This is a genomic window from Peptoniphilus sp. BV3C26, assembly GCF_000478985.1.
Taxonomy (GTDB): Bacteria; Bacillota; Clostridia; order Tissierellales; family Peptoniphilaceae; genus Peptoniphilus_B; species Peptoniphilus_B koenoeneniae.
The window spans coordinates 1-57,671 of sequence record NZ_AWXB01000060.1; the positions used below are offsets into that span (position 1 = coordinate 1).

The following is a 57,671-nucleotide window of genomic DNA, read 5'->3' on the forward strand; positions in this document are numbered from 1 at the left end:
TATATATTATTATTCTTCTTATTCAGTAATTTATTTGACAAATAAAAAACCACCGTATAAAACGATGGTTTTGAAAATTTTTTTATCAACCTATTCCGCCAAGCATTGCTCCTGCTATTAAAGCAGTAATAGCTGCTAATACGTAAACGTATTTTGCAAGAGGATAATACCATCCTCCTATTGGTTTTATTGTTCCTTCATTTACTCCATTAAGGGCAAATTCTTTGTCTGCTACCCATAGGAACATTATAGCTGCAAGAGCTGCTCCCAATGGACAAATGTAAATTGAAATAACGTCCATCCATTGTGATACTATTGCTTGAATTAAAATTGCAATTACACATCCTATTACATGTATAGCCCCTGTTGCAAGAGGTCTTGAAAAATTAAATTTTTCTTGTAAATATGCAACTGGTGTTTCATAAAGATTGATTATTGAGCTTACTCCTGCAAAAAGAACGCAAACGTAGAAAATAATTCCTACTATTCTTCCTGCTGGCATTCCGTTTAATACGTTAACCAAGAATATAAACATAAGTCCCGGTCCTCCTGTATCAAGAGGTGCCTTGGCTGCTGCCATTGCAGGGATAATTACAAAGGCTGCAAGAAGAGCTGCTATTGTATCAAATACTGCTACGTTTCTTGCTGAAGATGGTATTGATTCTTTTTTGCTTAAATATGATCCGTATATTACAGTTCCACTTCCTGCTACAGAAAGGGAAAAAAATGCTTGTCCAAAGGCAAATACCCATACTTTAGGATTTTTTATTCCTTCAGGATCTACTGTAAATATATATTTGTAGCCTTCGCTTGATCCTGGAAGAGTAAAGATATAAATTCCAAGTCCTACAAAAAGTATAAAAAGTACAGGCATCATTATTTTGTTTGCCTTTTCAATACCGTTTGAAACTCCCAGTACCATTATTATAAAACTTACAATAATTGCTACAACAATCCATAAATTCGCTCCACCTGCAGTGGCTGTGGCTCCGAAAGTGGATCCTATTACATCCATATCTTGTCCCATTTTAGCAAGATCTCCTGTAAAGGACATAAAAGTATATTTAAATACCCATGACATTACGCAGGTATATCCTATTGCAAGGGCAAGAGATCCAAGCACTGGTATAAGTCCTATAGTTTCTCCTATTGTTTTATTTCCAGTTCTAAGCTCTGTACATTTTCCAAAAGCTACTACTGAACCTGCTTGAGTACTACGGCCTAAGGCCATTTCAGTTATTACACCTGTAGAACCTATTAGTACTACAAATATAAAATAAGGTATTAAGAAAGTCATTCCACCGTATGTAGAAACCAATATGGGGAATCTCCAAATATTTCCCATTCCAACTGCGGAACCTATACAAGCTAAAATAAAACCCCATTTAGTTTGAAATCCATCTCTCTTTTTTACTGTATTATTTTCCATAAGGCTCTCCTTATTTAATATAGAGCCTCCCCTTTTAAGGGGAGATTAATTTTATTCATTTTTTACTTTTCTTCTTCACTTGGTGCATATGGTTCCAAGAATGCGTGGAAGTGACGCATTGGTAGATTATGACCTTTAACAATTTTTATGTTTGGAATTGAAGCTCTGTCTTCATAAAGAGCTTTTACAGCTGCTATTACATAATCCATATGTTCCTTGCTAAGTTGACTTCTGTTTATTGCAAATCTTACTACGTTAGCTACTTCTTTTTGTTGTTCCGGTGTCTTTAGATCATATTCCATTGAATAATTTCCAAGTTCAGCTGTTCTTATGCCATATCTACGAATCAATTCAACTGAAAAACCTTGACCCGCAAAAGTAAGAGGTCCACGTTTGTTGTCAAAGAATTCATCCATGTTTATATAAACTCCATGTCCACCTGCTGGAAGTACAACTCCCTTTACTCCTGCTTTATAAAGACCTTGAGCAAGATATTCACATTGTTTAACACGAGCGTCTAAATATTCAAATTTTGATGCTTCATAAAGTCCTGCTGCTAGTGCCATTATATCACGACCACTCATTCCACCGTAAGAGTCATTACCGTAGCATGAAATTTGTTTAACTTTAAGTAGGATACCTACATCTGTTTTTACTGATCCATCTTCGTTAAAGTCTGAGAATTTCTTCCAAAATAATCCCTTATCTCTAAAAGCTAAAACTCCACCCATGTTTGCGTGGCCATCTTTTTTAAGAGAAGCTGTAAAGCCGTCACAATATGAGAACATTTCTTTAGCTATTTCGTTTATTGACTTATCTTGGTAGCCTTCTTCATTTACTTTAATAAAGTAAGCATTTTCAGCCCATCTTGCTGCATCAAACATATAAGGAATGTCATATTTGTGAGCTATTCTTGAACATTCACGAAGGTTTGCCATTGATACAGGTTGACCACAAATTGTGTTATTTGTAATAGTTGTATAAACTAAAGGCACATTTTCAGGTCCAAGTTTTGTAATTAACTCTTCAAGTTTTTCTGTATCCATGTTTCCTTTAAAAGGATTTCTTTCGTATTTACCACCTTCAGGAATATCCCATAATAATTCTTTATTATAAAGGTTTCTTGGAATAGAACCCATTTGTTTAATATTTCCTTCTGTTGTGTCAAAGTGACCGTTGGATGGAATTGTATATGTCTTTCCAGGTTCCCTACTATTTAAAATATTTCTTACAAGTTCAAAAAGTACTGATTCTGCAGCACGGCCTTGTTGGATGATAAATGTGTTTGGTCTTTCCATTTGAGCGGAACCTCCATTGAAAAGTCCCCCTTCATATTCGCAAAGATAGACTTCATCCATCATTTTTTCAACATCTGTACAATCAGTTCTAACAAGGTCTATTATTCTTTTTTGATCATTTCCTCTTTCAAATACATCTCTAAAAGTATCTAAAAGAACATAATATCCCTTATTTCTACCATATGATTCGTCTCCTAAGAACATTGCAGACCATTGCACATCAGTCATGGCAGTTGTTCCTGAGTCTGAAAGCATATCAATTGTAAGCATTCCTGCAGGAAATGCAAATTCATTGTAGTGAGTTGCTTTTAAAGCTCTTTCTCTTTGTTCAACAGTAACTTCCGGTATGTTCTTAGTGACATATGTATAAGAACGTGGTGTCGGTACATTTAATTGGTACTTCATTATCTAACCCCCATATAATTAAAATAATACAACTTTTCTACAGAGGACCCCGGTTAAAAATTTGATAAAATTTTGATTAACACTTTATCGTTTGAAAATTTTTAATAAAATTTGTTTCAAATTAATGAGCGGACAGTACCCTAAGATAAATATTTTAAATTTACCTCTACAAAGAGGTTACCTCTTAAGCATTTATTTGTCAATGCAAATTATTTTTATTAATTTGATAGATTTCTTATTAAATTTATCTTTTATGTAAAGTTATTATAAATATTTAAATAAAAAACCCCAGCTTAAGCTAGGGTTTAATTACCAAAATTTAAAAATACTGAATTTGTCTAAGGCAAATATTGTTCCTAAGGTGTAGGCAATCAAAGCAAATGGTTTTAAAAATATTAAAATCAAAGCAAAAGTTTTGATCCTCATCTTAGTAAGCCCCGCAAAAAGACACAATATGTCGTCCGGTGCTACTGGTGAAAAAATTGCAAGAGCAAATAAAGTGTTGAAATTTTTCTTTTCCAAAAAATCACCATATTTGTCAAAGTTTTTATCTCCTATAATTTTTCTTACCATAGAGCTACCAAAATGTCTTGCAAGAAAAAAGTTTATAAAGCTTCCTATTAAAATGCCTATATAATTATAAAATGTTCCCTTTAAGGCTCCAAAGATTATTACTCCAACTATTGATGTTATTCCGCCGGGTATTATGGGAATTACAACTTGTACAATTTGTACAATAATAAATATAATAGATCCCCAAACTCCAGTTGAATTTATATATTTTATAAGGTCTGATTTAGAGTTAAAAATTCCGGATTTATATCCCCAAACTCCAAAACCTATTATAAACAATAAACTTAGATAAAATAAAATCTTTAATATTAAACTTTCTCTTTTTATATTTTTCACAGGATTTTTTGCCTTTGTTATAATTTTCTTAGCTTTTTTTACTTTAGGTGTTTCTTTTAAAACTTCCATAATCCACCTCAGTATTTATTATATCTAAGAAAAATAAACTATATTTAAAGTAATAATTAAGATTTTATAAAGATTTTATGAAAAATATAAAAAATTATTATTTTCCTGTTGCTTCTAATATTTCATAGTAGGCCCAATTGGATTTTTTAACATCCTTAAATGGATTTTCAGAAAATTTATCTATAAATGCCCTATCCGGTCTTCTTCCTTCCATTCTATTTATTACACTGGCAACTTCTTCACGTTTTATTCCTTGATCCGGTGCAAATTTCTTATCTGACCTGCCTGACATAAAGCCCCATTTAGCAACTGAATTTATTGCATTATAAGCCCAATGGTCTTCTTTTACATCACTAAAAGTCTTATCTGAAATTTGGTTAAGCTTTTTAAAATTCATTACTATTTGTGCAAACTCTGCCCTTGTAAGTTTTTTATTCGGTTTAAATGTTGAGTCTTTATAGCCTGCCATTATTCCATTTTTTTCCACATAGGCAACGGCATCAGCATACCACATTTCTTGAGATACATCTTTAAAGTCAGAATAATCTCCACTTGGCATAGTTTTGTTGCTTAAAAGGGCAAAAACTGCTGCAGCTTGAGCTCTTGTCATAGGTGCATAGCCTTTAAACTCATTTTTACTTACACCGTTCATATAAGGTTTCCTAAAAAATTTAATTGTTTCCAGAAGATCGTTTGAAATTTTGTTAATTTCTTCCGGATTTTTGTCAGTTTTTACAAGTAAATATTCTCCTGTTGCAACTAAGGCTTTTATTTTAGCAAAGTTTTCCCTTGAAGCATCTTGAGGATTTAAATTTTTACCAGCATTTACAAGAATTTGTAAATTTTCAAGATCTCCCAAGTTTTTATTTTTTTTCATATTTACATCTTGAGGATCTTTTTTGTTTTTTTCATTTTCCTCACTTAATAAAAGATCTTTATCTAAAGATTTTTCTCTTACAACTACAAGAGCTTTGGCATTTGCCTTTTTTTCTACTTTATTTTCGTTCCAAGTTGCAAGGATGTTTATACTTGTGTTTTCTCCCTGTCTTGGAATATTTATTTTAAAATTTCCATCTTTATCAGAAAAGCCCTGACCTATTTTTTCTTTTGTTGAAATATCTATTTTTGCCATTGGATTTGTAGTTCCTACAACAAAATCAGAATCTGTATAGATGGTTTCAACTTTTATGCTTCCGTCTTCAACTTTTGTTTGAGATTGAAAGTTTTTTTGGTCTGTGTTTTCTTTTCCATCATTGTTCACACTTGTAACTATAATTGAGTTTTTAAAGTTTTCTACATTTGAAACGTTAGATTTTACCCTTGTTTTTATACCAACTTTAAGATTTTTTACTCCCTTTAAATAGCCTAAGTCATTTACTGAAAGAGTGGTTAAATATTGGGTGTTGTTTTTTACGGAGCTTGTTTTTAAATCAATTTTACCTTTTTCCCTTTGAGCTCCTCTCAAACTTATATCCTCTACGCTTAAATTTTTATCTGTTAGAACCGTTACTACAAAAGATTTATATATAGTTTCGTAGTTTTCCGGAAGATTTACATCTATATAATAATATAAATCCTCTCCTGCTTTTGCTGAAAGTTTTGCCGGTTGTTCAAGTATTACCTGAATTTCTTCTTTAGCAAATAGGTTTACCGGAAAACTTAAAATTATAAAAGCTAAACATATACAAAGTATTTTTTTAATTTTCATAGGAAGCCTCCTTTTATTATTATTATAATATCTTTTTAAACAAAAATCCCCTTTTCAGGGGACTTTTATATTTTTTTGTCTATAATATCCATAAGTTGGCAAATAACTTCTTCTCTTGTAAGATTTTTTTCCGGATAAAATTTTCCTTTAGAAAGGGCAAATATTTTTTCTTCCACTGTATTTTCTACAGAAATTTTTGCAAAATCATTTAATTTTGAAATGTCTTTAATTTTATTTTTACTTTTTAAATTTTCTTTTAAGTTAAGGATTTTACTATAAACAATGGCTCCTTCATATTTTTTAAGTTTCTTATTTGGATAAAATTTATTGTTATAGCCCTTTAATAAATCCAATTCATTTACTGCATTTGCCCACTTTGAATCACAGTCTGAAAATGGGCTTTCCTTTTTGTGAACATGAATCCAATCTTTTTTTTCATATATTTTTACAAGAAGTTCTGCAAATTCTTCTCTTGTAATTTCTTTTTTCATATCACTTCTTACCTTGTCAGAAAGTATGCCCAGTTTTTGAGCTTTATCTAATTTTGCTTTTGCCCAATCACTGTAATTATTATATATTGGCACTTCTCCAAGGGTTATGGAGTTTGAATATTGACTTTTGTTTTTTCCTATAAGATATCTTATTTTAATTTCATAGGCTTTGGCTTTTATTGAACTTTCAATTTCTGCCTTTTTTATTTCAATTTTTTCTTTTTCATTTCCTTCTAACGCTTTTTTTAAATTCACACATTTTTTTGAATTTAAATCTTTTATATTTATTTCTAAATAAATTTCTTCTTTTTTTCGTTTTTTATAATTTTTTCATTGTTTTCAAAAGAAATAATATATGAGTCTTCTTCAGTTTCTCCTGAAAGTTTTTTCGGTCCTTCTATTTTTTCGCCTGCAAAGGCATTTGTGAATAAAAAAAGGACTGAAAAAATAAATATTAATTTTTTCAATCTTTTCACCTCAGGTTAATATTAACATAAATTCATTAATTAAAACTATTTGTAACCGTTTTGTAATCTAATTGTAAACTATCTAACACATAAATTTTTCCAATAAAAAAAGCGCATCGAGCGCTTATTTTTCTCGTGCGCAATTAGTCCATTGCAATAACTTCTTTTCCGTCGTAGAATCCACAGCTTGGACACACTCTGTGTGGAAGTTTTGCCTCATGGCAGTTAGGACATTCAACTACAGTTACTTTGTTTAATCTGTATGAAGAAGCACGTCTTTTGTTTCTTCTTTGTTTTGAAGTTTTCCTCTTTGGTACAGCCATTCTCACACCTCCTCATTAAAGAGATTTAATAAATTCTTAAATCTGGGATCTACTTGGCTCTCATCCTTGCAATCACATGGTCCTTGATTTAAATCTTTACCACATTTCGGGCAAAGTCCTTTGCAATCTTCTTTGCATAAAACTTTTCCTGGCATTGATGTGATTACTTGAGAAATAATGAGATCATCTAAAAAAATCCCCTCATCATTCATTGTAAAATATTCGGTCATTGCATCATCATCTATATTTCTTAAATCTTTTATAAAATAAGCTTCAAGTTTTGTTTTTACATGATTTTGCATTTCTTTTAAACATCTGTCGCATTTTGTATTATACTCATATTCAATAAGTAAATCAAGTTTTAATTCATCATCTAAATTATACAGATGTCCCTTATATGAAATCGGAAAATTTATTCCAAGTCCATCTATATTATAGTCGCTTTCATTTTCTTTAAGGTCTCCTTCAAAGTTTAATATTCTATCTGAACTTTGCAAAAAATCCTTTATACTGAGTATCATAAATATCACCTCTAGAAAAGCGCAATATACATTTTATCTTTTTTTAAAAAAAATGTCAAGATTACTATATAAAAAATCCCGTCTTAAACGGGATTTTAATTAGCTTTAATTAGCATTCAGCAATCATTTCAATTTCAATCATTGCATCCTTAGGAATTGCTGCAACTTGTACACAGCTTCTTGCAGGTTTATGTTCATTAAAATATTCTGCATATACTCCGTTTACCTTAGCAAAATCGTTAATGTCTTTTAAGAAAATATTTACTTTAATTACCTTATTTAAACTTGATCCTGCATTTTCAAGAATTGCCTTATTGTTTTCAAGACTTCTCTTTGTTGCTTTTTCTATTGATTCGCTTACAAGTTCACCTGTTTCTGGGCAAAGTGGAATTTGTCCTGATGTAAAAATAAAATTACCTACTTGAATTGCTTGTGAATAAGGTCCTACTGCTGCAGGTGCCTTGTCTGTGTGTAAAGTTTTAACGCTCATTGTTTTCCTCCTGATTTTTTTTAATTTCACCATTTTCCCAGAGCCTTTCAAGATTATAATATTCTCTTTCATCTCTGTGGAATACATGTACTATTATATCACCGTAATCTAAAAGAATCCACCTCATGGAATTTCTACCTTCCTGATTGTCGGTGTCATAGCCGTTTTCACTCATTTTTTCTTCAATTTCATCTGCAAGGGATTTTACCTGAGCTGATGAATTTCCACTTACGATTACAAAATAATCTGCAATTGAACTTAAATTTTTTATGTCTAAAACTTTTATGTTTATACCTTTTTTCTCTTCACAGGAATCCGTAATAATTTTCAATTTTTCTTTAACGTCCAAATGAACCTCCTATTTTATTCCTATTGTTCTTAACAAGTCATCAGTTTTTTCTTCATCCATTATAAAATAAGAAATTTTGCCTATATATTTAGGTCTTCCTTCTATTGTGTCTGAAGAAATATCTGATAAATCCAACTTTCTTGCAGCAAGTCCAAGTTTCACAACTTCTGAAAATTCCATATTTGTATCTGCATGTTTTTTGTAAGTGTTTATGATTGCAGGGATTCCCAAAACTCCTCTTGGGCTTTTTATTTTATTGGCAAGAGCTTTTACAAAATTCCTTTGAGCTTTAACTCTGTCTAAATCATTTTCTTTGTAGCCATGTCTAAACCTTAAAAATTTTATCGCATCATTTCCATTTAATTTTTGTAGTCCCTGTTTAAAGTGAATGTGAAGAGGCGGTTTGTCCCATTCATCATCATAGTCCATGTCTATAGGAATATCAACTTTTACTCCTCCTACGGAATTTACTACCCCTTTTATAAAACTATAATCAACAGTAATATAATTTTTAATATCTGTGCCCAGTAAATTGTTTACGGTTTTTAAAGTTAATTCGCTTCCACCATAAGCAAAGGAATGATTTATTTTTTCTTTTCTTTTTCTTCCTGCTATTATTGTTCTTGTGTCTCTTGGAATTGAAATAAGATGAATTTTTCCCTGATCAAAGTTTAAATTTCCAATCATAATTACATCTGATCTTGTATTTTCTGTATTTTTTTGGTCAAGAGAATCCACTCCCAAAAGTAAAAATGAATAAGATCCGTTTTGTCCCTTTAATCCTTCTAATATTTCTGAAGGACCCTGACCCTTATTTATAAATATAAAATATCCTACAAATCCAATTCCCAAAATAATAAGAATAAGAAGTGTGGTAAAAAAACCTTTTAAAAATTTAATCATAATTTCTCCAATAAGTTATTTCTTGCTTTAATTGTTTCTAAGTCTATTACTTTTTTTTCTTTTATTAAAAATTTAATTGTTGAATCAAATTTATATAGGCAGGCAAGATTTAAGTCCTCTTCTGAAAGCCTACGAGCTTCACAGACCCCTTCAAAATCTCTTCCCGGTTCTATATAGTCTGCAATAAAAATAATCTTGTCTAAAGGGCTCATATTAATTTTGCCAGTCGTATGAGATTTTATAGCTTCAAGGATTTCTTCATCATTTATTTTATAATCTCTCTTAACTTTAAGTGGAGCAAGGTAACAGTGTATAAGCTGAGGAGATTCTATTAAATTTTGACTCAATTTAAAATTAAATTCTTCAGCAAGTTCAAAGGGATCTCTATTGTACTTTGCACTATCGTGAATAAGCCCTGCTAAATATGCCTTATCCTTATCCACTCCATAAATTTTTGCAAGTTTTTTTGCAGTGTCGGCAACTCTTAGGGAGTGCTCATATCTTGATTTTTTTAAATTTTTTTTAAGATCTTCTTTAATAAATTCAATAGTTTTCATAAAGACCCTCGTCCTCTATATATTTAATTACATTGTCAGGCACTAAGTATTTTATGGATTTCCCCTCTTTTATTCTCTTTCTTATATCAGTAGAAGAAATTTCATACTGAGGAAGATCCTTTAAAAGATAAATCTCCGCCCCGTAATTTTTTTTCAAATAAACTATTTCTTTTTCAAGTTCATCAATCTTTTCATATCCGGGACGAATTGAAGCGACAAACTTACAATTCTTTGCAACTTGGTCAAAATTTTTCCAAAGTTTTAAAAGAAAAACAGTGTCACTTCCTAAGAAAAAATAAAAATCTCCCCTATAAAGACTTTTAAGCTCATTTAAAGTGTCAACAGTATAAGAAAATCCAGTTCTTATAGTTTCGATGTCAGAAATTATAAACTTAGGATTATCCTTAATTGCAAGATAAGCCATATTAAACCTGTGAAAGGCATCAGCTTTTAGGTGATCCTTGTGAGGAGGGTTCCCTGTAGGTAAAAATATAACCTTATCTATATTCATTTGTTCAGACAGATACTCTGCTATCATAAGATGTCCAAGATGAATAGGATTGAAAGTCCCTCCCATTATTCCATATTTCATAACTCTATTTTTTTATTCTCTTTTGATTCTCTATAAATTGTTAATTTGCTTCCTATTTGCTGAACAAATTCAGCACCCATTTCAGCTAAAATTTCATCAGCAACTTCTTTTGCTTCAACTGGAGAATTTTGTAAAAAATTTATTTTTACAAGTTCATGGTCCTCAAGAAGCTTGTCAAGTTGACTGTAAGCCATATCACTAAGACCTGACTTTCCAATTTGCATACAAGGTCTTAAATTGTGAGCTAAGCTCTTTAAATATGACCTTTGTCTTCCATTTATCATTTAATCACCTATTCAAAAAATTCAAATTCATATCCGTCAATAAAAACGGAATCTTTTTCTTCTATTCCCAATTTTTTAAGTTTATCTATTACACCATTTTTTCTTAAATTTTCTTGGAAATATCTCAAAGAATCCCTATCTTCAAAGTTTGTGGACTTAACTAACTTTTCAATATAGGGTCCATCAACAACAAAGCTATTTGATTCATCAAGATATACATTTATACCTTCTTCTTTTTGAGAAACTTCTACAAATTTTTCATCGTAAGTTTCTTCTTCCAATTCCGTTTCATTTACAAGTTTAAAAGCTCTAAACATAAGGTCCTTTAAGTTTTTTCCACTTGCTGCAGACCCTTCATATATTTCATACTTATTTTGAAACTCTTTTTTAAGTTTTTCAAGGCCTTCTTCGCTGCCTGGAATATCCATTTTATTGGCAAAGATAATCATAGGTTTATGAAGAAGCTTTTCATTGTAATTTTTCAGCTCATCCATAATTTTATAAAAATCACTTACAGGATCTCTTCCTTCACTTCCTGAAACATCAATAACATGGATTAAAACCTTAGTCCTTTCAATGTGTCTTAAAAACTCATCTCCAAGGCCCTGTCCTTGAGCAGCACCCTCTATAAGACCAGGTATATCTGCAATTACAAAACTTTCTTCTGGTCCAAGATTAACAAGTCCTAAATTAGGTTTTAAAGTTGTAAAATGATAGTTTGCAATTTTAGGTCTTGCATTTGATACAACTGAAAGAAGAGTTGACTTTCCTACATTTGGAAAGCCTACAAGTCCAACATCAGCAAGAAGCTTAAGCTCTAAAGTAATTTCTTTTTCTTCTCCGCGAGTTCCTGCTTCTGCAAAAGTAGGAGCTTGTCTTGTAGAATTTTTAAATTTTGCATTACCCTTGCCGCCACGACCACCTTTTGCAATTACATATTCCATGTCCTTTTTATTTAAATCAACAATAACTCCTCCTGAATCCTTATCTTTAACAAGGGTTCCTAGAGGAACTTTAAGGACTATATCTTTTCCCTGAGCTCCAAATTTTAATTTGCTCATTCCATTTTCGCCATTTTCGGCTTTATATTCTCTTTTGTATCTAAAATCAAGTAAAGTATGAATTCCAGTATCCGTTTTTAAAATTATATCGCCGCCGCGACCTCCATCTCCTCCGGCAGGTCCTCCGGCAGGTTCATATTTTTCTCTTCTCCAAGCAACGGCACCATCTCCGCCTTTACCTGCTTTAACTTTTATATTTGCTATATCTATAAACATAATTTCACCTTTTTTTAATTATATCACATGAAATTAAAGGCACTTTTAAGAAAAAGTTAAATATTAATAAAAAAATAAGGTCGCAATACTGCGACCATTATGCTAATTCAGCTTCAGGATAAACACTTGCGTATTTTTTGTTTCCTCTGCCTTTAGTTTCAAATTTTACTCTGCCGTTTTCAGTTGCAAAAAGAGTATCATCTTTGCCTCTCATAACATTTAGACCTGGATGAATTCTTGTTCCCCTTTGTCTAACTATTATGTTTCCTGCAAGAACGAATTGTCCATCACCTTTTTTAACTCCAAGTCTTTTTGATTGAGAGTCTCTACCGTTTTTAGATGAACCTGCTCCCTTTTTAGATGAAAACAGTTGAAGATTAAATTTAATCATTCTGCACCTCCTGTATTTCGATCTTTAAGTTTTCAGAAAATTGCATTCTTATTAAATCAAGTCCAAGCTTAAGTGAATTAAATAAAAGTTGAACCTTTTCATTATCTGCCAATTTTCTATTTACTCTTATCATTAAATATCCGTCAGTTTGCTTATCATAAATATCGCTTTCGTCAAAATTTAATAACTCAAGCAAAGAAAAATAAAATGTTTGAGTTAATGCTGAAATCCCTGCACACACAATTTCTTCACTATCATTGTCTGCATAGGCATGGCCTTTTGCTTCAAAGCCAAGAAAAATATTATTCGACGAAAAAAATACAATCTCAGTCATTATGCAATACTTAAAATTTCAACAAATGTGTAAGGTTGACGATGTCCTTTTTTTGTTCTCTCATTCTTTTTAGATTTATACTTGTAAGTAATAACTTTTTTATCTTTGCCTTGAGCTAAAACCTTAGCTTCAACCTTGGCACCTTCAACTAAAGGTTTACCGATTTTAATGTCATCGCCTCCAAGAACTAAAACTCTGTCGAATACAAGAGTTTGACCTTCTGCAACATCAAGTTTTTCAACTTTGATTTTATCTCCAACGCTAACTTGATATTGCTTTCCGCCTGTTTCAATAACAGCGTACATTGTAGCACCTCCTCATAAATAAGACTCGCCATTGTAGGCGTCTAAGACTTAATACCTACTCTGTGCGGTTACATTTAAGTATAATAGCATATATAAGCTTCTTTTTCAAGTAATTATATATTAGTATTAATAAAAAATTTTTACTAAAAAAATAAAAATAGCAAACCTCTAATATTTGCTATTTATGAAATCTATTTGATTAAAATGTTATAAAATTTTCACAGTATCTTTTTATAAAAAGTCACCTTTCGGCGGCAATTTATTATTCAGCCTTAGCTTCTTCAAGCATTTTGCTTACAAGTTCAACATAAGCAGCATGAGTATGGGTTGCCCCTGTTACTGAATCAACTTTAGTAATGTCTTGTTTTTCAACAAGTTGCTTTGGATAATCTTTAGCTCCTTCAAGAGATGCTTGAGCTTTATCGTAGGTTTCTTGATTTTTAATTTCTCCGTTTTCTTTTCCGTAGTTTTCGTCCTTTTCGCTTCCATCACCGTTGTAAAGAACAAGTCCTGCGTCTGTAATCTTACCATCTTTTACAGTAACTGTTGCTGTCATATATCCACCATGTTCGTCGGGTTCGCTGTCTTTTGTATATTCACCGTCTTTATAAGCCATTTCAGTTGCTGCTGGTTTAGCATTTCCATTTGCTTCTTTACTGTTCTTAGGTGCTGCATTTTTATTTCCGCAACCACTAAGAAGAAGTGTAGCTATTAATGATACTGTAACTAATTTTTTAAACATAATCTTCCTCCTTATTTATGTTTTGTCGTTATTTTACAAAAATTCTTTTTATTTTTCAAGATACCCTTACTAAAGCTTTATTGCGTGAAGTCCATTAAAATAAAAAGGGAGGTGCCGAGGCACCCCTATGAAAAAATTGAGAAACTAATCTTCTATTCTTTTTGAATCTACTTCTTCTTGTAGATCTCTTACAAAATCATCAAACTTAACATCTTTTATTTCTTGACCATTTCTCTTTCTTACTGAAAGAAGACCTGATTCCATTTCTTGTTCACCTACAACTAACATATAATTAATTTTTTTAAGTTGAGCTTGGCGAATCTTATATCCAACTTTTTCAGCTCTTTCGTCTATTTCAACTCTAAAGCCTTTTTCTTTAAATTTTTTCCTTAAATCTTCAGCATATTCATAAAATTTTTCAGAAACAGGAATAATTTGAATTTGAACAGGACTTAACCAAAGAGGGAATTTTCCTGCAAAGTGTTCAATTAAAATACCCATAAATCTTTCAATAGATCCCAGCAAAGCCCTGTGAAGCATTACCGGTCTTGCCTTTTCGCCATTTTCATTAATATAGGAAAGTTCAAAGTTTTGAGGCATTTGGAAATCAAGTTGGATAGTTCCACATTGCCATGTTCTTCCTATAGCATCTTCAAGATGGAAATCTATTTTAGGACCGTAAAAGGCTCCGTCTCCTTCATTAATTTCATACTTAAGACCCTTTTCTTCAAGAGCGTCTTTTAAATTCTTTTCAGCAATGTTCCAATCTTCAATTTTTCCCATAAAATCGTCAGGTCTTGTAGAAAGTTCAATTTTATACTTAAAGCCGAAAGTTGAATAAAGAAGATCTGCAAGGTCTATCATTTTGAAAACTTCATCTTTTACTTGTGAAGGAAGACAATATACGTGAGCATCATCTTGAGTAAAAGTCCTTACTCTAAATAATCCGTGAAGAGCTCCTGAAAGTTCATGTCTATGAACTTGACCAAATTCAGAAAGTCTTATAGGAAGATCTCTGTAAGAATGAGTGTTTTCTTCATAAACAAGTATTGAACCTGGGCAGTTCATCGGTTTTACAGCATAGTCTTCATTATCTATTTTTGTAAAATACATATTGTCCTTATAGTGATCCCAGTGACCTGATCTGTGCCATAAAGCTTCATTTAAGATAATAGGAGTTTGAATTTCTCCATATCCTCTTTCAAGTAAAATATTTCTCCACCAGTTTAAAAGATTGTTTTTCAAAATCATACCGTGAGGTAAGAAGAATGGAAATCCAGGTCCTTCATCTCTCATTGTAAATAAATCCAACTCTTTACCAATTTTCCTGTGATCTCTTTTTTCAGCTTCTTCTATTCTTTGAAGATATTCATCAAGTTGTTTTTTCTTCATGAAACTGATTCCATAGATTCTTTGAAGCATTTTATTGTCGGAATCTCCTCTCCAATATGCACCTGCAACGGAAAGAAGTTTTATAGCCTTTATAGATTTTATATTTTCAATGTGAGGTCCCTTGCAAAGGTCTACAAAATCTCCAATTTTATAAATATAAACTTCTTCATCATCAAGATCTTTTATAAGTTCAACCTTATAATCTTGGCCTTCTTTTTCAAAATATTCAATAGCTTCTTGTCTTTTCATTTTTGAAGCTTCTACATCGTAAGCTTTTTTAACAATTTCAGCCATTTTTTCTTCAATTTTTTGTAAATCTTCCGGTGTTATTCTTTCTTCCAAGTCAATGTCATAATAAAAACCGTTGTCTATAGCAGGTCCTATAGCAAACTTTGTTTCAGGCCATAATTCTTTAATAGCATATGCCATAAGATGAGAGCTTGTATGCCAAAAAATCTTCTTACCTTCAATATCATCAAAAGTAACAATTTTAACATGGGCATCCTTTTCAACTAACTCTCCCATACCTAAAATTTCTCCATTAACAACAGCTCCTAGAGCATTTCTCTTTAAACCTTCAGAAATCTTTCCGGCTATGTCCATAACCTTAACCGGTCCGTCAAATTCAAGTTCTGAATTGTCAGGTAAATAAATCTTCATCCTTTTCCTCCTAAATTAAAAAATAAATAAAAAAAGCCATCATCCAAAAGGACGATGACCGTGGTTCCACCTTAATTAAACTCTAAGAATTTATCGCATATCTTACGCCTTGCATTACCAAGGAGCTCCGGGTTAGTTTTCAAATAAATGAAATTTGAAGCATTCTCAGCCTTTCTTAGCTTCTCTCTGTCTAATTTCTTAGATATTTTACTCTTCCCTTCAACCAATGGAGATATACTAACACATTTTTTATAATTTGTCAAATTTTTTAAAAAACACACATGTCAAGGATCCCACCATAATCCACTAATTTTTCAGATAAAACTTGAGGCTTAAATTTTTCTAAAATCTCCTTAGAAGGATGATCCTTGTAGGGACCGCTTATAAAAAACTTATCTAAAACTTGTCCTGTGGCTCCGCCTATAAACCCATAATTATAATTTTTAAGCTCTATAAAACCTTTTTCAATTAAATATATATTTGTAATATCTTTAAGCTTCTTGTAGATACCCATGTCTGAAGTAATTAAAAAATTTGAACCCAAAGCTAAATTACACTTTGTATAACCTTGGTTTACATTAATTAAAGTATATCCATGCCTTTTATAATAATTTAAGATAATTTCATCTGTAAGCTCTAAATTATGAATAAAATAATTCGCAAAACTAAGACAATTAAGACTTACATAGTCCCTATAAGTTGACCCGAAAGATTTAGAAGCCTTTATAACTTTTCTTTCTGGAAAAATCTCGCAGTAATAGTCATAATTATCCCTATCAACTATAAGACTTCCGTCGGGAAATTTATGGACTAAAATATCTGGATGAGTGTTCAAGGGAAATGGAATGTTTTTATTCTCGCAAGTTTTTAAAACTTTATAACCAAATTTTTTTAAATTTTTTTCAATATTTTCATCGGCTCTTTTATCTATTAAAACAATCTTTTTCATTTAGTCATCTCATACATTAAAATTGATGCGGCAACATTGGCATTTAAAGAGTCCACTTGTCTACTAATGGGAATCACTATATTGTCGTCACTTAACTTCATAAGGTCCTCTCCTATACCGTGAGCTTCGTTTCCTATTATTAAAATTGTATTTTTTTCAAATTTATATTCCCTTGAAGAAGTAGAATTATTTAAACTTGTAGTTACAATTTTGAAATTATCCCTGTTTTTATAGAGAATATCCCCGCCTACATCTTGATAAATTGGAATTCTAAAAATAGAAGCCATGGAAGATCTCACTGTTTTAGGATTATATAAATCAACTGTCTCTTTTGAGAGGATCACCCCATTAAGGTTAAAGGCATCGGCACTTCTTATTATGCCTCCTAAATTTCCCGGGTCTTTTATTCCGTCAAGATAAATATATTTTCCCTCTTTTTCTTTAAACTCTCTTTCAAATTTTTTGAAATATGCAATTATACCCTGAGAATTTACTGTTGAGCTTAAAGATGAAAAAAGACTTTTACTATAATAGTCGTGAGAAATTTTTTCTATATCTTTTTTTAGATTCTCAAATTGTTTTTCCTCTTCAATGGCCATATAAATTGGTTTGTAAATTTTAAGGGCTTCTTCTAAAACAATAGGTCCTTCAACTAAAAAGATTTTTTCTTTATCTCTGTACTTTTTTTCCAATAAGGATTTATAAAATTTGAATTTATTATTTGAACTACTTTTTATTAATGTCATAAAAATATTATACCTTAAGAAATAAAATATTCAAAAATTAAAACTTTTTTCACTTTTTTATAAAAGTTCATTTTAAAGAAATAAATACTTAAAAAACAACTTGTAATTTTTTGTAAAAATCTGATAAAATTAGGCGTAAGCTATTTTTATGAGAATCTTATTTTAGGAGGCTATTTTGAACCAAGGATTTTTAGAAAATCAATTTCACCTAAGTGAAAGAGGAACAAATGTAAGAACCGAAATTATGGCAGGTCTTACTACCTTTATGACTATGAGCTACATTCTAATTGTAAACCCCAGTCTACTTTCCCAAGCAGGCATGGACCAAGGAGGAGTATTTACAGCTACGATTGTATCCTCAATTATCGCAATTATATTAATGGCATTTCTTGCCAACCTACCCTTTGCACTTGCTCCCGGTATGGGATTAAATGCATTTTTTGTTTTTACGGTAGTTTTACAAATGGGACATCCCTGGCAATACGCTCTTACTGCAGTGTTTATTGAAGGTGTCCTTTTTTTATTGTTATCAATTTTTAAAGTTCGTGAAGCCCTTTTCGATGCTATACCTATAGTTTTAAAAAAGGCTGTTTCTGTAGGAATAGGACTTTTTATAGCCCTTATAGGTCTTTCTTCAGCAGGAATTGTTTCCTCAGGAGATGGAGTAATCTTAACTATGGGAAATTTAATTTCAAAAAATTCTGCAGTATTTTTCTTTGGCCTAGTTTTAATGGCATTTTTAACTGCAAAAAATGTAAGAGGAGCCCTCTTATATGGAATAGTTGGATCCACAATTCTTGCCCTTATTTTAGGAGTAACAAGTTTCCCACAAGGCACAATTTTTTCTTTACCTCCAAGTTTAGGACCTGTTGCTTTTAAAATTCAATGGAATAATATTTTTACCCTTGAAATGTTCAGTGTAATGTTCACATTTTTATTTGTTGATATTTTTGACACTGTGGGAACTCTTACAGGAGTTGCAACGAAAGCAAAACTTCTTGATGAAAATGGAAAACTTCCTAAAATAGGACAAGCTCTTTTGGCCGATGCAGTAGGTACTGCCTGTGGAGCTTTACTTGGAACAAGTACCGTAACAACTTTTGTAGAAAGTGCATCCGGTGTTGCTGATGGAGGAAGAACTGGACTTACTTCTCTCTCAACAGCATTTTTCTTTTTCCTTTCCCTATTTTTCTTCCCAATTATTTCCATTATACCTGGAGCTGCAACAGCACCTGCCCTTGTAATGGTTGGACTTTTTATGATGAGTCCTATAGTTGATATTAATTTTGATGATTTCACTGAAAGTATTCCTGCCTTTTTAACAATTGCCATGATGCCTTTTGCCTACAGCATCGCAGAAGGAATCTCCTTCGGAATGATTTCATATGTATTTTTAAAAGTTTTAACAGGAAAGCAAAAAGAAGTTTCACCCTTAATGTATCTTCTTGCTTTAGTCTTTATTTTAAGATATTTAAAACCCCTCTTCGGTTTTTAAATTTAAGGTAAAATAAAAACAGGCCGAATTTTTTCATCGGTCTGTTTTTATTTGCCTAAAATAGGCATATATATGATTTAATTTGGAGAATTACTATTTTAACTGATCTATTATTTTTTCAGCTTCAGATTTATTAATTAAACTTTTATTTTTATTTATAACTATTGAATTAAGACTTTCTTCCTTATCTTTAAAAATTATTTTTTTATCTTTAATAAAAATCTCAGCTTTTTTGGAATCTTTTTCCAATTCCACTGAATACTTTTTTGCTTGCCACCTTACAGTAAAGCCCTTATCTTCAAAAAATTTTCTAAGATTTATTAAATTTTCAGAAAGGTCAATAACTTTTTCAGGACTTGTTTGTGGTGGGTCTGACCTTGTTGCAGTTTTATAAAAAACCAGAAATTCATTTTCTTTTTCTTTTAGAGGAACTTCCTTTCCTTGTAAGTCTAAAATTTTAAGTCCTTCTAAATTTAAAATCAGCCTTTGACTCATGCCTCTACCACTTTTATCGTAAAAATCTATGTCCACTGCAAATTCATATTTTTCTTTTGAATTATATTTCACTATAAAATTCGGTGAAATTTGTGGTGGTTCGCTTAATAAAATAGGTGTGTCATTTTTATAATAAACATCAACCAAGTCACCTTTTTTTAGATTCATTTTTTTTACAAGAGAAGAAGTTTTTAAATCTACAAATCTAGTATTTTCTAAATGTAAAATATATTTTTGTCCTTCATTATCTTCTATTCTTGCACTTTTTGAATCTGCAGATAAAACTTTTGCGGAAATTTTTTCATAGGATTTGGTGATTTCTTCTTGTGAGTTTTTTTCTCCGGCAAAGACGTTAAGTCCTAGTATAAGCGTAAGTACAATGCAAAATATTGTTTTTTTCATTTTTTCCTCCTTTATAAAAACAAAAAAGTTTAAATAATTTATCTTTAAATAAATTATACAAAACCCAGTGTAAAATTCTTGTTAAGAAAATAAAGAAAATTAAAAAAACAAAAAAAATAAGCCCCACAATTACCTGGTGGTCGTAAAACAGTAAAATCAAAAAATGGTGAAAACCTTGTGTTTTCAAGGGGCGACGTGACGAAAGTCACGCCGTTTCCTTTTTCATCAGCTCATTCAGAGGAATAAAGCCCAGTCCGTCGTACTTGATATGGATGTGCTGTGCCCGCTTGTGCCGATCACCTTTTTCGTAGTAGGTGATGCGGTTTTCAAGCTGCTGTTTTTTGTGTTGGAGCTGCGAGAACTTGCGTTCATTTTCCGCTTTCTCCGCTTCCAGTTGGGGTATGGTTTTCTGTTTTGCCATAGTACATGACCTCCTTGTTTTTGATGTGGGGATATAAAAAGACCGCCTACCGAAAGTCGGCAAACGGTCATGGGTATATATACAAAACTTTGTGAGTGGTGCTGTTTGCGTCAGCAAATTGCGCCACTCACAAAGCACGCAGGGATAGCCGCAAAGCGGCGCAAGGGGTGCAGCCCCTTGTACGGAACAACATGACGCAAAACAGCCCGGACTTCCAAGTGTCCGGGTTGTCTGCCTCGCAGAGCGCACGTATACAGGCGTCAGCCTGTATAGAAGTGCGCCCTTTGTTCCAAAGGGATTTTTGACTTAATCAGCAATGTGCAAAATGCGTCTCACATATTCCTCATTGCCCAAAAAGTATTGCTCGATTAACTCCCAGCGCTCATCGTCATTCATGTCGGCAGAAAAGAATGCCGTGAGAAGTCGCTCGTTATTACGATGATGTTCTTGAATGCTTTGCAGCACACCATTGGTATATTTTCCGCTTGTTGCCAGCCGCTCAAGTTTTTCAGGATCGTTAATACGAATAAATACTTCTGCTTTTTCTCCGCCTCGGATTTCATAGGTTGCCAGCCCAAGCAATTCCATAAAACGCAGCAATGGCATGATCTCAATTTGCTTATTTTGAACCAACGGGTAAAATCGGAAGAACGAATTATCTTCTGTATTAACCACGCACTGCCCAATTTGGTGAATAAAGAAGTTGGGAAGTCGCGCGTATGCGGCACTGCTGACAAAATATCCTGTCTCGTCCGCTCCGGGCATTTTCCTACTACGAAGAACCCGGACACGGCTTCGACTCTGGCTGTATGCTGCATACTCATTTACGCTTTCGGTGAATATGTCAAGCAGCATGCCTGCTTTGTCATGAGGAATCACTTTTTCGCCAAGCATTTCAGCAAGTTCTGCTTCAAACTGCTTTCGAGAAAACTGCTTTGTCTCGCCGTTTTTATACTTCTCAAATATTTGCGTAATTGCAGTAATAACAGTCTCGACGCGCTGTGATACGGCAACATAGTCATCAGAGTAACGTATCTCTACTCTGACGCGCGGTGCAACAGTATAGTTTTTTCCACTCACGGAAATTCCCCGCTCAAAAAATTCCTTTTTGAACATGCCGAATGAGCGGTCTGGGTAACAATTTTCCCAAATCCCCGCCATATCTACAAGGAAGGTTTTCCCAGAACTGTATACTGTAATATCGGATGCACGGCTCTGATTCTTTGTAGGAACAGTGCGAGGTGCAATGCCTTGCTGGAATGTGCAGTATGATCCAAATAACTTCAAAAACTCATTTTCTATCTCGTGTGGAACATTGACATAGTTTTTTGAAAGCATTGCTTTGGGACGTACAATTAAAACGGGGAATGTGTATTTGTTGCTCAAGTCTTTTGAAAGAAGCAACAAGCCTGATTTTGTCCGATTTTCGACATCTTTTTCCTTAAAAAGGTACTCGAATGTTTCCGCCGAAATCAACAGATTCCGCCTTTTCTTTGCTCGTTGAATTGCACATATCTTTTTCAGCATTTCACGCAGCTGATACTGCCGCATTTCAGAAATTCCGTTTAAGGATCGAACATATCGAAGATCACTGGGAAAGTAGTCAATATGAGCTACACCTTGAATCTCAGTATTGCGGGCGGCTCTTCCGATTTCCTGAACATAATCAGATAGTGTGCCGGTCGGGGCAAAGTGAATAACGTGTTTAATATCGCCAACATCGATACCCATGCCGAAGGCTTTGGTGCAGAACAGCCCCATAGCCGTTCCCGCCTTGTAGTCTCGCTCCACCATCTTGCGTTCCGCCGAAGGTATTTGCGCGTGGTATCTCCGAATCTTCACATGGTCTGTGGCATTAACCAGATTATAAATCTGATCGACTTGACTCCGATAGGGAAAATAAGTAAGTACCTTCTCGCCTCTGGCAATATATTCACGCATTCTCTTCAATGTCAAATCCAGTTTGGCATTTTCGATTCGTCCCTCAACTTCGGCGGGGTTATGGCGTTGAATATCGAAAGAAATATTACTTCGCTTTACATTCCCGAGATGGATAATAGTCTTTCCCAAACCGAGTTCGTGAATTATATCATTTACAACATCGTCATCACCAGAATATACAGCCGTGGCTGTCAGACACAGTACGGGGAACGATAATCCATCACGAGCCGTCTGTTTCAAGAAATCGCCAAGGAACCAATAATCTGATCGAAAATCGCGTCCCCAACTTGTGACAGTATGGGCTTCGTCAATGACAACCATGCCTACTTGCCGACCGCCCAAAAACGATTGCAAATGAGTTGTCAATAGCAGCTCAGGGGCAAGGTATAGCAAGGACTTTTTTCCTGCATGTATCTGGTCGATAACATCACTACGTTCCTCTATGCTCATGCTTGAGTTAATGCAGGCAGCAATAGAAATTCCTCGTTCACGTTGCAGTTGGTCAACCTGATCGTTCATAAGAGCTATCAGCGGGGATACGACAATCGTAACAAGATTGTACTTTTCGGCAAGATAGATCGCAGGAATCTGGAAAAGAATCGACTTTCCAGAACCAGTCGGTGCAGTTATAAATATATTGCTGAATATATCTCCATCTTGGGCAGCTTCACACTGATCTACGATTTCAGCGATAATTTGCCCCTGGGTTATTATTTCTGTTTCCTGTGAACGGTCGGGATCTTTGTAAAAGAGTAATGGTCGAAATTGAGCCGCATTGCCCCAGTACTTTTGAAGCACATGAACAAATTGGCTATCATTATACTCTATTTTTTCTTGATACAGCTCAAGTTCATCAAGAAATACTTCCAGATTAAGCAGATTTGCCGCACTAAAAATTGCGCTGGTTCGAGCAGAAAGGCTATCTCCGCTTTGTAAGAAAAGCGCAGATGAAAGCACACCATTGGTCATATTAAGACAATACTCCCAATCTTCTATGCTACCAACTTCAATATGCTTGATGTCATCTGTAAGCGGTTCTTTCTCTACCACACAGCCTTGCCAAAATGGAACGATTTCAATGCGTTCGTCATCGAGAGTAGCTGGTAAGAGTAACGCTTTTTCCTTCTTCAGCAGCTTAACATCTCCGTACATTTTGACGAGTTGGGCCAAGGGACTCCCAGCAGGAGGTTCATGCTCGGTCTGCCAATAATCAAAAAGCTTTTCAGCATAACTGTATGGGAAATAGCAGGGAACCCAAGGTGAAAGGATATTATTTTCTATGACTACAATATTATCGATCTTCATACGGGGAAGGAGTTGTCTAATCGCCAAAAGCTCCTCATAAAAGCCCACCATCGGTTTTGTTGCACTTTTGATAGATGCTGCAAGATCGAGCCATCTATCGTCTATTGCTTTCAAATCAAGGAACCCCTCGTGTAGCAGAGAGGCATCATCCAACAATGAATTGGGATGTGTAATCAAAAACCGAATCTGTTCCAATCCAAATCCTTTGAAGAATATCAAAGTATGCCCTGTGAACTCGGAAATCAGTTCTTCAACGCGATTAGAAAAATACTGTCCGATGGTTGAAGTAGACATTGTGGTGCCCTCTCTTTCTATCCATGCTAAATTTCAGACTTAGCATGGGGTAATTTAATGCTTTAATTATATCGCAAATTCGCCTAATTTACAATTATTGCTGGTCGTTTTTTCGTCTTTTCTGCCACACAATGTCATATCCCAGCACATCCGCCAGCTCCACCGCCTCGCCGTAGCGGAGCGAGCCGCGCTTGATCTTGCCGGAGAGATTGGGAACGCTGCGGCTCCAGCCGTATTCATCGGAGAGGTAGTCCACCACCTCGGTCATGGTCATGCCGGTGCGGACAATGTAGGACTTGATCTCATTGCGGTAGGTTTCGGATTTTCTCATATTCAAACTTTCCTCCTGTTTTTTCGGTGCGCTCTATGGTAAAATGGGTTTGTCAAATCGTGACACCCGTTCGCCATAGGGCGCTGGTTTTTGATGTACGGCTTTCGGCTGGAAATACTGCCAATGATACGTTGGTCACGGGCAACACCCGCAGCTTTTGCCGTTTGGTGTGTCTTTGTGTGAAACGTCGAAACATCATTCTGAATGGCAAACGTCGTTCGCTGCCGGGTAGCGCTCTGTTCCATGCAGACAACCGCACAGAGCAGAAAACTATTTCGCCGTTTTCACTTGCTTTGATTTTTACGTTTGATTTTGCCGCTCCTTCCGAACGTCGTTCCTGCCCGGAGGATCGCTCCCAGCGTTTCGTCCCCGTTGGTACGCTCACGCTTTCGCGGTCATAGCGGTTACTTCGCTGGGGGACATATCCCGTTCGGACGGTCATGCAATTTTCAAGGTTCAGGTGCGATTGCAAGACCATTTTAGCGAAAAATATAGCTCTCTCCCGTATATCCAAGAGGTCGGAAAACGCGCCGAAAAACGCAGATTTCCACGCTTATGGACAAGACCGGAAAGGGCAGAAATTTGAAGGGAGGACACCGCCATGCAGCCGAAGCTCACCATTCAGGAGCGTCTCAAAGACCTGCGCGTGGAGCGCGGTCTGACGTTGGAACAGCTATCTGAGAAGACAGGCATCTCCAAGTCTGCGCTGGGAAAATACGAAGCCGATGATTTTAAGGACATCAGCCCGTTCAGCATGGTGGAGCTTGCAAAGTTCTACGGCGTGTCTACCGATTACCTGTTGGGGCTGACAGAGCAAAAAAATCACCCAAACACAGAGCTGGATGCGCTGCATTTGGGTGATGATGCAATCGAAGTATTGAGAACGAGCAAGTTCAATCACCGACTGCTGTCGGAGCTGATTTGCCATAAGGATTTCCTGCGTTTCATGCTGGACGCCGAGATTTACGTTGACCGGATCGCGGATATGCGCATCAATGATATGAACTCCGTGCTGGAAGCAGTCCGGCAGATGGCTTTGATGAAGAACGGTGACAATGAAAATGATCTGCATCTGCGGACGCTGGAAGTCGCGCAGATCAGAGAGGACGAGTATTTCGGAAGCCTGATTGCAGACGATCTGAAAGGCATTCTCCGTGACATTCGGAGCGAACACCGCCCCGACACCATGACGGCAGATGAAAGTTCCCTCGTAGCAACTGTACGGGGTCAGTTGCAGGATGCGATGAACTTTGAGGGTAGCTCCGAAGAAAAGCAAATTCGGTCGTTCCTCGCTACCTTTGGCATTGATTATGACAAGCTCACCAAAGAGCAGTTTGTCTCGCTGATTGAAATACTAAAGCTGTCCAAATACTTGAAAAGCCCAATCAACCAGCGCGGAAAAACGACCATGACCCACGGCAAGGGAAAACGGAAACGGAAATAGGAGAAAGCCGCGATATCCAGTAAAAATCTGGATATCGCGGCTTTTCGTTGCCCAATCCCGCCTGACAGATGCTCATTTCGTAATTTTGGTCTAAACCTGTTTTACGAACACCTGTCTATATAGTGGAGCTTTTTTTCGACTATTCTTCTTCAGCCACTTCTTGACCTTCTTCGTTTTCAAGTTCTTTGTACTTTTCAAAAACGATTCTTTCAATTTCCGCTCTTGCTTCTGCATTAATCGGATGTGCAACATCTCTAAATTCTCCATTAGGAAGTCTTCTTGAAGGCATTGCAATAAATAGGGAATCATTTCCTTGGATAATCTTAATGTCATGAATAACTATTGCATCATCAAAAGTTACTGAAACTATAGCTTTCATTTTACCAACGTCTGTTAATTTTCTAATACGTACGTCTGTAATGTTCATCTGTGTCACCGCCTTAATTTATATACACTTATTATACTATAATAAATGAAAAAAAACTTAAAAATTTTTAAAATATTGACAAATTTATAGGTTTTATATTATCTTCTGAAAAAATAAGATTAATTTATGATATAATTTTTATGTTAGAGGTGGATATATGTTTAAATTTAATCTTAATGAAAAAAAATATAAGCATGTTCACTTTATAGGAATTGGCGGAATTTCTATGAGCGGACTTGCAGAAATATTAAATAAATACGGATACAAGGTTACAGGCAGTGACAGTAAACAATCCGATACAACTGATAAGCTTAAAAGTCATGGTATTGATGTAATAATAGGACAAAAAAAAGAAAATATTAAGGGAGCTGACCTAATAATTTATACAGATGCCATTTCCCTTGATAATGAAGAACTTGCTCAAGCAATAAAAACTAAAGTTGATTTAATAGACAGAGCTTCTTTCTTAGGTGCTCTAATGGAAAATTATAAAGTTTCCATAGCAATTTCAGGAACTCATGGAAAAACTACTACAACTTCCATGGTAGCTGAAATAATTAAAAATCTTCCAACTGAACCTACTATAATAGTTGGAGGAAAACTTGATGATATAAATGGAAATGTCCTTGTGGGAAAAGAAGAAATGATTTTAACTGAAGCCTGTGAATATAAGGCCAATGTTTTAAAATATTTCCCTACTACAGCTTTAGTTTTAAATATTGACGAAGATCATCTTGATTATTTCGATAATATTGACCACATTATAAATACTTTTAAAGGCTATGGAGATAACTTAGGAAAAGATGACAAACTTATTTTAAATATTGACGATGAAAATACAAGAAATCTTCTTGAAAGAGATAACACTCAAATAATTACCATTGCCGTTGACAGATATGCTGACTATAGAGCAAAAAATATAGAATTTAATGACCTTGGCTATCCCCAATACGATTTATATTACAAGGACAAATACATTGATAAAGTTTTTCTTTCCATAATGGGCGTCCACAATGTATATAATTCTCTGGGGGCAATTGCAGCAGCCCATGAAAACAATATATCTTTTAAAGAAGCTATTGATGGAATTCATAATTACCATGGAGTTCATAGAAGACTTGAATACAAGGGTAACTATAAGGGAGCTCTAGTTATGGATGATTATGCCCACCACCCAACAGAAATAAAAGCTTCTCTTAACGCCTTAAGAAAGGGCTGCAAGAAAAATTTATATTGTATTTTTCAACCCCATACTTATACCAGGACAAAATTGCTTTTGGACAGCTTTAGCAAGAGTTTTTCTCAAACGGATTATACAATAATTACTGACATATATGCTGCAAGGGAAAAAGATTATGGAGATATTCATTCAAAAACTTTAGTTGATGCAATAAATAACAATGGAAACTCTGCATTTTACATGGAAACTTTCGACGAAATTGTAAAATTTTTACAAGACAATCTTCGCCCCAATGACATGGTTGTTACCATGGGTGCCGGTGATGTATATAAAATAGGACAAATGCTTTTAAATTCTCAAAAATAAAATATACACAAGAAAACAAAAAATATTTTAAATTTATAACTTACTTTATAAAAATACCCTCTCTACTTTATTAGTAAAGAGGGTAAAATTTTTTTAATTTATCAAGTGTCCCACTCCAAAAATAAAATCTCACCCCTATTCTCATCAATTATAAGTGCAATGAAATTACCATAAATGTTTTCAAAAACATTGTCTGAAGTTGCTTTAAAGTAGACTTCCTTATTCAAGTCAATAGAAGTTTTAAAACCTCTTTTTTTAACTGCATTAAGGCAAGTATTAATTTGAGAAATTTTATTTTCATCATCTTGAACCTTATAAGCTTTAAGTTCTTTTTTTAATTCTTCAATATCATTTTTATCTATAGAAAATAAAATTGCAGCCTGACCATCTCCGTGAAAATCCGGCTCTTTATAAAGCTCTCTTACTCTCTTCACGCTTTTAGGAAGGTTTATTCCAAATTCATTTTCCACTTCCTTTACAGCCTCTTCTCTCTTATCTGAAAGTAAAAACAAAAGGGGAATTGCTGCAAGAAAAATTATAAACATAATAATCAAAACTCTTTTAAATTTTTTATCACTCATCTTCATCACCCTGATACCTTAAAATATCCCCAACATTACAATTTAAAACTCTACAAATTTCTGAAAGAGTGGAAAATCTTATGGCCTTAGCTTTATTTGTTTTTAAAATAGAAAGATTTGCAAGGGTTATGCCAACTCGCTCAGATAATTCCGTTAAAGACATTTTATTTTTTGCAAGCTCCACATCTAAATCAACAATTATTTTTCCCATAGTCCACCTCAAATCGTTAGATCATTTTCTTCTTTTAATGTAATTCCTTCTTTTATCAAATCACATAGTAAAAGAAAAATTTGTCCAATTAAGATGGAAACAATTGCCGCTCCAATAAAAATTAAATTTGTAATTGAACCATCTAAGTTAAAATTTGTGTAAATTATAGAAAGAATTGATAAAAAAAATATCCCTATAAAAGAAAGTGCAATAACTTGAAGATCAAAAAGCATTCCATATTCAAAAATTTTGTCTTCACCATATTTTTTAAGGGCAAAAAGTCCAAATGAAACTGCAACAATTAAGGCAATTACTATCCCCTGACACAAAAATAACATGGGATATCTCATATTCATAAACATGGGATAAATATCTGCCATAATTTTTGAAAATTTAAAAATTTCATAAAATGAAAAAAGCAAAATTATAATTGCAATAATTAAAAGCCCACCAATAAATTTAACTCTAAGTGATTTCATAGTAACCTCCCTTTATTTTTAATATACCACTTTATTTTATGATTTACAATAATTATTTATTGTTTATCGATAATTTTTTAAGTTATGAGATTTAAAAAATACCCTCCTTACACTTTGCTAGTAAAGAGGGTATTTTTTCTATAAATTTTTCAAAATAAAACTTCTTCTATTAATTCTTTATTTTTTAATTTTTCAATCCATTCTTTTGGAATTTGGTCATAGCCATAAATAATGCCTGCAAGACCTCCTGTTACAGCTCCTGTCGTATCCGTATCATCTCCAAGATTAATAGCCTTTAAGACTGCATCCCTATAAGAATTTGTATTTAAAATACACCAAATACTTGCCTCTAAAGTGTCAAGAACAAATCCACTGGATCTTATTTCATCTTCCCTTTTATTTTTAATTTCATCACAAATAAATTTTTCCTTTTTTATTAATTTTCTTGCAATTTTAACATATTCCTTGCAAGAATCTAAAGAAATTTTGTGACCATGAGTTATAGCAGAAACTTTTTCAATTTCCTCATCATCAGCATCAGTAAAAGCCAAAGGCAAAATTCTCATTAAAGATCCATTTCCATTAGAATAATAATCATCTAAGCCATGACCCTGTGAAATGGCCATCCGAGTTGTATTGCCCACACCAAAAGTTTTCCCGTCCGCAGTAAACTCATCATTGTAAACCCAAGACTCAAAATTTTTTCTAATATCAATAATATTTATTTTCCCGCCATTGTCTTTAATAGCCTTACAAGTGGCAAGAGTCATACTTGTATCATCAGACCAAGTTCCCGGCTCCCTATTCCAAGTCCCATTTCCCACCATACTTTGGCACTTAAAGGTATTTCTTCCTTTAAATTCATAAGGAACTCCCAGAGCATCGCCAACTGCAAATCCGTAAATAGCATCTCTTAACATTTTTTCCTCCTAAGTTTTAATTTAGATTTTTTACTTGCAAATAAAAGGGAATTGATAAAATTTGAGCTGAAATTGAAATAGCAATCATAAGAGGAATTGAAACTTCATACATTGTTCCAAGAAGCCAACTTCCCAAAAACCAAAAAACTCCGAAAGAACACTCAAAAATCCCATAACCCGTTGCACGATTTTTTTTATCCACCATTGATGTAACTGCAGCCTTTAATATTGATTCTTGAGCTCCCATTCCTATTCCCCAAAGGATCAATCCGAAAATAAGAGCCGGAATGCTTTTCATACCAAAGATAAAAAATGAAAAAGGAGCAGAAATAATTGTTGAAATTACCAAAGCCTTAAGGCCATTTTTATCATACATATGTCCGAAAACAAGAGCTGCTATGGCGTCAATTAACATTGCCCCGGCATATAAAAGAGGTATAGTTCCACTATTAATTAAATTTGAAGTTTCATAAAAGTTTCCCGCAATTTCTGTATAATTTTTAGAAATATGCATAATTACTATTGAATAATCAATAAAACCGAAAGCAAAAAAAGAAATTCCCGCAATATAAAAAATAAATGATTTTTTCATTTTAAAAGGTTGAGCTTTTTTTATTTCAGGTTCAAAAGCTTCAGGATTTGGAAATTTTTTCTTTGTATAAAACAATAAAAAAATAGTAATCATACCTGGAATAAATAAAAAGGCAAAACATCTTCTATAAATTTCAAAAGCACTTCCATCAGTTTTAAAAAGCATTACTAAATAAAGAAGGACCGGTCCCAAAAAAGCTCCGATTTGATCCAACATCTCTTGAATTCCAAAAGACTTTCCAACCCCTTCTTGGCTTGCTGCAAAAGACATAATTGTATCCTTAGCAGGTTTTTTTATTGCCTTTCCCATTCTTTGAAATATTAATAAAGCTGACGCAGCCACCCAACCATTTTCTCCCACAAGAGCAAGAGCAGGCACTGCTATAATATCTAAAATATAACCGAAAATTACCATGGGCCAATATTTTTTCGTTCTGTCGGTAATTTTTCCAAATACATATCTCATGGAATATCCAACTAATTCACCAAGACCCGAAACAAATCCTATAGTTCCTGCAGATGCACCTAAAATTGTAAGATAGGCTCCCCTTATACTGGAGGCGCCTTCATGAGTCATATCTGAAAATAAACTTACAATTCCAAATAAAATAATAAATAACATTGCCTTTGAAATTCTTTTTTCTTTCAAATTTATCTCCCCGCTATTTTTATAAAATTTAAAAATTTTATTTAGATAATGCTTATGTGCTTTTTTACATATTATCCTTTACCCCCACAGCAATAATTTTTGCTTTAGCACGAACTAGGCCCTCAGCTTCCATTTCCATATTTACAATTACTTTTCTTTCGCCGATTTCTTCCGGCCATGAAGTAACTTTTATCTCCTTATTCATAGGCAGGGGCTTTTTAAAATCAATCTCAAGCCTTGCAGTAATAAAACGACCTATAATAGTGTCTTCATTAAAATCGAGACCCCTTTTATGGTGGTTAAACCAAGCAGCAGATGCAGTCCCATGGCAATCAAAAATCATGGCAATCATTCCTCCAAATAAATTTGCAGGAACTCCCCCTGTAAAATGCTCATCAGGTGTAATTTTACAAATACAAGTTTCCCCATCCACTGAAGGGTAAGATTTTAAATGAAGACCCTCTTTATTTTTAGGACCACAGCCCCAACAATATTGAAATCTTTCCCCATAAGTGTCCTGAATAGCCAAAGCCTTGTTTTCCTTTTCCATATTTATTCCTCCACATTAAATTTATAAAATCCAACTTTATTTTCAACTTAAACTTTTCTAATTGACTAGTATTTTAACACTTTTAAATTTTTAAAAAAAGTTGGCAAAAAAATTGCCTCCCTTTTAAGGAGGCAATCATAAGATTTTACTTTACCATGTCTTCTATTAAACGAATCCAGTTTTCGACAATACCATTTTCGTTTCTTCTGATATATTCATGGGAATTTGCAGCTTCCATAATTTCATAGTAAGCCCAATGATTTTCATTTAAGTCTGTAAAATGCTTTAAAAGTCCTAGGTTTTCTATGCCTTCAAGACTTTTTGCATCAGCCTTTCTATCATAAAAATTATTCAAGATAGTTACAATTTCAGCTCTTGTAATAGGAGCATCAGGACGGAAAGTTCCATCAGGATAACCTGCTATACGATTATTTCCGTAAGCTTGATTAATCGCATCTTCATAAATGTGTCCTTTTACATCAGCAAAAGGTGCAATAGAATTATTTTTCTTATCTATAAACTCTATTAATTTTGCAAATTCAGCCCTTGTAATAGGAGAATCAGGGCGAAAATCTTGTCCGGATTTTTCAACTAAAATACCCTTTTCAAAAGCAGCATTGATATACTTGTTGTACCAAGAACCTTCCTTAAGATCCGAGAAAATTCTTGAACTTGAATCACTTAAATCATAGCCTTCAAGACGACTTATAAGAGCCACTGCTTCTGCCCTTGTCATTTTGCCTTCTGGTAATACTCTTTGATCTAAATAGCCTGCTAAATATGCCTTATGACTTTCAATTTTCTTTTTAAATTCATCAGGGCTTTTTATAGTGAAAGTTCCCAAATAACCCTCATCTTTTACTTTCCTTTCAATCTTTTCCCATTGAGCGGCAAAAATGTAGTTGCCGTCAAGCTTAAATTTATTGCCTGGATTAAGAGTAACTTTATTTACACTTGCAGCATCTGAAGTTACTTTTGTACCCCTCCATCCAGTAAATTTAAAGCCTTCTCTCACAGGCCCTGCTGGAATAGTGATTTCATCATTTACCTTATGGGCTTCCTGCTTTTCTGTTTTTCCGTCTTCAAATTTTCCGCCGTTGGCATCATAAATTATTAAAAAGTCTCCCTTGTAATTTATGTCATAATTATTTAAAAGGCTTTTGCTCATGCCCTTCATATGAGGAATATCAGATGTATCACTAAATTTTAGTTTATCAAATCTATCATAATTTATTGGAGGTGCAAATAGACCTAATCTAGCCTCATTACCCTTAAACAATGTAGTTTTATCGATGCTTAAATTTTGATACTTAGTTTCATCTGCAGGATTTTTATAATCGCTTGATACATTATAGATAGCTCCTCCAAATCCAGCTTTGTTATCTATAAACTTGCTTGAATCGCTAATATTGACAGTAACACCCTCATCAATATAAATACCTCCGCCTGCAAGAGTTTTTTGATCTTGTTTAGAACCAGTATCGTTGCCATTAAATTCAGTTCCTTTTATATTGACAGTTCCTTTACTTTGTGAGCCACCTGTTCCAACAAAGATGCCAGCAGCTCCATTAGCTGTATTGTTTTTAATTATACACTTATTTAAATTAACGATAGTTTGAGCTACAGATACAATTCCGCCACCTAATAAATCTGAATTATTAGCTTCTATACTAGAGTTTTCAACAGTTAAAGTGCCAAGAATAGCTGTTATACCTCCACCTATATTTTTAGACTTGTTATTTTTTATTGTGCTATTTTTAATTGTATAATTTACTGTGGGATTGTTTTGTACACCTAATAACAAAGCTCCACCACGAGCTTTACTATCGTTCTTTTCAAAAGTACAGTTGTCAATGTCAATGTCTGCGTCAACACTATAAACAGCTCCACCGTCTGACACTGAACTATTTTCTGTAAAAGTAGAGTTTTTTATTTCAGCTCCGCCTTGTAAATACAAAGCACCACCAGCTGATGCAACTTTATTGTTTTTAAATGTAACATCATTTAGTGTTAATTTCTTTGATGAAAAAATTGCTCCAGCCCAATTAGCTGTATTATTTTCAAAAGTGGTATTTGAAACACTAAATTCTTTTGAGCTATATATTGCACCACCTGTGCTTGCTTTATTGCCTTTAAATGTAGCATTAGAAATACTTGCTGAATTATTTTTACCAATAAAAATAGCTCCACTAGTTTTCTTGGCTTCATTATTTTCAAAAGTTCCTCCAGTGATGTTTAGAACTCCAGAAGCCGCTATAGCTCCACCATCACTTGTGTTGGATTTGTTGTTTTTAAAAGTTCCGCCACTAATATTTACTGTAGAGTCTTTACGAGCTTGAATAACTCCACCTTGTGTATCTGAATTGTTATTTTGTATTATTGCTCCATCTTCAATATTAAGGACACAATTAGAAGAAACTAATATAGCTGGACCATCATACGAAGGAACGTCAATAAAGTTTTGTACAACCGTTCCTTTCCCTAATGTAAGTTGGCCATTTTCTGATAAAAATGTTAGTTCTCCGTCCTTATTACCATCTAAAATTATATTTTCAACTCGCATCTTGCAATTATGGGCAACATAAAAAATTAGTCGTGTTCCAAGCCTTTTTAAAGTGCAAGTTTTCCCATCAGCTGATTTTAGTAAAATGTTAACATCCTGCCTTGACCATACGTCCTCATTTGCAGGAATATCATAATCTTTATTAACTGTAATTACATATTCGTTTGCCATATCATTTTGTTCACATGCGCCAAAAGCATCAAAAAGAGTGTCAAACTCTCCAACAAGTGTCCCGTCTCCTGTACTTCCAACAGATCTTTTTGTTACTGTGAAAGTCTTTTCCGTTCCTCCCACAGGATTTTGCATTAAAAGTTTTTTGCTTTTATCTTCTTTAAAATTTAAAACTTTTCCTTTATTTTCCACATCTTTAGAATCTTTATTCATAAGTTCCTCTTGAGGTAAATCATTTTTTACATGATTTAGAGGATCTGTGGAAGCTAAAGTCCTTGTAGGAAAGATAAAACTTCCTAAAAGAAGGGCTAAAATAAAAATTAAATTAAATTTTTTCATAAAATATTACCTCCAGTCTCTATTTATATTCATTATACATATTTTACCATAGATTTTATATATAAAATATAGAATTTAATTTAATTAAAGTTTTAAAAAAGTTTTTATTTATATTCTGTATTGTAACCTGTGTTTTCCTTTGGTCTATAGGCATTTGGAAAGGCTTGATCGGTGGTAACATCAAGGCTTACCTTTTTAAGAAGTTTATAAACGCCGTAGGGATCTTCGATTGAAATAAATCTATTGGCATCAGATGAAACTCTGTAATTAAAAGCTCCATTTACATTTGCATTATAAAACAAATTAAGGGTGCCTACTTTTCTTATATTTTCCAAAAAGTTTACATCAACTGAAAGGTTTGTGATTTCTCTATGTTCAAGAGTATTTATATCTCTTCCAAATATACCTCGACTAACGTAAACTCTCTTATCCGTAATGGCATATTCGACGGTTCTGTAATTTATAAGCCTGAATATTGGGCCTATTATGGCAAACCAAACGGGAAATAGATGAAAAATAAAAAAAATAAAAATAAATCCATTTAAAAATTGAGCATCTTTTAAAAAATCGGAAATTAAAAATAAATCAAAAAGGCCCCAAAAAATTGCAACTAAATAAATTGCAGGATTTCCCACAATATACAATACAATATCAGGCTTTCCTCTCCACAATATGCGTTCATTATCATCAACTATACTTTCAATCATTTCGCACCTCCATAATGAAATAATTATAGGTAAAATTTTTTTTTGATAAGGTATTTTATCATTGTTAAACAAAGAAATTTTGAATTTTTCGTTATAAATTTGTAAAATTTTCCATAATTTTATATTTAATTAGAATTGTTTTATTGTAAATAAAAAATAGCGATTTTAAGTCGCTATTTTTTTGCCATGTATAAAATTTTAAAACTATAAATGAAAAAGTTTAGCTTTAGTCCTTTTCTATATTTTTTAGTATAATTTACACATTATAATCAAAATCATCTATGGATTTTTTTTGGTCTAAATTTTCCTCCCTTAAAAAATCCATTTCCACCATACCCTTTAGCTTTGCCACCTGGGAGGTTGGAAAAGAAACTATTTCTTGATTAAAAATGCTTATATTATTATTCACTATTCTTTTTGCAGCTGCCAATTGTTCATTTTCATCATCTATCTCATCTTCCAATCTCAAAAATTCTTCAGAAGATTTAAGCTCCGGATAAGCCTCTGCCAAAACGTGAATCTTTTCTATTGCCTGGTCCTGATTTTTTATAACATTTTCAAAACCCCTAATTCCAGATTCCTGTCTTAGCTTTACCAAATCGGTAAAAGTGGATTTTTCATACTTAGCAAAAGACTTAGCCACCTTTATCATCTGACAAATGGTATCATACCTCTTAGCAAGAGCTATATCTAAATTTTTTTCCGATTCCTTTATTATTATCTTATATCTATTTAATTTATTTGAAGCCCTTATAAACCAAATTATAAGACAAAATAAAAACAAAAATGGAATGACCAAGAAAGAAGTCACTAAACTAATAAACTTTTCCATAATTTCTCCTTTAAAATTTCTCACCAATTATATCAATTAATTCATAAAAGTAAGATAATTTACCTCTGATTTTTTCATATTCCCCCGAAAGGGATAAATTTTCCACAGACTTTCCCCCACCCGGTACCGGGAATAAAAATTTATGAGACTCAAAAGAAATAGCAATATATTTTTCGTCCATATATAGGCAAACCCTCATTTTATCTGACCAATCATTTAAAATTTCAATAATCTTAGGATCTAAAATCAATCTTGTATAAAAATCATCCGTAGAAAATATTGAATAAGAATCATTAAACTTAATAGATTCAACCCTTACCTCTTTTTCATCTTTTCTCTTACTTCCATAGGCCCTATAAATTTTATCACCAAGGAAATTTTCTTTTACAACAGGCACAATCCTAATATGCCCCTTAATCTTTGTATCCATCTTAGCTGCCAAAACCTGGCCCTCAAAATCAACAACCTCTTCCTCGGTCTTATCCTTGTCCTTTATGTAGTGATATGCCCTCAAATTACAAAACTCGGTCTTATAATCATCACCAAAAATTATATGGCAATTGGAATAATATTTTTTAGAATTATAAATTAAATTTCCTAAAATTTCCAAATCTATACCCTCAAGATAATTTATCCTTGTATCCGGCAAGATTTCTTTTAAAACAGGTAATAAAAAATTATTTACATAGTCATCAGTCATATTATGTCTATTTTTTTCTAAATAATTAGACGCAATAATAATCATAATAAAAATAACTATTGCCCCATAAGCCTTAAAATATATAGCAGCATTACCTGCAATTATAAGACCAAGACAACCTAAAAATAAAGGCTTTGTTGCCCTATCTTTCATCTTAGCCTTAATAACTTTTAACTTCTCCATATTTTGAGGAGAATTTTCAAGCTCTTGAATTTTTTTAATAATATCAGGATCAGTAAATTTATCTCTAAATTTTTCCTTCATGATAAATCCTTTCATTTATGCTTTACTGTTAAATTTTATCATATTCCATTTAAGATATGAATAAAAAATTTTTTCTAAAAGCCAATAAAATTTCCATTAAAAAAAGGCCATCAAGCCTTTTTTATGTGTTTTATTTAAAAGTTATAATAAAATTTAATTTTTATTTTCAAAGATAAAAGATACTTCTAATCCGGGATGCTTATTTTTTATAATGAATTTTCCTTCATGCAATTCGGCTATTTGTTTAGAGATAAAAATACCCAGTCCATGTTTTGTAATATTGGTTAAATCTTCTTCATTAACTTTTTTTATAATGCTTTCAGATAATCCTCTTCCTTCATCTAAAATGGTAATAGTTAAGCTATTTTTAGATTCTGAAATTATTAGTCTTATTTTCCCTTTTGTATAGATTATTGAATTTTTTAAAATATTTTCAAGCATTCTATAAAATAAATTGGGATCCATTTTAAGTTTTATATTTTGCTTTTTTATATTATTTTCAAAAATAATTTCCCTTTCTGGATTTTCATTTAGTTTATCTACTAGGAGTTTTCTAATTACTTTTAGGAGATTTTCTTCTTTAAAGTTTTCTTTTTCTATGTTTGAAAGGGATAGGGTCAGATTTAAGCTTTCTAAGATATTTGAAATTTTTAAGACCTGGTCTTTAATATTTTCTACATCAAGGTCTTTTTTATTTTCCTTACTTAGTTCCCATGAAATTTTTGCAAGGGGGGTTCTCACGTCATGGCTCACTCCTCTAATCCACTTACCTTGAGCTTCTTTTAAATTTTTATATTTTTCATTTGCCTTATTTATGGAAAATGAAAGGTCTTTTAATTCTCCATATTCATCTAATTTTTCATAGTCTTCTTCATAGAGATTGTCTATTGCTTTTTGAAAGGGTAAGATATTTTTAAAAATATTTTTAATATCAATTCTATAAATTATATAGACAAAGACTAAAAATAAAATTAAAAATATTATAACTAATTCTAAATTAAAAATAAGTTTTTTGTAATTATAATAATTAAATGGTAATTTATCTAAAGAATGTTTAGGATAGGCAAATATAAGCAAGCCATCACCTGTTTTATATGTGAATACTGGATAGTCTGCTAAATAAAATCTTGTAAAGCCTGCTACGTCAGTAAGATTAAATTTATCTTTTACTTCTTTAGGCTTATTAAAGCTTTCTATAACTTTTCCGTCTTTATCAAGTCTTATGGACCAAATATCTTTTTCTTTTAAAAATTCTTTATTTTTTTCATTTAAATAAATCTTGCTTTTATTGTCTTCCACATAGGAAAAAATATCATTTGGCCTTGGATATTTATTATTTAATCTGTAGTTTAGGTAGAGAAATATCGCAAGCAAAAACATTAGAAAAAACATTAAAGAGAGTATTCTTATAACAATTTTTTTAAATCTTTTTAAAATATAATTAAACATATTATTCTTCTTTAATTAATTTATAACCAAGACCTTTTATGGTAATTAAGATCTTAGGGTCTCTGGGATTATCTTCTAATTTTTCCCTCAGCCTATATATGTGGGTTATTAAGGTATTTTCATAGCCATAAGAATCTTCCCAAATGTTGTCTAAAATTCTGTCAATTGAAACTATTTTATTTATATTTTCAGATAAGTAAGCTAAGATTTTAAATTGTGTGGCTGTTAATGCAATTTCTTCACCGTTTTTTATAAGTATTCCCTTAGATTTATGAAAAATTACATTTCCTAATTTTATTTTTTCTTGGCTATTAATTTTTTTACTTCTTCTTAAAATTGCATCAATTCTCCAAAGAAGTTCGTCTGGAAAAAATGGCTTGACTAAATAGTCGTCTGCCCTGTTTTCAAAGCCTTCTCTCCTGTCATCTATTCCATCAAGGGCAGATAAAATTATTACAGCTATATCGGAAGTCTTTCTAACTTCTTTTAATAGGTCAAAGCCACTTCCATCGGGAAGCATTAAGTCTAAAACTATTAAATCAATTTTAAAATTTTTTAGCTTAAACCTCGACTCTTTTAAGTTTTTAGCAGTGTAAACTTTTTTAAAATCCTTATTTTTTAAAAAATTATATAAATTTTCCAATAAGTTTTTTTCATCATCAACTATTAATATAGAAAAATTTCTTCTTAAATCCATCTAAACCCCCTCGTTAACCTTATTATACAACACTTTTCCAATCTATTTGTTTTTGTGATGTAAAAGTGATCTTGTTTAAACTTTATCTTTATCTGTGAGCTTTATTATATTTTTAGGAGGAATGATTATGAACAAAATCTTAGAAATAAAAAATTTAAAAAAATCATATAATAATAAAAAAGTTTTAGATATTGATTTTTTAGAAATAGAGGAAAAATCTATTTTTGGTTTAATAGGAAAAAATGGAGCTGGTAAATCTACCCTAATGAAACTTATTCTTGGTCTTGTGAAAAAAGACCAGGGTATGATTAAAGTTTTTGGGCAGGAATTAAATTCAAAAAATCAAAAAGATTTCAACAAATTTTTTGGTGCTTTAATTGAAAATCCTTCTTTTTATGACCACTTAACAGGCTATGAAAATTTAGAAATAATTTGTCAGCTAAAGGGAATAAAAAAAGATGAAATTTTAAAAACCCTGGACCTTGTAGGTCTTAACAATTTAGGCAAAAAGAAGGCAAGAGAATTTTCTCTTGGTATGAAACAAAGACTTGGTATAGCTATGGCCTTAATAGGAAATCCAAAGCTTTTAATTTTAGATGAACCTATAAATGGTTTAGACCCTCAGGGAATTGAGGAAATGAGAAATTTATTTAAAAATATTGTAAAAAATACTTCTACAAGTATCTTAATTTCTTCCCACATCCTTGATGAGATAGAAAAAATTTCCACCCATATAGGTATCCTTAAAGCTGGAAAGTTAACCTATAATGGAAGCTTGGAAGAATATAGGAGGCTCCATCCCCCATTTATATCTTTAGTTACATCTGACAATAAAAAAACTCTGAGTCTTTTAAATCTTGATGAAGATAGGCTAAGGGAGAAAAAAATAATCTTAGGTAAAAAGTCCAACCAAGATATTGCAGATATAGTGAACTTTTTACATGGCAAGGTAGATATTTATAGGTTAGAGGAAGAAAAAGAAAGCCTGGAAAAACTATTTATTGAAGAAAGCAGGTCTTAATATGAAAAACTTAGAAAGAAAAAAATATAAAAGACTGGGAATAAATTTTTTAATAATAATAGTTTTTTTTGTTCAGATGCTAATTGTAGCAGGAATTAGTCATTCAAGGTCTTTTTCAGAGGGCAAATATCCCCTTGCTTACATCTTGGATACTTATTTATTTATATCTCTACTGTCAAATCCTATATTAATATCATCTCTTATAAAAAAAGTAATAGAAATTGAAGAAAAAAATAAGATGTGGCAGATGGAAATAATTCTTGGAGAAAAGGTTAATTCTATTCTTCTTAATAAATTTAAAAATTTATCTTTTAAGTTAATTTTATTGCAAATAATTGAAGCCCTAGTTTTTCTTGCCCTAGCAATGAAGTCAGATCATTTCAATATTAATAGTGGAATAATTTTAAGATTTTTACTTGTAAATCTATCGGCTTTAATAATAAATTTATTCTTTTTGGCCTTATTTATGATAATAGAAATGAAAACAAAAAAAGTTTACACCCTTTCATTTATTTCTATAATAGGGGGCCTTACAGGAGTGATTACCATGCTCACATCAGAAATTCTATCTTTTATAAATCCCTTTGCTTGGATGGCAAGTCTTTTAAATATTTCTTATGTAAAAGAGTCAGATAAATTTGTCCAGGTTTTAAATCCCTTAAATTTTTATACACTAATTATTGCCCTTGGTCTTTTAATAATCAGCCTTATTTATTTAAAGACAATGAAATCTTATAACTTATACAAGGATTAGGAGGAAAAATGTTAAAATTAGAATTTAAAAAAATAAAATTTATAAATATTTTACTAATAAGTCTTATAATACCCCTTCTTGCCAATGCCTTTGGCCTTATAAATTATATGGGAAATAAGGGAATTCTAACCCATGAATGGCAAAGTCTATGGACCCAAGTAAGTTTATTTTACTTTTCCTTTTTCTATATTCCTTTAATTGCTATTATAATAGCAAGTCTTTGGTCCCCCGAACACAAGGCAGGGCTTAAATTTATTAGGCTTAGTCCAAAGAAAAATATCTCATTTATAATGGCCAAGTTATTTCTATCTTTTATAATAATAAGCCTTTGTCAAATATATTTTTTGGCCCTATTTTATGCAGGCGGAAAATTTATAGGAAATTTCCAAAGGATAAATTTTAATATTTATGCTTATTATATATTTCTTAGCATTTTTCTTTCACTTCCTATTATAGGAATTTTTGGAGCTCTTGCTATAAGGATAAGGTCCTTTGGAATTATAGTTCTCCTTTCCAGTATGTTTACAATATTTGGATTTGCTACAACCTATAAATCCTTAAAAATAATAGGTTTAAGCTTTCTTTCAATTGAAGCTAACAACTTTAGATTTATAAATGCACATGATTTAGGATTATTAACTATTTTTGCACTAGGAGAATTAATAATATCCTTATATTTTTCTAACAAATTTTTAAAATACGAAAATAAGTAAGTTTAAAAGAGGCTTTTTAAGAATTAAATCTTAAAAAGCCTCTTAAATTTTTTAAAAATATACTATAATCTAATATATAAGGAGAGGCTTATGGAAGAAAAAAGAAAACTTAAATTTATTTTTTTAGCTTTTGCACTTTTACTTATTACTGGCGTTATAGGTTATATGATTTTATTAAAGGTAGATTTTATCGATGCCTTATATATGACTGTTATAACCATATCTACTGTAGGTTTTGGTGAAGTTGGCACCACCAGCAATCTGTCTGAAATCTTTTCAGTCTTTATGATTTTTTTAGGGGTTGGTATAGTTGGATATGCTTTTACAACGGTGGTTGCTATGTTTGTTGAAGGCAAGGTTTCAGATTTGTGGAAGGGAAGTAAAATGGATAAAAAAATTGCTGCTTTAAATAATCATTACATAATATGTGGATCTGGTGAGCTGGCAGAGGTAATTATAAAAAAATTTATTAATGAAAAACTTGATTTTGTTGTTATAAGTGATAGGCGTGAAGACCTTGAAGATTTCAGCCATCACGATATTTTAGTGGTTGAGGGTCAATCTACTGAGGAAAGTGTCTTGAAACATGCGGGAATTGAAAGGGCTAAGGGTCTTATTGCAACTTTAGATTCTGAAGTGGACAACATAGTAACTGTGCTTACTGCAAGAAATCTTAATAAAAATATTTATATTATTTCAAATGCCCTTACTAAATCAGGTAGCGAAAAGTTATTAAAGGTGGGAGCTGATAAAACTCTATCTGCTGTGGAAATAAGTGGCAAGAGAATGGCTTCTCTTATGATAAAGCCTAATATTATTTCATTTTTAGATGTGGTTACAAAAATCGGAGATGTTGAGCTTGATTTGGAAGAGGTTCTTGTCAAAAGGGGATCCTATTTAGAAAATAAAAATTTAATTGAAGCACAGATTCCTAAAAAAACTGGGCTTATTGTTCTTGCTATAAAGAAAATTGAAGATGGAAAAATGATTTTCAATCCCCCAATTGATTATACTTTTAAAATTGGTGATGTTCTTATTGCTTTAGGAAGAGATGACCAAGTTGATAGTTTGAAAAATTTAGGTGATGAAATAAAATAAGGCTATTTTAAAAATAGCCTTTTTTTAGCCTTTATAGTTTTTATTTAATAAACCACAAAGATTTATAGTATTCCATTTTTATATGACTTATTCCGGTGCATTTAATTTGATATTTTCTTCAAAACCTGATGGATCACCATTTTTTGCCTTATCTAAAATTTTATCAAAATACTCTCTTGTAGCATCGTCACACTTTTCTTCTGACATGTAGGGCATCTTCTTTGCTTTCTCCAACTCTTCTAAAGCTTTCTCAGCTCTTCTAGGATCATTTTTATAGGTGTTTAACCACTCCTTTTCCCAAGCTGCTTCCCAATAAATGCTTGCTCTTGTGTTTCCAAAACCCTTTTGATAAACTGAACCATTTTCTTCTTCGTCTATCTCCTTTGGCACATTATAACCTTTTGGCCAATTAAGATTTTTACAAGTTTCAACAAATTCATTTTGAACACCTTTACGAGAAATCATTTCACTTGAATGATCACCTGCATTTGCCTTAACATAAGCGCCTATTCCTAAAGCTAAACAGCCTGCTAATAATATTGACCCTATTTTTCTTTTAATATTTCCTTTCATTTTTCTCTCCTTAATTTTTATTGGATTTATTATGTCATAATAATAGCAAATATTAATTACAAAACCTCTTAATAAAAATTACAAAATTATAAAATAATTTATACAAAGCTAACAGATTTTATAAATTTTTAGGGTCTATAATATGTGGAAATAAGTGGCAAGAGAATGGCTTCTCTTATGATAAAGCCTAATATTATTTCATTTTTAGATGTGGTTACAAAAATCGGAGATGTTGAGCTTGATTTGGAAGAGGTTCTTGTCAAAAGGGGATCCTATTTAGAAAATAAAAATTTAATTGAAGCACAGATTCCTAAAAAAAACTGAGCTTATTGTTCTTGCTATAAAGAAAATTGAAGATGGAAAAATGATTTTCAATCCCCCAATTGATTATACTTTTAAAATTGGTGATGTTCTAATTGTTTTAGGAAGAGATGACCAAGTTGATAGTTTGAAAAATTTAGGTGATGAAATAAAATAAGGCTATTTTAAAAATAGCCTTTTTTATATTTTCATTGTAAAAGAAAAAAAGGATATTAATATCAATATCCTTTTTTTTCTTATATAATTTAGGGCTATTTATTTTCTTTAAATGTTTTTAAATTCATCAATACTCCCGTGTGAGGAAGATACTGAACATAAGCTGATACAAACTCATCGTCTGTCCACTTTTCTTTTTCCAGGTCATAAGTTTCAGAGTTTATGCGAAATATTTCAGTGTCACCCTTTTCCGTGTAGCCTATAAGGCTATAAACTATAGAATACTCATAAATATTATCTCGTTCGAATGTTATATAGTTAAGCTTCACGACTTTAGGTGCATTTATATAAGAAAAATCAAAAATCCAAGCTCTTATTAAATAAAAAACTCCAAAAAAAGCGACGATGGCACATATCCACCAAATAATTATAGATCTTGGTTTTTCCTTAATAAAATAGTTAATAGCTAAAACTATAAAAATTACAAGGCTTATAAAAATACGAAACACAATCTCGCAAAAATATCCACTTATGCCTTCTTGATTTTCTCCCATAGAATGGCTGAATATTGCATAAAGAAAACTTATTGCAAATAAAATAAATAAAATAAATAAAAAAATTAAAAAAATAAAGACTATTTTTCTTTTGACCGGTATATTTCTTATATTTTTCATTTTATCTTCCCTTAGATATATTTTTCATTTTTATTTTAAATACAATCCCTATTTTTATATGATTCAAAGTCTTTTTTATCTTTAAGTTTTAACAAATAAGTACAATAAAAAACAGCAACAAATATTGTAGCAATTATATAGATCCCCTCAAAAGTTTGATTGTTCTTAGAAAATTTAGAAAAAGCATCTATCATTCCATGGGCAAAAATACATGGTAAAAGACTTTTACTTTTATAGAAAATAATTGTAAACATAAAACCCCAAGCCAGGGCAAAAAATATTTGAGAGATTGTTTCTAAATCCCTTTGTCCGGCAAATAAGTTTATAATGTGGCCCATACCAAATGTAATTGCCACGATTGTAATAGATTTTGCTGGTCCATCCTTTTTTAAAATTGCCTTAAAAAGAAAACCTCTGAAAATTACTTCCTCAATGTATCCAATCAAAAACATGGATAAAACTGAAAAAACCTGATAAATCCCACTGTAAGATAAATGTAAACCTCCCCAGAGGTTACCTGTGGTAAGAACCCATACAGGGATAAAATATAAATATCTTGCTCTATTTTTAGGATATTTATTAAGGCCGTATTTTTCTTCCAAATGATGTTTTTTTATAAAGATCCCAATTGCTCCAGCAATCAAAGCGAGACTTATGAGCATAATAATACTTTGGTCCCCAAACTTATCTCGAATGAAAACAGATACAGTGCAATATATTATTACCCAAACAAGTCCAAAATAAATTTCATTTTTTTTATATAAACTATACATTTTTTCCTCTTTATGTAAATTTTAAAAATTTTAATTTCATGCCTTTATCTTATCTTTTTTACAATTTTATCTTTAAATTATATAAGTAGTGTAAAATTAAAATTAAATTTCTGTAGATTTTTAAAAAATCCCCTACTTAAAATAGGCAGGCATGATAAAAATACTTTTATCATGCCCGCCTGTTTTCTTTTATTGTTTCTATTATTTATTATATTCTTTAATAATTAAATTTTTACTTGTCGTAAACAAAGCTTGTTTCATTAACTTCAAACCATGTTTCATCTCTTTCATTTTCTTTACGTTCATAAGTGTGACCATTAGTCGCTTCTACTACAGGATAGTATGCCCAGTGGGCCTTATCCATGTCCCTATAGTTTATAATTTTGTTTAAGTTGTGATCTACAAAATCTTCATCTGCAAAGCGATTTAACATACGATTTGTAATTGACACTATTTCTGCACGGGTAATCGGTTGGTCAGGTTTAAAACTTCCGTCAGGATAACCGGAAATCCATCCTGCTTCTGCTGCCTTTTGAATTACATCATAAGCCCAGTGATCTTTAGAAACATCTGTAAAATTTTTGTTTCCTCCACTGAGATTTGCAAATCTTGTAGCCATTGCTGCAAATTCTCCACGAGTAATGTTTGCATATGGTCTGAAATTCCCATCTGGATATCCCTTAATCATGTTTAATTTGCTCATATAACTTATAGCTGTAACAGACCAAAGGTCATCTGAAACATCCTTGTAGTTTCTACTATATATTATTCCCTTTTGAGGTCTTTCATTTAAAAGTCTCGAAAACATAACCGCCACTTCTTGACGGGACATTTGCCTATCCGGTCTAAAGGTTTGATCTTTGTAGCCTATCATATATTGTGCATGATCTTTTTTATTCAATAAGGGTGTATCTACTGACTTTATAAGGAAATAACCATTTCCCGATTTGTCGTGTTTTTTTGGTTCGTCAGGTTTTTTAATTTGTTCTTCCCATTGAGCATAAAGAGTTATATCACTTTCTATGACAGTGTCGAGTGTAAATGATGATGTTCCTTTACCGTCTTTTTGAGTATTCCAGCCCTTAAAAGTATATCCTTTTCTTACAGGATCAGCAGGAAAATCTTTCCCTAATTTACTTTTTTCAAGTACTAGGAATGCAGCATGAATCGGTTCTTCAGTTTCATAGTTCTTATCAAAAATAACCTTGCGAAATATTATTAAGTTAACATCATCATTGTTCAATGGGTGATTGTATTTTGTACCCGGATGAGAAGTAGACATATACAAAAGTTTTACAAATTCATCCTTCGTACTCGGTGGAGTAAAGGTTTGAAATGCCTTGTTATTTCTAAAGACCGTCGTGGCATCGGTGTTGATGTTATAGTAGTAATCTTTAGCTGTCGGAGGTTGTACAAGTGGCCCTGTAGATCCATCATCGTATTCTGGCATATAAGCATGAAGATTACTGTAAATGGCTCCGCCATGGCCCAATTCACCTGTAGCTTCATTGCCGTCAAAAACAGTGCCCTTGATTACTTTTAAAAGGCCGTGGGTTTCATCAACGGAAATGGCACCGCCAGATTTGTCTGCCTTATTTCTTGTAAATGTACAACCGTCTAGTGTAACAACTCCCTTTTCATCTAAAGCGGTATTAATATAAATGGCTCCGCCGTGACCGTTGTTTTCGTGTGTGCCGTCTGGCAAGATGGATGGTTCTGACTTTATAGCTTCATTTCCTTCAAAGGTGGATTTTTCTATAGTCATGGTATTACTTGTCCAGATGCCGCCGCCGTAGTAGGCTTTGTTTTCTTTAAACTCAGCATTTTTAAAGTTTAGGCTGCCGTTTTCTTTAATTAAGCATACTCCTCCACCAGATAGGGCTTCGTTTTTATATAGCTTCACGCCGTCAATGGTAAGGGTTTCGCCAACAGGTAAGTTGGAGTAGATACCGCCACCGTATTGTGCGATATTTTCTCTAATTACTATGCCGCCTATCTTTGCCTTAGGCGATCTAAGACGGATGCCGCCACCGTAGTTGGCTTTGTTCTTCTCAATGGTTCCTGAAATTAAATCACAGGAAGGAGTTGTACCCCACGGATAAAAACCGCCACCAGTATAAGCTTCGTTTTCTGAAATAATTCCGTTCCCTTCCATAATGAAATTGCTGTTAAATACTGCTGTTATTCCTCCACCGTATCTTCCTTGATTTTTAGATACTTGTCCTCCGGTAAGCTTGACAACTGAATTACCTGCACAATAAATTCCTCCGCCTGCATAAGACGCGGAGTTTCCATTGATTTCTCCGCCGGTGATTTCCAGGTTCGTATTTTTTCCTGTGAAAATACCGCCACCACTATTAGCCATATTATTGTGGATTTTGCCACCATTAATTATGCCTTTACCTTGTAAAACAATTGCTCCTCCGAAGCCTGAGTCAGAAGAAACCTTGTTACCAGTAATCTCTCCGCCCTTGATGGTCAATGTTCTGGTCCCAATATAAGAAATGGCACCGCCAGCTTGTATGGCCTCGTTATTTCTTATAATGCCGCCATTAATTGTGACATCCCCTGCTTCTTGACAATAAATAGCACCGCCTGTTTTGGCCCCATCGTTCGGATCAACTTTCCCATTTTGTAAGATGGCACCGTCATTGATCGTTAGACTTACAGGAAGTGGTTCCGTTGATTCCATCCAAAATATACGTTTTTGATTGTTTCCGTCGATAATAATATCTTCTACGGTTAGATGAGCCCCGTTGACAACGCCGAGCATCATAGTGTGATTTGTATTATTTGCTTTGATTGTTCTTTTGCTTGCCTTGTCCTTACTCCTAAGGGTCACCTCGCCATAGGGCCAGCCAAACTGACTGTACTCAGTTAATTCAATATCCTTATTCACTTGAAGGACAAAATTGTATTTCCTTCCCTCCTTTGTAAGGTCGTACATTTTGTCGATTGCTTGTTTTATGGTGTCGTAGTCATCGACCTTTACCCCATCTTTAAAAAGAGTGATTGCCTTTTCCTCTTGAGGATTGCCGCCCATTAAATACATTTCTTTTTTTATTTCTTTTGAATTTAGTAACAAAGCCTTATCTTCATTTAACTCCCTATTACTCACTTCAATATTATCACTTGTCGTATTTGCATATTTATCAGCTTCCTTATTCTTTATGCTGTCATCAATTGCAAAAACACTATTAAAACTGCATGATAAAAATATTAACAAAGCAACAATGGTTAATCTTATAATTTTAAAACTTCTTTTCTTAATTATATTCATGTCTCTACCTCCCTTGCTCTTATTATACCATGTAATATAAGTTTTATTTAAATATATGCCTTTTAACTCCATTGATATAGAATTGTTTTCTAAACCCTTATATATTTATAGCGTAAAATTTAAGGCAATTTTTGTATATCAGTCGGACCTATAGATTTCTGAAAAAACCTTGATTAATATTTGTGACATGAAACTTCATAAATCATGCAATAATATCCAGCATCTCTTATAATTAATTGGCGTTCTTTCTTAAGCTCTTATAAATCTCAGACATAAATATTCCAAGGACTTCCTTTTGTGCGTCTGGATGGTCTAATAGGTAACCAAAGAAGCCTTGATTTTGTCCCAAACCTTCAATTAAAGCATTCTCTACATTGGAAAAATAAGAAAACTTAAAGTCATTTTCAGAGTTGTTCTTTGCAGATGTTTTAAGTTCATCAGACTTCATCATAATATCTCTAATTTGCATAGCAGCTTTTGTTGCCACATCCACATCATACTTAGAACCAGTTTTTGCATTAATTTCAGCAATAATTTCTGAAAGGCGTTCTTTTTTTTCATCTCCTATATCAATAGGATCAGCTATAGGAAGTTTCACTATAGGGTTTGATGCCTGTTTTTCATCCTTATGGGTTTGGCCTTTAAGCTGTACAAAGTTATCAGCCTTTACCTTGTCTTTAATGTCCATCCCCATACTCTCTCCTGGCGTTAAAAGGTTTAGTAGATAAGAAATATAAATATAGTATTTATGAACATCCACATCTTCAAAACAAGACACCTGGATTAAATATTCATAAAATCTTTTGAAATTTTTTAACTTAGCAATAAATTCTTTTTGATCCTTTTCAGGATATCTATCAAGCTCAAGCTTTGCCTTTTTTATTTTAAGTTGTAGAGACGAAGCTTCCTTAGATGTTATATTTCCCTTCCTCTTCTTAAATACAATTTCGTTAACCTCGTCCACATAGATCGGATCTATAATATCGTAAGCTTCAATACTCGTAAGGAGATCTTTTATCTTATTTGCCGTTAAGTCGCTTGCTAAAAGAGTTGTTGTGTAATATGGAGCAAAAGCATTTTTAATATCCTCATAATCATTGGTAAAGTCTAAAACAAATACAGTTTTATTAAATGGTGGACACACCCTGTTAAGTCTTGATAGGGTCTGTACCGCATTTACACCCCTTAATCTCTTAATAATATACATGGCTGAAAGTTTCTTTTGGTCAAAACCTGTTTGGTATTTATTAGCCACAATCATAACATTATAGGCTTCCGAATCAAAAGCATCTGGCACCCTATCCTCGCTCATTTGATTCATTCCAACCTCTGTGTAGATCTTTTCATCACCATCTAAGCTTACCTTGCCTGAAAAGGCTACAAGGGCATGAATATTATCATAACCTTGACTATTAACATATTTTTCAAAAGCCTTGGCGTATTTTACTGCTGCAGCCCTTGAGGAAGTTACCACCATGGCTTTAGCTTGATTCTTTAAGTTATGCATAACATTGTTTTTAAAATGTTCAATAATAATTTGAACCCTTTGGCTAATGTTAGTGTCATGAAGTTCTACAAATCTTGCAATTTGTCTTTTCGCCTCAGAGGTTTTAAGTTCTGGGTCGTCCTTAATTTCTTTATTTATCCTATACATAGTCTTGTAGGTTGTGTAGTTTTGAAGGACATCTAATATAAAACCTTCTTCAATAGCTTGTTTCATTGAATATAGGTGAAAAGCTTCGTAATTTCCATTTTTATTAAGCCTACCAAACATTCTAAGGGTAGTTGCCTTTGGAGTTGCTGTGAAGGCAAACATAGAAACATTAGCTTGCTTACCAGACCTTTTAATTTGGTCTATGATAAAATCATCTTCATCTTCAAATTCATCGTCCTCAGAGCCTAAAGCTTGCGTTACCGCCTGCATATTTTTGCCAGCTGTAGAAGAGTGAGCTTCATCAATAATTACTGCAAAATTCTTATTTTTTAAATTTTTAAGTTCATCCACAATATATGGGAACTTTTGAATCGTTGTTGCAATAATCTTTGTGTTACCTTCAAGAGCCGCCTTTAAATCTTGGGAAGAACAAGAATTGTCCATAACCTTAATAAGACCCACAGCATGGTCTAAAGTCATTACAGCCTTTTGAAGTTGCCTATCCACTACCAGTCTATCCGTTACAATGATGGTAGTGTCATAAATAACCCTATTGTCTGAATCATGTAGGGATACAAGTCTATGAGCAAGCCAGGCAATAGAATTTGTCTTTCCAGATCCAGCTGAATGTTGAATCAAATAATTTTGGCTTGTCTTATTTACCTTAACATCTGCTAATAATTTTCTTATTAAATCCAATTGATGAAATCTTGGAAAGATGACCGTTTCTTTTATCTTGGTCTTGCCATCCTCATCCTCTTCCTCTTTTCTTTCAATGAAAATGAATTTATTGATTAAATCCAGAATAGAATCTTTCTTTAAAACCTCTTCCCACATATAGGAAACAGGAAGCCCATCTTTGTTTTCAGGGTTTCCCTTGCCTGTATAGATTCCCTCTCCTCTACCCTTATTAAAAGGCAAGAAAAAAGTCTTTGCCCAATCAAGTTTTGTAGTCATCATAACCACACTTGTATCCATGGCAAAACATACAAAACAACCTGCCTTCCATAGGAAGAGTCTGGACTTTGGATCTCTTTCTTCTGTGTATTGTTTAATAGCGTCCTCAATATTCTGACCGCTAAATTCACTTTTTAATTCAAAAGCAATAATAGCAAGGCCATTTAAGAAAATAATTAGGTCAACCCTCTCTTTTTCCTTGGGATAAACCTCCTGCATAACAGAAAAAATATTATTTTCATATTTTTCCACCAAGTCTTTGTTGTAGTCTGTGGCAGGCTTTGTATACATGAGAGTAATTTTCTTATTAGATATTTCAACCCCATTTTTAAGGACATCAATTAAGGAAGAACCCTTTTTAGTAATTTCTCCATTGATAAAATTGACTAAGGTTTCTCTTAAGTCGTTTTTATAGATGGCTTTTAGTTCCAGCATAGTGTCCTCTTGAGTCTTGTATAGAAATTCAAAAAGAAGGTCAATGTCCATGGCATAAGCCCTATTAAAGGAGGTGTTTTTTCTCTCTATAAATCCATTTTCTTTCACTAAGTGATTTACAAAATCTCTTTGATATTCAAACTTTTCATCATATACAGACTTGAGCATTATAGGACCTCCTTTTTACCAGTTACATACTCATAAATAAGTGACTTTTTATATTCTTCCAAGACTTCTAATTGTTTTTGTTTAGCTGTTATAGCTTCATCAATTGATTTTGTTTTTTTGTCTAAGTAATCTACAATTTTATTTTGTTCATTTATACTGGCACATGGAATTGGCAAACCCATCAGACTTGATGTTGATAATTCCATGAAAGTAGTTCCATTACCCAAAAAATTTAAAACTTCATTCTTGGTAAGTAAATAATAAAACAGTAGTTTATAATTAAGTTTTTCCCTGTTACAAACTATACTTTTAATACCTTGATTTGTGCACAATTCAGTTTTAGCAATCGCAACCGTTCCTATAGGTGCTCTTGTTGATAAAAGAATGGTGTTTATTGGCACCATGTTTGTTCCACATGAGTGATATCCTTCTTTAGTTATTTTCTTTAGTGAATCTGTAATAATTTTATTGTCAAACAAATCTTTAGGGGTTATCCACTTAATGTCTCCATCCCAATAATTTATTTTCCCTGTATTAGGGGTAGAACCGTTTAATATTGTAGCTAGATACTTAACTTTAAAAATCTCCCAATGCTTCGGTATCTCTCCAATCCACTCAATCCCAGAATCCTTCATTTTTACATTTTTATCCAAACCTTTTGTTACAGCCTCGGTGATAAGGGATTTTTTGTAGTCTTCTAAGGTTTGAATTTCCTTCACTATTGTAGATTTTATATTTTCAATTTGTTCAGTTTTTTTGTTTAAATAGTTGGAGATTTTCACTTGTTCGCTTAAGCTAGGTTGTAATATTTTGAAATTTGACACGTTTATAGCAGAAAGATTTGCCGCACAAGATCCTGTTGTTAGATTTAAAACCTCCATAACCTTAATATCTGACTGCATTATATAATTTAAAAAATCCGCATCTATATTTATAGGCCTAATAAGCATGAGAGATGACGCAATGGTACCTTTTTCTAAACTTTTATTTATTGAGCAATTTCCCACACTTCCTCTAAGACAAAATACAATATCATTAATTTGTATCTTAGCTCCATTTAAAACATTTAACCTTTCATTAGTGATGAATTTGCTGATGCTTTTATCAATATCTAAATAATATCCGTGAATATTATTTGATGTTAGAAAATAAACACCTTCATCCACCAAATCGTTTCCACTAGGATAATTCTTTCCTCTATCTCCATTATGGAAACTTGCTAATTGTTTTAACTTTGTAACTTCCCACTCCTCAGGTATCTCACCAATCCACTCAATGCCAGAGTCTTTCATTTTTCTTGTCATACTAGTCCTCCTCAAAAAGTTCTTTTACTTTTTGATTTACTAAGTCTTCTAATTCTAAAAACTCTTTGGCAAGTTCTTCTGATGGTCTTGGAGCTTGGTACTTATAAAAATACCTTGTAAATGGTATTTCAGCTCCTGTTTTAATCTTTGGTGTTTTAAGATTTAGGTCTTCTTCAAAGAGGGCTTTAGCATCAGGTATATGGGGTAGCACTTCTCTTTTCATATACTCATCAATATCTTCTCTTATGTTTACAATTTCTGTGTCTTTGGTAGATGTGTCATAAACAACATTACCTTTTTTATCTCTTTCAATTGCTGCTTCTTTATCCATAAGAGATAGACCGTCAAGGACTTTGTTAAATAGGGCCTTTGTAAGGGGAATATCTTTTAAGAGCTTTTCAACAAGGGGTTCAAAGTCATCTTTTGACATATATTTTTTGTCTGAAATGTTATTTTTTAAGATTTCAAAGATTTTTTCATAGTATGCTTTATTTTCTTGGTATTTTTTAAGTTTGTTTTTTCTGGTTTTTTAAGTTTTTCTCCAATCTCTTCTTTATCTAATAATTCAGCATGTTTTGCTGGGTCATAGAAAGTGTTAAGAGCTCCTGATCCTTCAAGCTTTTCAATTCTTTCTTCGTTAATGGCATAGGACCTTTGCATTGGCTGCATTACAGTATATTCTTTATAGATAAATTCTTCATTTGGATAAATTTGACAAAGGTCATTTTCTTTAAAGTTTGCATAAAGCTCTGTTATTTTTTTTCGGTCCTCTCCTGTAAATTCTCTTCTCTTATTACCTAAAGATTTTCTTAAGGGATGATAAATTTCACTTGCGTCAATTAATTGGATCTTGCCTTTTCTTTCTTCTCTCTTGTTTTTAGATAGAATCCAGATGTAACTAGCAATGCCAGTGTTGTAGAAGAGGTCTGTTGGCATAGCGATTATTGCTTCTATTAAATCATTTTCTAAAAGCCATCTTCTTATTTGGCTTTCTCCTGAAGCTGTTCCTCCATTAAAAAGTGGCGAACCATTTGTAATAATAGCAGCTCTTCCTAATTTATCTTCCATTTTGTTAACTGCTGATTGCATAAAGAGAAGTTGTGAATCTCCTCCTGCTGGAAGTCCCGCTGGCCATCTTGACCTTTCACCTTTAGCATATTCTTCCATTACAGCCGCCTCTTGCCCTGCTTTAGCATCAGCACCTTTCCAAGGTGTTCCAAAGGGTGGGTTTTCTAATAAGAACCTCATCTTTGTATCTCTAAAGCAATCTTCTTTTAAGGTGTCAGCATGTCTAAAGTTGGTTGCATCTTGGTCTTTAATTAGCATTTCTGCAAGGCCTACGGCGTAAGATTGGCCCATAAATTCTTGACCGAATAGTCTTATATCAGCAGTTTCATTTAGGCCCTTAATGTGGCTGTATGCCGTTGTTAACATACCCCCTGTTCCGCAAGCTTGATCCAAAATAGTTATGACCTTGCCTTCGTCATAAACATCATCGCAGCCTTCTGCTGTTAAGATGGAAACCATAACACGAATAATATCTCTACCGGTGTAAAATTGTCCAGCGTCTACATTTTGGTAAAATCTGCCAATTAAGTTTTCAAAGATATAGCCCATTTTTATGGAATCGAAGCTATGTTCATATAGATCTAATTCAGAAAAAGCTTTAACTACATTAAAAAGACAATTTTCTTTATTCATCTTATCAATGTGACTATCTATATTTAGTTCGTTTAGGATGTCTCTTACATTTGAAGAGAAACCTTCTAAGTAAGCTTTGAAATTAAAAGCAAGGTTATCTGGTTCGTTACAAAGTTCTTTAAGATTGTAATACGAAGTGTTATAAAATTGTTTCCCAGAAACTCTATACATGGCTCTTACAGGATAGTTTTTATCTTTTTCATATGTAGCAACTACCTTATTTTTTGTAGGCTCAAGGACGCATTCAAACCTTCTTATAATAGTCATTGGAATGATAACATCCCCATACTTATCAGGCATATATGCACCTCTAAGTTTATTAGCAATGCCCCATATAAAGTTGGCTTCGTTTGTAATATCTACTGAAGCATCTTCCAATATTTCCTTAGAGAGTAAATTTTCCTTCACTATTTGTCCTCCTCAATTATTTTCTTTCTATCATTGTTTTTTAATTCATTCCAAATCCAATCTTCTATTGCTCCAGAAACTGATGTATGTTTTTCTTTTGCATATTCTTTTATTTTTTCATGAGATTTTTGGGTGAGGGAAATTGTCACTTTCTTTTTGTTTTCTTTTTCCATGTTTGCACCTCTAAATAATATTTATTTTATACATACTTGTTATGTATAATTATACACCTAGTCTTTTAAATAATGTTAGCTTTCATATCCTAAGCTTTTCTTATTTTTTAAGAGGACTTTTGGAAATAAAAACCCCAGAGCTTAATCTGAGGTTTTTTGTTACAATTTACTTTTTATTTTCTTTTCTTAACTAGTGTTTTAGTAGTTCAATAATTTCATCTTGTGCAACTCTTCCTTCTCTAAAAAATCTCAATAAGGGATAGCAGTGGCACATTCCTTTGCCCACAATAATTTCATATGGGACCTGATATTTTTCCATTGCTTTTTTAAATTCGTCCGCAAAGGCATAGAGGCATTCATTTTCGCCGTAATAAAAATATGTTTTCGGGAAGTCGGTAAAATCTCCTACTGTTCCGTCAAGCATATACTCAGGCAGGTCTTTATCACCTTTTGCAATTTCTCTTGCCGTTTTAAAATATGTAGGTTCAATCATTATGTCTTTGTGGTTAAGGGCATTCATTTTTTCCCAAATCTCTTTATTTTCTTTGAGAGTTACATCGGGAATCCCTCCTGGTGAAACTGAAATAATTTTGCCGGCCATTGGAAGTGGTCTAGCTAAGGCATTATTATGTAGAAAAATTCCAAGAGCCAGGCAGGCTCCTGATGAAAATCCGAGGACACTTATGTTTTTTGCCTTATAAGTTTCAGTCATAAACCTATAGGTTTCAAATGATACTTCATAGGTCTTATCTATCTTTACATCTTCCGAGCAAAGGGGATAGAATAAAAACCAGACGTCTTTACCTGTTTGTTCCATTATTCTCTCTGATAGAGAAAAGTCTAACCTATCGGGTCCTGTTATCATTCCTCCGCCGAAGAAATAGAGGACCGCTCCCTCTGCAGGACTCTTATTTTTTTGATAAGAGATAAGCCTGTAACCCATAAGATCTCTGTCAATAAGAAGGAAAAATACCATTTGACAGAATAAAGAGATTGGCGCATCATTTCCTGAATGGTTTCTGGTGGAATTTTTTTCTCACTTGCTATATAAGGAGCAATAAAAGCAAGGGCGAACATCTCATTGTATGCCATAGGATTGTCCTTGCCTATATCATCTGCTTCTTCTATTAATTTTCGATAAATTATTTTGCTCTTTTTAATAATTTCTGATGCATATGCTTTATCATACTTCTCTATAAGAACTTTTTTCATTGAACCTTTAAATAATAAGAAATAAAAACCTTTATATTTCATCTTGCATACCCCCATCAATTTTCTAAAATTTTTTATTTTAATTTAAATATAAAAAAGACGATAGTTTTCTATCGCCTTTGTAAATATTTTGATTAAATTTTTTTCCGCAAGATAAAATATGTTAAGATACTTTTTTCGCAATCAGAACACCAATTGGTGCAAGACCTCCATAGGCTAATTTTATTTCAACTACTGAAAATCCATATTCATGGGTAAAATCCTTAAATTGCTTTTTATCCCATTCTTGGTACATCTTAAATCCAAAAATAGACATAAGAGTCTTTATAATATTTCTTTGTTTTCCCTCTTTCCATAGAAAGGTAGGCGCAAACAAAGTCCCATTAGGTTTTAAGACCCTATGTATTTCTTTCATTACCTTATCTGGCTTAGGCATAATATGAAGTGCATTAGCAATTAACACACAATCAAATTTTTCATCCGCAAAAGATAGTGACCTTGCATCGGCTACTTCAAACGTGAGGTTTTCATATTTTCCATGCTTTTTCGCTTCCATAATCATTTGCTCGGAAAAATCTGTGCCAATCCAACTTTTAGTGTACTTTGAAAGACTAAAGGAAAATTGCCCTGATCCGCATGCAAGTTCGAGAACATCCATGTCTTTATTTAAATGAGGACGAATATATTCGCAAACTTTATCATAAGCTCCTTTATCTTTTTTCATAAAAGGAGCATACAGCTTCGCAAATCTATCCCAAAATTTTTTATTGCTTTTATCATTCACTTTCACCACTCCCTCTAAATAAACTACTTTACCGATATTTATATAACCTTTATTATTCATCTGCTCTTGATAATATTATACCAAATATATTGTTGATATTAGTTATTAACATTTTAT

At 32.7% G+C, this 57,671-nt stretch carries 58 protein-coding genes, 2 pseudogenes and 1 other annotated feature; of the genes and pseudogenes, 9 read left to right on the forward strand and 51 right to left on the reverse strand.

What is annotated here, in order from left to right; genetic code table 11:
* Positions 1 to 85: 85 nt before the first annotated feature.
* From HMPREF1253_RS07290 to HMPREF1253_RS07395, 22 genes are all read right to left on the reverse strand, one after another.
* Entirely contained in the window at positions 86 to 1,429 is a 1,344-nt protein-coding gene (locus tag HMPREF1253_RS07290; RefSeq protein WP_023056162.1) for a sodium-dependent transporter, read from the reverse strand.
* A 62-nt stretch (positions 1,430 to 1,491) separates the two neighbouring features.
* Positions 1,492 to 3,135 carry a tryptophanase gene (locus tag HMPREF1253_RS07295; RefSeq protein ID WP_036739776.1) on the reverse strand — a complete coding sequence of 548 codons (1,644 nt, stop codon included), beginning with the start codon at positions 3,133 to 3,135 and terminating at the stop codon, positions 1,492 to 1,494.
* 306 nt (positions 3,136 to 3,441) lie between these two features.
* A complete protein-coding gene (locus HMPREF1253_RS07300) occupies positions 3,442 to 4,110 on the reverse strand; it encodes a TVP38/TMEM64 family protein (protein ID WP_023056184.1) in 669 nt (222 codons plus the stop codon).
* 97 nt (positions 4,111 to 4,207) lie between these two features.
* Positions 4,208 to 5,818, reverse strand: a complete 1,611-nt coding sequence (locus HMPREF1253_RS07305; RefSeq protein ID WP_023056193.1) for an S-layer homology domain-containing protein — start codon at positions 5,816 to 5,818, stop codon at positions 4,208 to 4,210.
* Between the two features lie 65 nt (positions 5,819 to 5,883).
* Positions 5,884 to 6,564: an S-layer homology domain-containing protein gene (locus HMPREF1253_RS07310; RefSeq protein ID WP_023056143.1), complete on the reverse strand. Its 681-nt coding sequence runs from the start codon at positions 6,562 to 6,564 to the stop codon at positions 5,884 to 5,886.
* 35 nt (positions 6,565 to 6,599) lie between these two features.
* Positions 6,600 to 6,776 carry a hypothetical protein gene (locus tag HMPREF1253_RS10150; RefSeq protein ID WP_023056151.1) on the reverse strand — a complete coding sequence of 59 codons (177 nt, stop codon included), beginning with the start codon at positions 6,774 to 6,776 and terminating at the stop codon, positions 6,600 to 6,602.
* 143 nt (positions 6,777 to 6,919) lie between these two features.
* Complete coding sequence (gene rpmF / locus HMPREF1253_RS07315) at positions 6,920 to 7,099, reverse strand: 50S ribosomal protein L32 (RefSeq protein WP_023056165.1); 180 nt, start codon at positions 7,097 to 7,099, stop codon at positions 6,920 to 6,922.
* A gap of 2 nt (positions 7,100 to 7,101) precedes the next feature.
* Positions 7,102 to 7,620, reverse strand: coding sequence for a DUF177 domain-containing protein (locus HMPREF1253_RS07320; RefSeq protein ID WP_023056145.1), 519 nt, complete (start codon positions 7,618 to 7,620; stop codon positions 7,102 to 7,104).
* A gap of 109 nt (positions 7,621 to 7,729) precedes the next feature.
* Complete coding sequence (locus tag HMPREF1253_RS07325; RefSeq protein ID WP_023056148.1) at positions 7,730 to 8,110, reverse strand: RidA family protein; 381 nt, start codon at positions 8,108 to 8,110, stop codon at positions 7,730 to 7,732.
* Complete coding sequence (gene rsfS / locus HMPREF1253_RS07330) at positions 8,100 to 8,459, reverse strand: ribosome silencing factor (protein ID WP_023056173.1); 360 nt, start codon at positions 8,457 to 8,459, stop codon at positions 8,100 to 8,102. The genes HMPREF1253_RS07325 and rsfS overlap by 11 nt, the downstream gene beginning before the upstream one ends.
* 9 nt (positions 8,460 to 8,468) lie before the next feature.
* Complete coding sequence (locus HMPREF1253_RS07335) at positions 8,469 to 9,362, reverse strand: LCP family protein (protein ID WP_023056186.1); 894 nt, start codon at positions 9,360 to 9,362, stop codon at positions 8,469 to 8,471.
* A complete protein-coding gene (gene yqeK, locus HMPREF1253_RS07340) occupies positions 9,359 to 9,919 on the reverse strand; it encodes a bis(5'-nucleosyl)-tetraphosphatase (symmetrical) YqeK (protein WP_023056189.1) in 561 nt (186 codons plus the stop codon). Before yqeK ends, HMPREF1253_RS07335 begins: the two co-directional genes overlap by 4 nt.
* Positions 9,906 to 10,511 carry a nicotinate-nucleotide adenylyltransferase gene (gene nadD / locus HMPREF1253_RS07345; RefSeq protein ID WP_023056182.1) on the reverse strand — a complete coding sequence of 202 codons (606 nt, stop codon included), beginning with the start codon at positions 10,509 to 10,511 and terminating at the stop codon, positions 9,906 to 9,908. Before nadD ends, yqeK begins: the two co-directional genes overlap by 14 nt.
* Positions 10,508 to 10,795 (reverse strand): ribosome assembly RNA-binding protein YhbY, encoded by a 288-nt coding sequence (gene yhbY, locus HMPREF1253_RS07350; RefSeq protein WP_023056198.1) that lies wholly within the window; start codon positions 10,793 to 10,795, stop codon positions 10,508 to 10,510. Before yhbY ends, nadD begins: the two co-directional genes overlap by 4 nt.
* 8 nt (positions 10,796 to 10,803) lie before the next feature.
* On the reverse strand, positions 10,804 to 12,072 hold the full coding sequence (gene obgE / locus HMPREF1253_RS07355; RefSeq protein ID WP_023056157.1) for a GTPase ObgE: 1,269 nt from the start codon (positions 12,070 to 12,072) through the stop codon (positions 10,804 to 10,806).
* A gap of 97 nt (positions 12,073 to 12,169) precedes the next feature.
* On the reverse strand, positions 12,170 to 12,463 hold the full coding sequence (gene rpmA, locus HMPREF1253_RS07360) for a 50S ribosomal protein L27 (protein ID WP_023056160.1): 294 nt from the start codon (positions 12,461 to 12,463) through the stop codon (positions 12,170 to 12,172).
* On the reverse strand, positions 12,456 to 12,797 hold the full coding sequence (locus tag HMPREF1253_RS07365) for a ribosomal-processing cysteine protease Prp (RefSeq protein ID WP_023056154.1): 342 nt from the start codon (positions 12,795 to 12,797) through the stop codon (positions 12,456 to 12,458). Before HMPREF1253_RS07365 ends, rpmA begins: the two co-directional genes overlap by 8 nt.
* The gene (gene rplU, locus HMPREF1253_RS07370) at positions 12,797 to 13,102 is read right to left on the reverse strand and encodes a 50S ribosomal protein L21 (protein WP_023056190.1); all 306 of its coding nucleotides are present in this window, start codon (positions 13,100 to 13,102) and stop codon (positions 12,797 to 12,799) included. The genes HMPREF1253_RS07365 and rplU overlap by 1 nt, the downstream gene beginning before the upstream one ends.
* Before the next feature lie 11 nt (positions 13,103 to 13,113).
* Positions 13,114 to 13,182, reverse strand: a sequence feature (ribosomal protein L21 leader region).
* Between the two features lie 182 nt (positions 13,183 to 13,364).
* Positions 13,365 to 13,844, reverse strand: coding sequence for an FMN-binding protein (locus tag HMPREF1253_RS07375; protein ID WP_023056204.1), 480 nt, complete (start codon positions 13,842 to 13,844; stop codon positions 13,365 to 13,367).
* 144 nt (positions 13,845 to 13,988) lie between these two features.
* The gene (thrS, locus tag HMPREF1253_RS07380) at positions 13,989 to 15,896 is read right to left on the reverse strand and encodes a threonine--tRNA ligase (RefSeq protein ID WP_023056159.1); all 1,908 of its coding nucleotides are present in this window, start codon (positions 15,894 to 15,896) and stop codon (positions 13,989 to 13,991) included.
* 268 nt (positions 15,897 to 16,164) lie between these two features.
* Positions 16,165 to 16,845, reverse strand: a complete 681-nt coding sequence (locus HMPREF1253_RS07390) for a DUF6873 family GME fold protein (protein ID WP_023056144.1) — start codon at positions 16,843 to 16,845, stop codon at positions 16,165 to 16,167.
* Positions 16,842 to 17,537, reverse strand: coding sequence for an RNA methyltransferase (locus HMPREF1253_RS07395; RefSeq protein ID WP_238318892.1), 696 nt, complete (start codon positions 17,535 to 17,537; stop codon positions 16,842 to 16,844). The genes HMPREF1253_RS07390 and HMPREF1253_RS07395 overlap by 4 nt, the downstream gene beginning before the upstream one ends.
* A 229-nt stretch (positions 17,538 to 17,766) precedes the next feature.
* Between HMPREF1253_RS07395 and HMPREF1253_RS07400 the strand changes: the two genes are divergently transcribed.
* Positions 17,767 to 19,086, forward strand: coding sequence for an NCS2 family permease (locus tag HMPREF1253_RS07400; protein ID WP_023056177.1), 1,320 nt, complete (start codon positions 17,767 to 17,769; stop codon positions 19,084 to 19,086).
* 93 nt (positions 19,087 to 19,179) lie between these two features.
* Here the strand turns inward: HMPREF1253_RS07400 and HMPREF1253_RS07405 are convergent, their stop codons facing one another.
* From HMPREF1253_RS07405 to HMPREF1253_RS09965, 4 genes are all read right to left on the reverse strand, one after another.
* On the reverse strand, positions 19,180 to 19,983 hold the full coding sequence (locus HMPREF1253_RS07405) for a stalk domain-containing protein (protein WP_023056199.1): 804 nt from the start codon (positions 19,981 to 19,983) through the stop codon (positions 19,180 to 19,182).
* A 205-nt stretch (positions 19,984 to 20,188) separates the two neighbouring features.
* The gene (locus HMPREF1253_RS07410; protein WP_023056171.1) at positions 20,189 to 20,404 is read right to left on the reverse strand and encodes a hypothetical protein; all 216 of its coding nucleotides are present in this window, start codon (positions 20,402 to 20,404) and stop codon (positions 20,189 to 20,191) included.
* Between the two features lie 306 nt (positions 20,405 to 20,710).
* On the reverse strand, positions 20,711 to 23,944 hold the full coding sequence (locus HMPREF1253_RS07415; protein WP_023056142.1) for a helicase-related protein: 3,234 nt from the start codon (positions 23,942 to 23,944) through the stop codon (positions 20,711 to 20,713).
* Between the two features lie 94 nt (positions 23,945 to 24,038).
* Positions 24,039 to 24,275 (reverse strand): phosphoribosylglycinamide formyltransferase, encoded by a 237-nt coding sequence (locus tag HMPREF1253_RS09965; protein ID WP_081696616.1) that lies wholly within the window; start codon positions 24,273 to 24,275, stop codon positions 24,039 to 24,041.
* 35 nt (positions 24,276 to 24,310) lie between these two features.
* On the opposite strand from HMPREF1253_RS09965, the gene HMPREF1253_RS10155 reads away from it, so the two are divergent.
* Positions 24,311 to 24,676, forward strand: coding sequence for a hypothetical protein (locus HMPREF1253_RS10155; protein WP_155803755.1), 366 nt, complete (start codon positions 24,311 to 24,313; stop codon positions 24,674 to 24,676).
* A gap of 200 nt (positions 24,677 to 24,876) precedes the next feature.
* A complete protein-coding gene (locus HMPREF1253_RS07420) occupies positions 24,877 to 25,719 on the forward strand; it encodes a helix-turn-helix domain-containing protein (RefSeq protein ID WP_023056210.1) in 843 nt (280 codons plus the stop codon).
* Positions 25,720 to 25,858: 139 nt separating this feature from the next.
* Here HMPREF1253_RS07420 and spoVG read toward each other — a convergent pair whose 3' ends face one another.
* Complete coding sequence (gene spoVG, locus HMPREF1253_RS07425) at positions 25,859 to 26,146, reverse strand: septation regulator SpoVG (RefSeq protein WP_023056187.1); 288 nt, start codon at positions 26,144 to 26,146, stop codon at positions 25,859 to 25,861.
* A 157-nt stretch (positions 26,147 to 26,303) separates the two neighbouring features.
* Here spoVG and murC point away from each other — a divergent pair, with 157 nt between their 5' ends.
* Complete coding sequence (gene murC, locus HMPREF1253_RS07430) at positions 26,304 to 27,692, forward strand: UDP-N-acetylmuramate--L-alanine ligase (protein ID WP_023056170.1); 1,389 nt, start codon at positions 26,304 to 26,306, stop codon at positions 27,690 to 27,692.
* Positions 27,693 to 27,793: 101 nt separating this feature from the next.
* Here the strand turns inward: murC and HMPREF1253_RS07435 are convergent, their stop codons facing one another.
* The 12 genes from HMPREF1253_RS07435 to HMPREF1253_RS07490 all read right to left on the reverse strand — a co-directional run bounded on the left by HMPREF1253_RS07435 (position 27,794) and on the right by HMPREF1253_RS07490 (position 39,395).
* Complete coding sequence (locus tag HMPREF1253_RS07435) at positions 27,794 to 28,273, reverse strand: hypothetical protein (protein ID WP_023056174.1); 480 nt, start codon at positions 28,271 to 28,273, stop codon at positions 27,794 to 27,796.
* Positions 28,266 to 28,484, reverse strand: a complete 219-nt coding sequence (locus HMPREF1253_RS07440; protein WP_023056188.1) for a helix-turn-helix transcriptional regulator — start codon at positions 28,482 to 28,484, stop codon at positions 28,266 to 28,268. Before HMPREF1253_RS07440 ends, HMPREF1253_RS07435 begins: the two co-directional genes overlap by 8 nt.
* Before the next feature lie 8 nt (positions 28,485 to 28,492).
* On the reverse strand, positions 28,493 to 28,963 hold the full coding sequence (locus tag HMPREF1253_RS07445; protein WP_023056195.1) for a DUF2975 domain-containing protein: 471 nt from the start codon (positions 28,961 to 28,963) through the stop codon (positions 28,493 to 28,495).
* A gap of 149 nt (positions 28,964 to 29,112) precedes the next feature.
* Positions 29,113 to 29,883 (reverse strand): ADP-ribosylglycohydrolase family protein, encoded by a 771-nt coding sequence (locus tag HMPREF1253_RS07450; protein ID WP_023056200.1) that lies wholly within the window; start codon positions 29,881 to 29,883, stop codon positions 29,113 to 29,115.
* 16 nt (positions 29,884 to 29,899) lie between these two features.
* Positions 29,900 to 31,123, reverse strand: a complete 1,224-nt coding sequence (locus HMPREF1253_RS07455; RefSeq protein ID WP_023056140.1) for an MFS transporter — start codon at positions 31,121 to 31,123, stop codon at positions 29,900 to 29,902.
* 64 nt (positions 31,124 to 31,187) lie between these two features.
* Positions 31,188 to 31,673 carry a hotdog domain-containing protein gene (locus HMPREF1253_RS07460; RefSeq protein ID WP_023056167.1) on the reverse strand — a complete coding sequence of 162 codons (486 nt, stop codon included), beginning with the start codon at positions 31,671 to 31,673 and terminating at the stop codon, positions 31,188 to 31,190.
* A gap of 145 nt (positions 31,674 to 31,818) precedes the next feature.
* Entirely contained in the window at positions 31,819 to 34,746 is a 2,928-nt protein-coding gene (locus tag HMPREF1253_RS10160) for an S-layer homology domain-containing protein (RefSeq protein WP_023056181.1), read from the reverse strand.
* 104 nt (positions 34,747 to 34,850) lie between these two features.
* The gene (locus HMPREF1253_RS07470) at positions 34,851 to 35,453 is read right to left on the reverse strand and encodes a PH domain-containing protein (RefSeq protein ID WP_023056176.1); all 603 of its coding nucleotides are present in this window, start codon (positions 35,451 to 35,453) and stop codon (positions 34,851 to 34,853) included.
* A gap of 256 nt (positions 35,454 to 35,709) precedes the next feature.
* Complete coding sequence (locus HMPREF1253_RS07475) at positions 35,710 to 36,285, reverse strand: LemA family protein (RefSeq protein ID WP_023056169.1); 576 nt, start codon at positions 36,283 to 36,285, stop codon at positions 35,710 to 35,712.
* A gap of 10 nt (positions 36,286 to 36,295) precedes the next feature.
* Complete coding sequence (locus HMPREF1253_RS07480; RefSeq protein WP_052648951.1) at positions 36,296 to 37,264, reverse strand: DUF3137 domain-containing protein; 969 nt, start codon at positions 37,262 to 37,264, stop codon at positions 36,296 to 36,298.
* A 138-nt stretch (positions 37,265 to 37,402) separates the two neighbouring features.
* On the reverse strand, positions 37,403 to 38,698 hold the full coding sequence (locus HMPREF1253_RS07485; RefSeq protein ID WP_023056163.1) for a HAMP domain-containing sensor histidine kinase: 1,296 nt from the start codon (positions 38,696 to 38,698) through the stop codon (positions 37,403 to 37,405).
* Position 38,699: 1 nt separating this feature from the next.
* Positions 38,700 to 39,395: a response regulator transcription factor gene (locus HMPREF1253_RS07490; protein WP_023056206.1), complete on the reverse strand. Its 696-nt coding sequence runs from the start codon at positions 39,393 to 39,395 to the stop codon at positions 38,700 to 38,702.
* 127 nt (positions 39,396 to 39,522) lie between these two features.
* Between HMPREF1253_RS07490 and HMPREF1253_RS07495 the strand changes: the two genes are divergently transcribed.
* The 4 genes from HMPREF1253_RS07495 (at position 39,523) to HMPREF1253_RS07510 (ending at position 42,981) form a co-directional block, all read left to right on the forward strand.
* Positions 39,523 to 40,416, forward strand: a complete 894-nt coding sequence (locus HMPREF1253_RS07495) for an ABC transporter ATP-binding protein (protein WP_023056207.1) — start codon at positions 39,523 to 39,525, stop codon at positions 40,414 to 40,416.
* Position 40,417: 1 nt separating this feature from the next.
* Positions 40,418 to 41,170, forward strand: a complete 753-nt coding sequence (locus tag HMPREF1253_RS07500; protein WP_023056139.1) for an ABC-2 family transporter protein — start codon at positions 40,418 to 40,420, stop codon at positions 41,168 to 41,170.
* An 8-nt stretch (positions 41,171 to 41,178) separates the two neighbouring features.
* Complete coding sequence (locus HMPREF1253_RS07505) at positions 41,179 to 41,883, forward strand: ABC transporter permease (protein WP_023056197.1); 705 nt, start codon at positions 41,179 to 41,181, stop codon at positions 41,881 to 41,883.
* Between the two features lie 90 nt (positions 41,884 to 41,973).
* Positions 41,974 to 42,981: a TrkA family potassium uptake protein gene (locus HMPREF1253_RS07510; RefSeq protein ID WP_023056158.1), complete on the forward strand. Its 1,008-nt coding sequence runs from the start codon at positions 41,974 to 41,976 to the stop codon at positions 42,979 to 42,981.
* Positions 42,982 to 43,068: 87 nt separating this feature from the next.
* Here the strand turns inward: HMPREF1253_RS07510 and HMPREF1253_RS07515 are convergent, their stop codons facing one another.
* Positions 43,069 to 43,554: a hypothetical protein gene (locus HMPREF1253_RS07515; RefSeq protein ID WP_023056209.1), complete on the reverse strand. Its 486-nt coding sequence runs from the start codon at positions 43,552 to 43,554 to the stop codon at positions 43,069 to 43,071.
* Between the two features lie 144 nt (positions 43,555 to 43,698).
* Here HMPREF1253_RS07515 and HMPREF1253_RS10295 point away from each other — a divergent pair.
* Positions 43,699 to 44,032, forward strand: a pseudogene (locus tag HMPREF1253_RS10295) (cation:proton antiporter regulatory subunit); the annotation flags it as partial.
* A 94-nt stretch (positions 44,033 to 44,126) separates the two neighbouring features.
* Here HMPREF1253_RS10295 and HMPREF1253_RS07525 read toward each other — a convergent pair.
* From HMPREF1253_RS07525 to HMPREF1253_RS07565, 11 genes and pseudogenes are all read right to left on the reverse strand, one after another.
* Positions 44,127 to 44,705 carry a hypothetical protein gene (locus HMPREF1253_RS07525; RefSeq protein ID WP_023056156.1) on the reverse strand — a complete coding sequence of 193 codons (579 nt, stop codon included), beginning with the start codon at positions 44,703 to 44,705 and terminating at the stop codon, positions 44,127 to 44,129.
* Between the two features lie 35 nt (positions 44,706 to 44,740).
* Positions 44,741 to 45,478, reverse strand: a complete 738-nt coding sequence (locus tag HMPREF1253_RS07530; protein WP_023056147.1) for a CPBP family intramembrane glutamic endopeptidase — start codon at positions 45,476 to 45,478, stop codon at positions 44,741 to 44,743.
* Between the two features lie 232 nt (positions 45,479 to 45,710).
* On the reverse strand, positions 45,711 to 48,758 hold the full coding sequence (locus HMPREF1253_RS09730) for an S-layer homology domain-containing protein (RefSeq protein ID WP_023056168.1): 3,048 nt from the start codon (positions 48,756 to 48,758) through the stop codon (positions 45,711 to 45,713).
* A gap of 232 nt (positions 48,759 to 48,990) precedes the next feature.
* Positions 48,991 to 51,972, reverse strand: coding sequence for a type I restriction endonuclease subunit R (locus HMPREF1253_RS07540; RefSeq protein ID WP_023056134.1), 2,982 nt, complete (start codon positions 51,970 to 51,972; stop codon positions 48,991 to 48,993).
* Positions 51,972 to 53,276 carry a restriction endonuclease subunit S gene (locus HMPREF1253_RS07545; RefSeq protein ID WP_023056164.1) on the reverse strand — a complete coding sequence of 435 codons (1,305 nt, stop codon included), beginning with the start codon at positions 53,274 to 53,276 and terminating at the stop codon, positions 51,972 to 51,974. The genes HMPREF1253_RS07540 and HMPREF1253_RS07545 overlap by 1 nt, the downstream gene beginning before the upstream one ends.
* Position 53,277: 1 nt before the next feature.
* Positions 53,278 to 53,706, reverse strand: coding sequence for a hypothetical protein (locus HMPREF1253_RS10300; RefSeq protein ID WP_023056136.1), 429 nt, complete (start codon positions 53,704 to 53,706; stop codon positions 53,278 to 53,280).
* 26 nt (positions 53,707 to 53,732) lie between these two features.
* Complete coding sequence (locus tag HMPREF1253_RS07550) at positions 53,733 to 55,385, reverse strand: class I SAM-dependent DNA methyltransferase (protein ID WP_023056178.1); 1,653 nt, start codon at positions 55,383 to 55,385, stop codon at positions 53,733 to 53,735.
* Positions 55,385 to 55,558, reverse strand: a complete 174-nt coding sequence (locus tag HMPREF1253_RS10170) for a DUF6364 family protein (RefSeq protein ID WP_023056192.1) — start codon at positions 55,556 to 55,558, stop codon at positions 55,385 to 55,387. The genes HMPREF1253_RS07550 and HMPREF1253_RS10170 overlap by 1 nt, the downstream gene beginning before the upstream one ends.
* Positions 55,559 to 55,748: 190 nt before the next feature.
* Positions 55,749 to 56,423: an alpha/beta hydrolase gene (locus HMPREF1253_RS07555; protein WP_023056137.1), complete on the reverse strand. Its 675-nt coding sequence runs from the start codon at positions 56,421 to 56,423 to the stop codon at positions 55,749 to 55,751.
* Positions 56,424 to 56,521: 98 nt separating this feature from the next.
* Positions 56,522 to 56,812, reverse strand: a pseudogene (locus HMPREF1253_RS07560) (hypothetical protein); the annotation flags it as partial.
* 121 nt (positions 56,813 to 56,933) lie between these two features.
* A complete protein-coding gene (locus HMPREF1253_RS07565; RefSeq protein ID WP_023056201.1) occupies positions 56,934 to 57,554 on the reverse strand; it encodes a class I SAM-dependent methyltransferase in 621 nt (206 codons plus the stop codon).
* Positions 57,555 to 57,671 lie beyond the last annotated feature (117 nt).

What these genes read in the sequence shown, in the direction of transcription:
- HMPREF1253_RS07320 (WP_023056145.1), bottom strand. Translation starts at nt 7,620, where the DNA reads ATGATACTCAGTATAAAGGATTTTTTGCAAAGTTCAGATAGAATATTA.
- HMPREF1253_RS07445 (WP_023056195.1), bottom strand. Translation starts at nt 28,963, where the DNA reads ATGAAATCACTTAGAGTTAAATTTATTGGTGGGCTTTTAATTATTGCA.
- spoVG (WP_023056187.1), bottom strand. Translation starts at nt 26,146, where the DNA reads ATGAACATTACAGACGTACGTATTAGAAAATTAACAGACGTTGGTAAA.
- HMPREF1253_RS07470 (WP_023056176.1), bottom strand. Translation starts at nt 35,453, where the DNA reads ATGATTGAAAGTATAGTTGATGATAATGAACGCATATTGTGGAGAGGA.
- HMPREF1253_RS07545 (WP_023056164.1), bottom strand. Translation starts at nt 53,276, where the DNA reads ATGACAAGAAAAATGAAAGACTCTGGCATTGAGTGGATTGGTGAGATA.
- HMPREF1253_RS10300 (WP_023056136.1), bottom strand. Translation starts at nt 53,706, where the DNA reads ATGTCAAAAGATGACTTTGAACCCCTTGTTGAAAAGCTCTTAAAAGAT.
- HMPREF1253_RS07300 (WP_023056184.1), bottom strand. Translation starts at nt 4,110, where the DNA reads ATGGAAGTTTTAAAAGAAACACCTAAAGTAAAAAAAGCTAAGAAAATT.
- HMPREF1253_RS07450 (WP_023056200.1), bottom strand. Translation starts at nt 29,883, where the DNA reads ATGTTAAGAGATGCTATTTACGGATTTGCAGTTGGCGATGCTCTGGGA.
- murC (WP_023056170.1), top strand. Translation starts at nt 26,304, where the DNA reads ATGTTTAAATTTAATCTTAATGAAAAAAAATATAAGCATGTTCACTTT.
- HMPREF1253_RS07290 (WP_023056162.1), bottom strand. Translation starts at nt 1,429, where the DNA reads ATGGAAAATAATACAGTAAAAAAGAGAGATGGATTTCAAACTAAATGG.
- HMPREF1253_RS07435 (WP_023056174.1), bottom strand. Translation starts at nt 28,273, where the DNA reads ATGAGTGATAAAAAATTTAAAAGAGTTTTGATTATTATGTTTATAATT.
- HMPREF1253_RS07460 (WP_023056167.1), bottom strand. Translation starts at nt 31,673, where the DNA reads ATGGAAAAGGAAAACAAGGCTTTGGCTATTCAGGACACTTATGGGGAA.
- HMPREF1253_RS07365 (WP_023056154.1), bottom strand. Translation starts at nt 12,797, where the DNA reads ATGACTGAGATTGTATTTTTTTCGTCGAATAATATTTTTCTTGGCTTT.
- HMPREF1253_RS09965 (WP_081696616.1), bottom strand. Translation starts at nt 24,275, where the DNA reads ATGAGAAAATCCGAAACCTACCGCAATGAGATCAAGTCCTACATTGTC.
- HMPREF1253_RS07530 (WP_023056147.1), bottom strand. Translation starts at nt 45,478, where the DNA reads ATGTATAGTTTATATAAAAAAAATGAAATTTATTTTGGACTTGTTTGG.
- thrS (WP_023056159.1), bottom strand. Translation starts at nt 15,896, where the DNA reads ATGAAGATTTATTTACCTGACAATTCAGAACTTGAATTTGACGGACCG.
- HMPREF1253_RS07420 (WP_023056210.1), top strand. Translation starts at nt 24,877, where the DNA reads ATGCAGCCGAAGCTCACCATTCAGGAGCGTCTCAAAGACCTGCGCGTG.
- obgE (WP_023056157.1), bottom strand. Translation starts at nt 12,072, where the DNA reads ATGTTTATAGATATAGCAAATATAAAAGTTAAAGCAGGTAAAGGCGGA.
- HMPREF1253_RS07325 (WP_023056148.1), bottom strand. Translation starts at nt 8,110, where the DNA reads ATGAGCGTTAAAACTTTACACACAGACAAGGCACCTGCAGCAGTAGGA.
- HMPREF1253_RS10155 (WP_155803755.1), top strand. Translation starts at nt 24,311, where the DNA reads ATGGTAAAATGGGTTTGTCAAATCGTGACACCCGTTCGCCATAGGGCG.
- HMPREF1253_RS07495 (WP_023056207.1), top strand. Translation starts at nt 39,523, where the DNA reads ATGAACAAAATCTTAGAAATAAAAAATTTAAAAAAATCATATAATAAT.
- HMPREF1253_RS07505 (WP_023056197.1), top strand. Translation starts at nt 41,179, where the DNA reads ATGTTAAAATTAGAATTTAAAAAAATAAAATTTATAAATATTTTACTA.
- HMPREF1253_RS07500 (WP_023056139.1), top strand. Translation starts at nt 40,418, where the DNA reads ATGAAAAACTTAGAAAGAAAAAAATATAAAAGACTGGGAATAAATTTT.
- rpmF (WP_023056165.1), bottom strand. Translation starts at nt 7,099, where the DNA reads ATGGCTGTACCAAAGAGGAAAACTTCAAAACAAAGAAGAAACAAAAGA.
- HMPREF1253_RS07375 (WP_023056204.1), bottom strand. Translation starts at nt 13,844, where the DNA reads ATGTTTAAAAAATTAGTTACAGTATCATTAATAGCTACACTTCTTCTT.
- HMPREF1253_RS07305 (WP_023056193.1), bottom strand. Translation starts at nt 5,818, where the DNA reads ATGAAAATTAAAAAAATACTTTGTATATGTTTAGCTTTTATAATTTTA.
- nadD (WP_023056182.1), bottom strand. Translation starts at nt 10,511, where the DNA reads ATGAAATATGGAATAATGGGAGGGACTTTCAATCCTATTCATCTTGGA.
- HMPREF1253_RS10170 (WP_023056192.1), bottom strand. Translation starts at nt 55,558, where the DNA reads ATGGAAAAAGAAAACAAAAAGAAAGTGACAATTTCCCTCACCCAAAAA.
- HMPREF1253_RS07525 (WP_023056156.1), bottom strand. Translation starts at nt 44,705, where the DNA reads ATGAAAAATATAAGAAATATACCGGTCAAAAGAAAAATAGTCTTTATT.
- HMPREF1253_RS07415 (WP_023056142.1), bottom strand. Translation starts at nt 23,944, where the DNA reads ATGTCTACTTCAACCATCGGACAGTATTTTTCTAATCGCGTTGAAGAA.
- rpmA (WP_023056160.1), bottom strand. Translation starts at nt 12,463, where the DNA reads ATGATTAAATTTAATCTTCAACTGTTTTCATCTAAAAAGGGAGCAGGT.
- HMPREF1253_RS07405 (WP_023056199.1), bottom strand. Translation starts at nt 19,983, where the DNA reads ATGAAAAAAACAATATTTTGCATTGTACTTACGCTTATACTAGGACTT.
- HMPREF1253_RS10160 (WP_023056181.1), bottom strand. Translation starts at nt 34,746, where the DNA reads ATGAAAAAATTTAATTTAATTTTTATTTTAGCCCTTCTTTTAGGAAGT.
- HMPREF1253_RS07480 (WP_052648951.1), bottom strand. Translation starts at nt 37,264, where the DNA reads ATGAAAGGATTTATCATGAAGGAAAAATTTAGAGATAAATTTACTGAT.
- rplU (WP_023056190.1), bottom strand. Translation starts at nt 13,102, where the DNA reads ATGTACGCTGTTATTGAAACAGGCGGAAAGCAATATCAAGTTAGCGTT.
- HMPREF1253_RS07485 (WP_023056163.1), bottom strand. Translation starts at nt 38,698, where the DNA reads ATGTTTAATTATATTTTAAAAAGATTTAAAAAAATTGTTATAAGAATA.
- HMPREF1253_RS07410 (WP_023056171.1), bottom strand. Translation starts at nt 20,404, where the DNA reads ATGGCAAAACAGAAAACCATACCCCAACTGGAAGCGGAGAAAGCGGAA.
- HMPREF1253_RS07475 (WP_023056169.1), bottom strand. Translation starts at nt 36,285, where the DNA reads ATGGAAAAGTTTATTAGTTTAGTGACTTCTTTCTTGGTCATTCCATTT.
- HMPREF1253_RS07555 (WP_023056137.1), bottom strand. Translation starts at nt 56,423, where the DNA reads ATGATAACAGGACCCGATAGGTTAGACTTTTCTCTATCAGAGAGAATA.
- HMPREF1253_RS07515 (WP_023056209.1), bottom strand. Translation starts at nt 43,554, where the DNA reads ATGAAAGGAAATATTAAAAGAAAAATAGGGTCAATATTATTAGCAGGC.
- HMPREF1253_RS07440 (WP_023056188.1), bottom strand. Translation starts at nt 28,484, where the DNA reads ATGGGAAAAATAATTGTTGATTTAGATGTGGAGCTTGCAAAAAATAAA.
- yqeK (WP_023056189.1), bottom strand. Translation starts at nt 9,919, where the DNA reads ATGAAAACTATTGAATTTATTAAAGAAGATCTTAAAAAAAATTTAAAA.
- yhbY (WP_023056198.1), bottom strand. Translation starts at nt 10,795, where the DNA reads ATGATAAATGGAAGACAAAGGTCATATTTAAAGAGCTTAGCTCACAAT.
- HMPREF1253_RS07490 (WP_023056206.1), bottom strand. Translation starts at nt 39,395, where the DNA reads ATGGATTTAAGAAGAAATTTTTCTATATTAATAGTTGATGATGAAAAA.
- HMPREF1253_RS07335 (WP_023056186.1), bottom strand. Translation starts at nt 9,362, where the DNA reads ATGATTAAATTTTTAAAAGGTTTTTTTACCACACTTCTTATTCTTATT.
- HMPREF1253_RS09730 (WP_023056168.1), bottom strand. Translation starts at nt 48,758, where the DNA reads ATGAATATAATTAAGAAAAGAAGTTTTAAAATTATAAGATTAACCATT.
- HMPREF1253_RS07390 (WP_023056144.1), bottom strand. Translation starts at nt 16,845, where the DNA reads ATGAAAAAGATTGTTTTAATAGATAAAAGAGCCGATGAAAATATTGAA.
- HMPREF1253_RS07510 (WP_023056158.1), top strand. Translation starts at nt 41,974, where the DNA reads ATGGAAGAAAAAAGAAAACTTAAATTTATTTTTTTAGCTTTTGCACTT.
- HMPREF1253_RS07540 (WP_023056134.1), bottom strand. Translation starts at nt 51,972, where the DNA reads ATGCTCAAGTCTGTATATGATGAAAAGTTTGAATATCAAAGAGATTTT.